A 57,671-nucleotide genomic window follows, 5' to 3' on the forward strand; every position below is an offset into this window, starting at 1 on the left:
CCCGAGAGCCCGCGCTGGCTGATGACCCACGGCCGCGAGGAGGAGGCGGAGCGCACCGTCGACGAGATCGAGCGCCGCGTCGAGTCGGAGGGCGGGACGCTCGAGCCGGTCGACGACTCGCAGGCGATCACCGTGAAGGCGACCGAGAGCATCCCGTTCCGCACCATCGCGCGGGTGCTGATCCGGCAGTACCCGAAGCGGACCCTGGTCGGCGCGACGATGATGATCACCCAGTCGTTCCTCTACAACGCGATCTTCTTCACCTACGCGCTGGTGCTCGAGAACTTCTACGGCGTGGAGCAGAACGCCGTCTCGTACTTCTTCTTCCCGTTCGCGATCGGCAACCTCGTCGGGCCGCTGGTGCTCGGCCACCTCTTCGACGTCTGGGGCCGGCGGAAGATGATCTTCCTCACCTACGGCGTCTCCGGCGCGGTGCTCGCACTCTCGGCGCTGCTGTTCAGCATGGACGTGCTGACCGCGACGACCCAGACGATCCTCTGGTGCGTCTCGTTCTTCTTCGCCTCCGCCGGCGCCTCGAGCGCCTACCTCACGGTCAGCGAGATCTTCCCGCTGGAGCTGCGCAGCCAGGCGATCTCGTACTTCTTCACGCTCGGCCAGATCGCCGGCGCCGTCGCGCCCACCCTCTACGGCGTGCTGATCGGCGACGGCAGCGACCGCGGCCCGCTCACCGTCGGCTACTTCGTCGGCGCGGCCGTCATGATCCTCGGCGGCGTCGTCGCCCTGATCTTCGGGGTCGACGCCGAGCGCCGCAGCCTCGAGAGCATCACCGAGCCCCTCTCCACGGTCCGCGACTGACCGGCGCCTCCCGCGAGATGCCACTTGTGCACGCTTTTCACGGCGTGTCGCGTGCACAAGTGGCATCTCGCGGCGGGGAGGCGGTCAGCCGACGTGGACGCCCGGGCGGCGCTCGCGGCGGGGCTCGGCGCGGCGCAGGACCTCGCGGGTGACGGGGGCGACCTCGCCGGTGCCGGTGATGAGGAAGCGGAACATGTTGGAGAGCGGGCCGCCCTCGGTCCACTCGAAGTAGACGTCCGGGACGACGCCGGTCAGGGTGCGGATCTCGAGCAGCACCGTGGCGATCGTGTTCGGGATGTTGCCGCTCGTCACCGTGAGCACGCGGAAGCCGTGGCAGACGCGCCCCTGGACGATCAGGTCCTCCTCGAAGTCGGACGAGTCGGTGGTGTGCACCTCGAGGAAGAGGACCGGGCCGCGCATCGGCAGGTTGCTGTCGCGCTGCTCCTCGGCGAGCTTGTCGCGGTACTCGCGCTCGGAGCCGTCGTCGGGCTCGTTCGCGAGGACGCGGATCACGCCGTAGTCGTCGGCGTCCGTGGTGAGGAAGTCGAGCGCCTGCGCGTCGAAGGTCACCGAGGTCGCCCGCAGCTGGAACGAGCGCTGCACCCGCGAGATCAGCGACACGACGAGGATCCCGAGGATGAACAGGCTCGCGATCCGCACGCCGTCCGGGCGCTCGACCACGTTCACGACCGTCGTGTAGACGAAGACGAGCGCGATCACCGCGAAGCCGACCGCGCGCTTGCGCTGCTTCTTGCGCTTGGCCGACAGGAACACGGCGACGGAGGCGGAGGTGATCAGCACCAGCACCCCGGTCGCGTAGGCGCCGCCCTGGGCGTCGACGTCGGCCTGGAAGAGGATCGTGATCAGGAACGCGACGGCCGTGAAGACCAGCACCAGCGGGCGCACCGCGGCGGCCCACTGCGGCGCCATCCCGTAGCGCGGGAGGTAGCGCGGCACGATGTTGAGCAGCCCGGCCATCGCCGAGGCGCCCGCGAACCAGAGGATGCAGATCGTGCTGACGTCGTAGGCGGTGCCGAAGGCGTCGCCGAGGTACTCGTGCGCGAGGTAGGCGAGCGCGCGGCCGTTGGCCTGACCGCCCGGCTGGAACTCGGCCTGCGGGATCAGCAGGGTGGTCACGAAGCTCGAGGTGATCAGGAACGCCGACATCGTCACGGCGGCAGTGATCAGCAGCCGCTTCGCCCCGCGGATCCGCCCGAGCGGGGCCGCGTCGGTGTCGCTCGCGTCGCCGCGGATCTGCGGCATCACCGCCACTCCCGTCTCGAAGCCGGACAGCCCGAGCGCCAGCTTCGGGAACACGATCAGCGCGATGCCGACCATGATCAGCGGATTGCCGTGCTGCGTCGTCAGCGCCGACCACCAGTTCCCGATCACGACCGGGTTCTCGGCGACGTGCGCGATCGCGACGACGATGACGACGGCGTTGAGCAAGAGGAACACCGCGACCAGCACGACCGCGATCGAGATCGCCTCCTTGAAGCCGCGGAGGAAGACGATCGCGAGCAGCGCGACCAGGCCCAGCGTCAGCGGCACCTCCGCGCCGTGGAACCAGGCCGGCGCGAACGGGTTCTCGACCGCGTGCGCGGTGGCGTCGGCGGCCGACAGGGTGATCGTGATCATGAAGTCCGTCGCCGCGAAGCCGAGCAGCACCAGGACGAAGAGCTTGCCGCCCCACCAGGGCAGCAGCCGCTCCAGCATCGCGATCGAGCCCTCGCCGCGGAAGCTCTCGCGGGCGACGCGGCGGTAGACGGGCAGCGCGCCGAACAGGGTCAGCAGCACCAGGACGATGGTCGCCAGCGGCGAGACCAGGCCGGCGGCGAGCGCGGCGATCGCGGGCTGGTAGCCGAGCGTGGAGAAGTAGTCGACGCCGGTCAGGCACATCACCCGCCACCAGGAGTGCGTCTTCTCGGTGGTGGAGTGCGGCCCGGGGTGCGTGCCGGAGTCGTCGCGCAGCCCCTCGAGCAGCCACGCCTTCACTCCGCCGCGGCGCGCTGAGGAGAGCGCGGAGGAGGGAGGCGAGGGTTCGAGGGCATCGGCGTCGCCGCGGACGAGGGAGGAGGTCACTGGACGTGTCTACTCGCCCTGAACGGCTCCCGAGCCGGGAACGCCCGGATCCATACGGTTCCCTAACGGGCAGTTCCGGGAGCGGCCGGTCACGAGGCCGGCACGGCCGGTGCCGGTCAGCGCAGCGCGTACGTGAGCACCGCGTTGCCGGCGCTCGTGATCGCGGAGTCGCGCAGCTCCAGGCGCGTGAGCGGATCGGTCGGCTCGAACAGGCGACGGCCGGCTCCCGCGATCACCGGGTGCACCATCAGCGTCAGCTCGTCGAGGACCCCGGCGAACAGCAGCGAGCGCACGAGCGAGATGCTCGACATCACCGAGATGTCACCGCCGTCGCCCTCCTTCAGCCGGGTGAGGAAAGCGGGAACGTCGCCCTCGATGAGGGTCGCGTTCCAGCCGAGGTCGCCGGTCAGCGTGGACGAGGCGACGAACTTCTCCAGCGGGTTGATGAAGGCGCCGAACGGGTCGTCGGCCGGCGCGCTCGGCCAGTACTGCGACCACTCCCGGAACCCGGTGCTCCCGAGCACGGCGGTGTCGACGGCGCCGATCATGCGGCCCATCAGCTCGCCGAGCTCCGCATCGAAGCTGTCGAACTGGAACAGGTTCGGCGACTCGACGACCCCGTCGAGCGACGAGAAGAGTCCTGCGGTGAGTCTGCGCATGCGCGCCTCCGGATGTCCTCGGCCGCGGCGACGTCCACGGCCGTGCACAGCATCCCGCGTGCGCGTGCGGCGGGCAAGAGGCCGGTCGCCGTCGGGACCGGTGCACAGATGAGGCTGGACGGCCGGATCAGCCCGAGAAGGGGCGATCGCGGCCGTCCAGCCTCAGTCGTGCACGGGGCGGAGGACTACTCCTCGACGACGATCGTCGTGATGACCGGGTTGCGGCGGTGACGGCGGGTCAGCCAGCGGCCGAGGGTGCGGGTGATCAGCTTCTCGATCGCGTCGCGGTCGGTCGGCTGGCCGGCGGCCTGGAGCACCGCGTCGTCGATCGCCTTGCTGGCGTTCTCCTTCCAGCTCGGCTCCTCGACGAAGCCGCGCGTGAAGAACTCGACCGGCTCGCCGAGCGTGCCGCGGTCGAGATCGACGATGGCGAGCACCGTGATGGTGCCCTCCTCGGCGAGGACGCGGCGGTCGATCATGGCGTCCTCGGTCGCGACGCCGATCGTGGTGCCGTCGACGAAGACGAGGTCGGCCGGGATGCGGCCGCTCATCCGCGAGCGCCCCTTGACGAGGTCGATCGAGACGCCGTCCTCGACGACGAAGACGTTCTTCTCGTCGATGCCGGTGCGGGTCGCGATCGCGGCGTTCGCCGTGAGGTGGCGCCACTCGCCGTGCACGGGCAGGACCGCGGTGGGCCGGAGGATGTTGTAGCAGTAGGCGAGCTCGCCGGCGCTGGCGTGGCCCGAGACGTGCACCTTGGCGTTGCCCTTGTGCACGACGGTCGCACCCCAGCGGGTGAAGGCGTTGATGATCCGGTAGATCGCGTTCTCGTTGCCGGGGATCAGCGAGCTGGCGAGCAGCACGGTGTCGCCGGGGCCGATGTCGATGATGTGGTCCTTGTTGGCCATCCGCGACAGGGCCGCCATCGGCTCGCCCTGCGAACCGGTGCAGATCATCACGATCTGGGTCGCGGGCAGCTTCTCGAGCACCTTCATGTCGACGACGAGGCCGGCCGGGATCTTGAGGTAGCCGAGCTCGGCGGCGATGCCCATGTTGCGGACCATCGAGCGGCCGACGAAGGCGACCTTGCGGCCGTGCTTCTGCGCGGCGTCGAGCACCTGCTGGATGCGGTGCACGTGGCTGGCGAAGCTCGAGACGACGATGCGGCGCGGGGCGGTGCGGAAGACCTGGTCGATCGCGGGGGCGAGGTCGCCCTCGGAGATCGCGAAGCCGGGGACGTCGGCGTTGGTGGAGTCGACCAGGAAGAGGTCGACGCCCTCGTCGCCGAGGCGCGCGAAGCCGGGGAGGTCGGTGGTGCGGCCGTCGAGCGGGAACTGGTCCATCTTGAAGTCGCCCGTGTGCAGCACGAGGCCGGCCTCGGTGCGGATGGCGACCGCGAGGCCGTCGGGGATGGAGTGGTTGACCGCGAGGAACTCGAGGTCGAAGACGCCGGCGTCGATCCGGTCGCCCTCCTTCACCGGGCGGGTGCGCGGGGTGATGCGGTGCTCGGTGAGCTTCGCGGTGATCAGCGCGAGGGTGAAGGTCGACGCGATGATCGGGATGTCGCCGCGCTCCTTGAGGAGGTACGGCACGCCGCCGATGTGGTCCTCGTGGCCGTGGGTGAGCACGATCGCCTCGATGTCCTTCAGGCGCGAGCGGATCGCGGCGAAGTCGGGGAGGATCACGTCGATGCCGGGCTGGTTCTCCTCGGGGAAGAGCACGCCGCAGTCGACGATGAGCAGCTTGCCCTTGTGCTCGAAGACGGTCATGTTGCGACCGATCTCGCCCAGGCCGCCGAGCGGCGTGATGCGCATGCCGCCCTTCTCCAGGGGCTTCGGGGCGGGGAGCTCGAGGTGGTGGCGGACGGGCTTGGCGGTTCTGGCGTTTCGCATGGGTGCTTTCCGGTGGGGGACGTGGCGTCGTGCTGGTGCGCGCGGCCCCCGCAGCGTGCGGAGCGCCTCGGCGCAGGTGGTCTGTGTGGTCGCAGGCGCCGGGTGGTTCCGGTGCTCTGCACGGCCTCGTCCGCGGTCACCCGGGTCGTGCTCCGCGCCGCATCGTGCGGCACCGGGAGCGGTGCGGGTGGGGGCGCGGGTCGCGGTGAGGAGGTGGATCCGGGAGTGATCGGATCGCTGCAGAGACCGCGGCGGCCGCGTCCAGCATGACAGCATCCGCGGCGAGTTGCCCGCCCTGCGCCGATTCCGCTCCGCGGGCGCACGACGAAGCCCCCTCGCCGTCGCCGGTCGAGGGGGCTCAGCACCTTCCGCGAGATGCCACTTGTGCACGCGACACGCCGTGAAAAGCGTGCACAAGTGGCATCTCGCGGGGGGGTCAGCGGAGGGAGTCGAGCACGGACTCCAGCTCGTCGACGGCGAAGTCGATCTCGTCGGCGGTGACGACGAGGGGCGGGGCGAGGCGGATCGTCGAGCCGTGGGTGTCCTTGGCCAGGACGCCGCGGGCCATCAGGGCCTCGCAGACCGCGCGGCCGGAGGCGAGGGCGGGGTCGATGTCGATGCCGGCCCAGAGTCCGGCGCCCCGGACGGCGACCACGCCGCGCCCGATCAGCGCGGTGAGGCGGGCGTGCAGCTGGGCGCCGCGCTCGCGGGCCAGCGCCTGGTACTCGCCGGTGGCGAGCAGCTCGACGACCGCGAGGCCGACCGCGGCGGCGAGCGGGTTGCCGCCGAAGGTCGAGCCGTGCTGGCCGGGCTGGAGGACGCCGAGCACGTCGGCGTTCGCGACGACCGCCGACACCGGCACGATGCCGCCGCCGAGCGCCTTGCCGAGCAGGTAGACGTCCGGGACGACGTCGACGAGGTCGCAGGCGAAGGTCGCGCCGGTGCGGCCGAGGCCGGACTGGATCTCGTCGGCGATGAAGAGGACGTTGTGACGCGCGGTGATCTCGCGCACGGCGGGGAGGTAGTCGGCCGGCGGCACGACGATGCCGGCCTCGCCCTGGATCGGCTCGATCAGCACGGCGACGGTGTCCTCGTCGATCGCGGCCTCGAGCGCCGCCGCGTCGCCGAACGGCACCGTGCGGAAGCCGGGCGTGAACGGGGCGAAGCCGTCGCGCGCCTCCGCGTCGTCGCTGAACGAGATGATCGTCGTGGTGCGGCCGTGGAAGTTGCCGGCCGCGACGATGATGTTCGCGCGTCCCGGCGCGACGCCCTTCACCCGGTAGCCCCAGGCGCGGGCGACCTTGATGCCGGACTCGACCGCCTCCGCGCCCGTGTTCATCGGCAGGACCATGTCCTTGCCGGCGAGCGCGGCGAGCGCCGTCACGAACGGGCCGAGCTTGTCGTTGTGGAAGGCGCGGCTGGTGAGGGTGACCCGGGAGAGCTGCGCGCGCGCCGCATCCAGCAGCACCGGGTGCGAGTGGCCGAAGTTGACGGCGGAGTACGCGGCGAGGCAGTCGAGGTAGCGGCGTCCCTCGACGTCGGTGATCCAGGCGCCCTCGCCGGTCGCGGCGACCACCGGCAGCGGGTGGTAGTTGTGCGCGGCGTGCGCCTCCTCCGCGGCGATCAGTTCGGCGGAACGGTCGGTCTCGGTGATGCTCATGTCGTGCCTCCTGAGGACGATCGACTCCTCAAGAGTCGTCGTACTCGAGTGCCGAGTACGACGACTTTTGGAGAGTGGGTGAGGGAGAAGGGAGTGCGGCTCAGCGCCGCAGCTCGAGGGTGCAGCACTTCACGCCGCCACCGCCGAGCAGCAGCTCGGACAGGTCGACGCCGATGGGGTTGTAGCCGCGCTCGCGCAGCTGGCGCTCGAAGCCGGCCGCGCGCGAGGCGATGACGACGTTGAGGCCGTCGGAGAAGGAGTTGAGCCCGAGGACGGACGCGTCCTCCTCCGAGACGAGGATCGCGTCGGGGTAGAGCTCGCGGAGGACGCGGTTGCCCTCCTCGCTGAACGCGCTCGGCAGGTAGGCGATGTTCGTGTCGTCGAGCACGGCGATCGCGGTGTCGAGGTGGTAGAACGACGGGTTCACCAGCTCGAGGGTGACGACCTCGCGGCCGAAGATCCGGGCGACCTCGGCGTGCGAGTCGGAGGCGGAGCGGAAGCCGGTGCCGGCGAGGATGCGCTCGCCGACGAGGAGGAAGTCGCCCTCGCCCTCGTTGACCTCCTCGGGCACGCGCACGTCGAAGCCGACGCCGCGGAACCAGTCCATGTAGGCGGGACCCTCGGGCTGGCGCTCGGGGTAGGTGAAGGAGGCGCCGTAGGCGATGCCGTCGATCACGAACCCGCCGTTCGCGGCGTAGACCATGTCGGGCAGGCCGGCCTCGGGGTCGATCAGCTGCACATCGAAGCCGAGCCCGACGTAGGTGTCGTACAGCGTCTGCCACTGGCGCACGGCGAGGGCGGTGTCGGTGGGGACCTGCGGGTCCATCCACGGGTTGATGCGGTAGACGACGGTGAAGTGCTCGGGGCGGCACATCAGGACCGTCTTGACGACGGGGGTACGGGTCGGGGCGGTGGCGAGCACGGCGGTGTCGGTCATTCGAGTCCTCCTGCGAAAGGATGCGGATGAGCGGACCGGGTCCAGTGGCTCCGTCCCCGCGGGGCGGGTGGAGCACGCTCGCAGCCAGTCTCGCACGCGCGGATCCTGCGATTTTCGCCAGGGCACGCACGGAATCGCTCACTTTCTCAGCCTCACGCGCAGGATCGCAGCAGGAGCCCCGGCCCGCTCGCGGAGGGGTGGATCGACGATCCGTGGCGGCCGGAGCGGCGGGACGATAGAACGGGAGTCCCGACGAGAGGCGGCTCCGTGATCGATCGCGACGGCCTGGCGACGTTCCTCCGACTCCGCCGCGAGGCGCTGCAGCCCGAGGACGTCGGGCTCACCCGCGGCCCGCGCCGCCGCACCGCGGGGCTGCGACGCGAGGAGGCCGCCGCGCTCAGCCACATGTCGACCGACTACTACGCCCGCCTCGAGCGCGGCACCGGGCCGCAGCCGTCGGAGCAGATGATCGCGTCGATCGCGCAGGGGCTGCACCTCTCGCTCGGCGAGCGCGACCACGTCTTCCGGCTCGCCGGTCACCGCCCGCCCGCCCGGGGCAGTGCCGGCGAGCACATCGGGCCGGGTCTGCTGCGCATCCTCGACCGGCTGCACGACACGCCCGCCGAGATCATCACCGAGCTGGGCGAGACGCTCCGGCAGACCCCGCTCGGCGCGGCGCTGCTGGGCGATGCGTCGCTCCGCACCGGGCTCGAGCGCAGCCTCGGCTACCGCTGGTTCACCGACCCCGCGGCGCGCGCGGCGTATCCGGAGGAGGACCGCGCCGTGCTCTCGCGGGTCTTCGTCGCGGGGCTGCGCGAGGTCGCGACCCTGCGCGGGCCCGGCTCGCGGGCGGCCGAGCTCGTCGACGTCGTCGCGGAGCGGAGCGAGGAGTTCCGGGCGCTGTGGGCCGAGCACCAGGTCGGGCTCCGGCCGCCGGCGACCAAGCGCTTCCTGCATCCGGCGGTGGGGCTGCTCGAGCTGGAGTGCCAGACGCTGCTCGATCCGGAGCAGTCGCACCGGCTCCTCGTCTACACGGCGGTGCCCGGGAGCGAGAGCGCGGGGAAGCTGGAGCTGCTCGCTGTGGTGGGCGCTCCGGTCTGAGCACCGTCGGGGCGGCACCGGTGGCTGGCGCAGCGGTGGACGGCGCATCGGTGGATCGACGGGCCCTGCCTCCGCTCGCCGCATCGGCCGAGCATGGGACGCACACCGACCAGCGACCGCCCACCGGCACCGAGGAGTCCCCATGACCCGCAGCATCCCGATCCCCGACCTGTCCGGACGGCTCGCCGTCGTCACCGGCGCGAGCGACGGCATCGGCCGCGTGATCGCCACCCGGCTCGCCGCGGCGGGCGCCGAGCTGATCCTGCCCGTGCGCTCGGCGGCGAAGGGCGAGGTGGCGGCGGAGGGGATCCGGCGCGAGGTCCCCGGCGCCGCGGTGAGCACGCGCCCGCTCGACCTCTCCTCCCTCCGCTCGGTCGGCGCGCTCACCGAGGGCCTGCGGGCCGAGGGCCGCCCGATCGACCTGCTCGTGAACAACGCCGGAGTGATGCAGCCGCCGCAGCGTCAAGTGACGGAGGACGGCTTCGAGCTGCAGTTCGGCACGAACCACCTGGGGCACTTCGCGCTGACGCTCGGCCTGCTGCCGCTGCTCGGGAGCGCGCGGGTCGTGCACCAGACGAGCATCGCGGCGCGCAGCGGCTCGATCGGCTGGGACGACCTCGACGGCGCCCGGGACTACGACGCGATGCGGGCCTACGTGCAGTCGAAGATCGCGGTCGGCCTCTTCGCCCGCGAGCTCGAGTCCCGGGGCAGGGCGGCCGGCTGGGGGCTGACGAGCACGCTCGCGCACCCCGGGATCTCGCCGACGAACCTGCTGGCGGCGCAGCCCGGCCTCGGCCGCGCGCAGCAGGTGCGGGGGCGCGGCCTGATCGTGCTGCTCGCGCGCCTGGGCATCGCCGGCACCGTCGAGAGCGCCGCGCAGCCCGCCCTGCTCGCGGCGACCGCCCCGGCCGGCGGCGGCTTCTACGGCCCGACCCGGCTGATCGGCGGACCCGCCGCGCGCCGCGACCCCTGGGCGCCGCTGCGCAGCGCCGACGACGCCCGCCGCCTCTGGGACGTCTCGGAGCAACTGACGGGCGTCCGCGCCCCGGCGTGACGGAGCGCGGATCCACTTGGAAGAGACGTCGCGAACATGCTGGTCGAGTAGCCCCGCAGGGGCGTATCGAGACCCGCCGTCACCAGCAGGGCAGGTCTGCAGACCCGGCTCCTGACGGTGGTGGATCTCGATACGCCCGCTGCGCGGGCTACTCGATCAGCAGGGGTTCCGCCAGCTCCCCGCCGATCCGCGCCGCGCCCCCGGATGGGGGTCTGCGGGGCGCCGCGGTAAGAGTTCTCGAGGCACCTCGGCAGCTAGCATTCAGGCACCGTGTCCGCCCGCGGTCCGCCGCGGATCCTCTCGAAAGATCTGCCGTGACTCCTCGCCGCCGTCGGCCGCTCGCTCCTCTCACCGCACTCGGCGTCTCCGCCGTGCTGCTCACCGGCCTCGCCGCCGGTCCGGCCCAGGCGCAGGAGGAGTCCGCCGTCGAGACGACCGCCCTCGCCTCGACCGCCGCCGACGAGGGCTTCGACCGCGCGCTGGCGAACGCGAAGACCCAGCGCGACGACGTCGCCGCCGACCCGGCCGCCGAGATCGTCCTCTCCGGCACGATCGCGCTCGAGGACACCGACGAGGCGCACCCGGCCCCGACCGGAGCCGCCTACCGCCTCCGCGTCGAGAACGGCGCGGGCACCGAGATCCGCACGATCGCCACCGAGGCCGCCTTCTCGCTCACCCTCCCCGGCGGCGAGGCCTATTACCTCCGCGCCTCGGTCGACGGCGACGACAGCTGGTACCCGACCTGGTTCGGCGACACCCCGATCGACGTCGAGGCGGACGGCGTCGGCGAGTCCCGCACCGACCTCGCGATCAGCCTCCCCCGCGCGACCGCCGCCTCCGGCACCGTCACCGCCGGCGCCGCGTCCGGCGTCTCGACGACCTCGTTCGTCGTGCAGCCCTACTGGTACGAGCGCGAGTCCAAGGCCTACTACCCGTTCGCCGAGGTCCGCACCTCCGGTCTCCCGGGCACGGCCGACGCCTGGACCACCGCGCAGAAGGCGCTGCCCGCCGGCGAGTGGGTCTTCCGCCTCGCCGAGCCGGGCTACCCGTCCTACGACGACCAGTACTTCTCGAACGCTCCCCGCCTGACCAAGGCGACGATCGTCTCCGTCCCCGCCGCCGGCCGCACCGGCGTCGACTTCACCCCGACGGCCTACGCGTCCGAGTTCGGGCGCTTCGACGGCAGCGACCGCATCGCGACCGCCATCGCCGTGACCCGCTCCTACTTCGGCGACGACCTCCCCGTCCTCTACATCGCGAGCGGTGAGAAGTGGGCGGACGCGCTCAGCGCCGGCCCCGCAGCCGCGACGCAGGACGGCGCCCTCCTCCTGACCAACCGCGACGACGTCCCCGCCGTCCTCGCCACCGAGATCACCCGCCTCTCGCCGAAGAGGATCGTCGTCGTCGGAGACGCGCTCTCGGTCTCCGACGCCGTCTACGACCGGCTCGCCACCTTCGCCCCGACCACCCGCGTCGCCGGCTCGGACCGCTACGACACCTCGCGGAAGATCGTCGAGGGCGCCTTCCCCACGGCCGGCTTCGGCACCGTCTTCCTCGCGACCGGTGGCAACTTCCCCGACGCCCTGTCGGTCGCGCCGATCGCCGGCCGCACCGACCAGCCGGTGCTGCTCGTCGACGGAGCGCTGCCCGGCCTCGACGCGCCGACCCGCGCCGCGATCGACCGCCTCGACGCCGGCCGCGGCCAGCTCATCGGCGGCACCGGCACGATCTCCAGCGGCATCGAGGCCGACCTCCGCGCCTCGGGCCTCACCGGCTCCGTGAACCGCATCGCGGGCACGGACCGGCACGACACCAGCCGCCTGCTCAACGCGGCCTACCCGCCCTCGCCGCTCGTCGACACCACCTTCCTCGCGTCGGCGACCGGCTTCGCGGACGCCCTCGCGGCCGGCCCCGCCGCCGCCTCGATCGGCGCCCCGCTCTACCTGAGCGAGCCGGACTGCGTCCCCGCCCTGACCCGCCGGGCGATGCAGGACCAGGACCTCGACCGGATCTTCCTGCTCGGCAGCGTGCGCACGCTCACCGCCGATGTGGCGTCGCTCCGCGGCTGCTGACCCGAGTCGGGCACGCACCTCTCAGAAGTGCCCCGGTCGAGGGACAGATCCTCCGGCCGGGGCCGTTAGCATTCGAACCATCGTGTCCGCCGCGGCCCGCCGCGCTCAACGGAAAGCCACACTGTGACTCCTCGACGCCGCCGTTCCTCAGCGCTCTCGCTCTCCCTCTCCTCGCTCGCGGTCGGCGCCCTCGCCGTCACGGGCCTCGTCGCGGGGCCCGCCTCCGCGGCGATGGCCGCCGACGGGGCGATCAGCGGCAGGGTCACGGTGCCCGCCGTCGCCGGCTCGCACCGCTTCGTGGTGCAGGCCTGGGACGTCGCCGACGACCCGACGGAGGCGGACCTCGTCGCCTCGACCGAGACGACCCTCGGCGCCGGCGCGACGTGGGACTACTCCCTCACCGGCCTCGAGAACGGCTCGTACGTCGTCCGCGTGGTCGAGAAGCCGACCGGCACCGGCGTCCCCACCGTCGGCGACCAGTTCTGGCAGCGCACCGACTGGGTCGGCGACTCGACGAAGGTCGCCGTCACCGGCGGCCCGGTCACGGCCGTCGACTTCTCCCCCGAGCCGTGGTCCTTCTCCTCCGCCCGCATCTCCGGCAGCGACCGCTACGGCACCTCCGTCGCGACCACGCAGTCGGTCGCGTCCGGCGTGCCCGTGCTCTACATCGCCAGCGGCGGCGGCTGGGCCGACGCGCTGAGCGCCGGTCCCGCGGCCGCGGTCCAGGGCGGCGCGCTGCTGCTGACCGACCCGGGCACGCTCTTCCCCGTCACGAGCGCCGAGATCACGCGGCTCGCCCCGAAGAAGGTCGTCGTCGTCGGCAGCGAGCTGACCGTCTCGGCGGCCGTCTTCCAGCAGATCGACGCGGTCGCCGGCACGGTCGTGCGGATCGGCGGCACCGACCGCTACGACACCTCGCGCAGGATCGTCGCCGACGCCTTCCCCGCCGGCTCCGCCGACGAGCTCTTCCTCGCCACCGGCGGCAACTTCCCGGACGCCCTCTCGGTCGCTCCCGTCGCCGGCCGCCTCGGCGAGCCCGTGCTCCTGGTCGACGGCGCGGAGCCCGCCCTCGACGCCGCCACCCGCACCGCGATCTCCCGCCTCGACCCCGCGACCGCCGTCGTGCTCGGCCAGCAGCCGTCGATCTCCGCCGGGATCCAGTCGGAGCTCACGACGACCGGCCTCGTCGACTCGGCGCCCCGCATCGGCGGCGAGAGCCGCTACGCGACCAGCCGCCTGGTCAACGAGGCGTACCCGCCCGCCGAGCTCACCGACACCACCTACCTCGCCTCGGGCGAGGTCTTCGCCGACGCTCTCTCCGGAGCGACGGCCGCCGCCATCAGCGGCTCCCCGGTCTCGCTGAGCCGGCCCACCTGCGTCCCTGCCGAGACGGTCGACTCGCTGAAGCGCCTGCACCTCGACTACGCGGTCGTCCTCGGCAGCGAGCTCACGCTCTCGGCCGCGGTCGGGCGCGTCGCGGCCTGCTGACCCGGTGACCTCCGCAGCGCAGAACCGCAGCCTCCTCCTCGGCATCGAGACGGGCGGCACCAAGGTCGTCGCGGCGATCGCCGACCGCGACGACCCCGAGCGGATCCTCGCCAAGACGACCCTGCCCACCCGCGGGCCGGCGGAGACGCTCGGCGACCTGGCCGCGTTCACCCGCGACCACGGCGTCGAGGGCACGGTCGGCGCGATCGGCGTCGCCTCGTTCGGCCCGCTCGACATCGACCCCGCCTCGCCCGGCTACGGCCGGCTCACCTCCACGCCCAAGCTCGGCTGGGAGGGCGCCGACGTGCTCGCGCCGCTCGCCGCCGCGGCACCCGGCGCGCGGACGGCGCTGGTGACGGACGTCAACGGCGCCGCCCTCGGCGAGGCGCGCTGGGGCGCCGGGCAGGGCGAGCCCGACTTCGTCTACCTGACCGTGGGCACGGGAGTCGGCGGCGGCATCATCGCCGGCGGCCACCTGCTCGCCGGCAGCGGCTGGCCCGAGGTGGCGCACCTGCTGCCCCGCCGGCACCCGGAGGACCGCTTCGAGGGCACCTGCCCGTTCCACGGCGACTGCCTCGAGGGGCTCGTCGCCGGTCCGGCGATCTCGGCGCGCTGGGGCGTGGACGGCTCGAGCCTCGGCCCGGAGGACGCGGCGGCGAACCTCCGCTTCAGCTCGTACTACCTGGCCCAGCTCGTGACGACGCTCGCCTATGTCGCGGGCGTCCGCCTCGCCATCGTCGGCGGCGGCGTCGCGAAGACGCCCGGCCTGCTCACCGCCACCGAGGCCGAGGTGGAGCGCCTGATGGGCGCCCCCGGGGCGAACGGCACCGGCGGGGGCCGCCTCCGCCTGCTCCCCCCGGCCCTCGGCGACGAGGCCGGCGTTCGAGGCGCCCTCTCCCTCGCGGAGTCCCTGCTCTGACGCCCCTCCCCTCCCCTCCGCGAGATGCCACTTATGAGCGCGACACGCCGACGCGGGCGCTCATAAGTGGCATCTCGCGGGAGGGGGAGGGACTACAGGGCGTCGAGCTCGCGGAGCGCGGCCCGGGCGCGGTCGAGCCGCGCCGGCTCGGGCTCGTCCCACCACTTCGGGCCGCGCTCGCCGAGGCCGTGCTTGGCCAGGCCGGTCCGCCGGCGGGCGGCGGCGACCGCGGCGTCGTCGCCGGCCTTCTTCGCCGTGCGGACGCCGGAGCGGCCGCGGCCGAGGTGCGACTTCAGCGCCTCGACGACGTCCTCGGGGAGACTCGGGTCGGTGCGGCGCCAGCGGCGGCCGTTCACGACCAGCCAGCGCCCGTCGGCGGTGGGCCCCTCGCTCGTCGGCCCGTCGCCGGGGGTCTCGTCCTCGCTCACGACGCGGCGTGCGCCAGCGCCGCGTAGGCCCGCTCGGGTCCGGTCATCGCGCTCAGCGCCGCCGACAGCTCGTCCAGCCGCACCCGCGCCGCGCCGTCGAGCGCGAGCATCCGCCGCACGGCGTCCGCCAGCTCGGGCACCGTCGCGCCGTTCGGATCGAGCACCTCGGCCACCCCCGCGTCCTCGAGGGCCGCGGCCCCCGCGAACTGGTCCGTCGAGAACGGCAGCACCACGAGCGGCACCCCGGCCGTCATCGACTCCGTCACGCTGTTGTTGCCGCCGTGCGTGACCGCCAGCGCGGAGCGCCCGAGCAGCGTCACCTGCGGCAGGAAGCCGCGGACCAGCCAGCCGGCCGGCACCTCGCCGAGGGCCGACGCCTCGGTAGCCCCCGACGCGAGCGCGACGCGCACCGGCCGTCCGTCGACCGAGACCCCGGCCAGCGCCGCGACCACCCGGGCGAGCACGTCGTCGCGCACCGAGAGGAAGCTGCCGAAGCTCACGTAGACCACCGGGTCGTCCGAGGCGGCGAGCCACTCCTCCACCTCGGCGTCGCGCGGCTCGCCACGGACGGCCGAGCCGAGGAAGGCGTGCGGCGGCAGCTGCGCCGTCCGCGCCGCGTCGTGCAGCTCGCCGGGGTAGTTCAGCAGCAGCACGTCGCCGCTCTCGGCGAAAGCGTCGAGGCTGGGCGCCGCGGCCGGATCGAGCGCGATCAGCGCCGCGTTCCACTCCGCCGTGAAGGAGTCGCGGACCCGCTCGCAGAGCGCGCGCAGCCGCGCGAGGTCCTCGGCCGACGGCGCGAAGGCGTCGGGCCAGACGGGCGGGAAGCCGTAGACCTCGCCCGGCACGGTCAGCGCGCTCGGGTGCCCGAGCACGACGTCGCCGTAGGGAACGCCGAGCGCACGCAGGGCGACCCGCGCGGTGAAGGCGAGGTGGTCGACGACGATCGCGTCGGGCCGCACCTCGTCGAGGATCTCGCGGAGCCGAGCGGAGACGCCCGCCGGATCCCAGAGCAGGTCGGTCAGCCGCTCGCCGGCCTGGTACTCGAGGGTCGGCACCATCCCTCGGCGGGTCGCGTCGAAGAAGCCGCGGAGCGAGTCGCCCTCGTCCGGCGCCTGCTCCTCCGCGCGGATCGTCCCGGGGTTCGAGCCCCGGCCGAGCCGCAGCGGGACGTGCTCGAAGCCGAAGCCGTCGACGATCGAGCGGGTCGCGTCGCCGGTCGCCACCACGACGCGCTCGCCGGCCGCACGCCAGGCGGTGCCGAGGGTCGCGAGCGGCAGCAGGTGCGACGCGTAGTCGGGGCTGACGATCAGCAGGCTCACGACGCGCCCAGCACCAGGTCGCAGCGCAGCGGCCACTCCTGGTCGGCCGTCGCCCGGACGTAGACGCCCGAGAGCGCGCTCGCCATCGCCTCGATCGTGTAGCGCTCGAGCACCATCGTCCGGCCGCGGTCCGCGGAGAACTCGGCGAGCGGACCCGCGGCGAGATCGAGCGCGAGGCACGCGGCCACGGCCAGCGCCTCGTGGTCGGTGGTGTCCACCAGGAAGCCGGTCACACCCTCCTCCACGTAGGTCGCGGGGCCGCCGGTGGCCGGCGCGACGACGGGCAGGCCCGCGGCGAGCGCCTCGAGCAGCGCGATGCCGAACTCCTCCTTGACGCTCGCGCAGACGTAGGCGCCGCCGGCCGCGGCGAACCCGGGGCGGCCGTGGCGGACGGCGCCGAGCCACCGCGCCACCGTGCCGTTGGGGCGGTGACCGGCGAGCAGCAGGCCGTCCGCGGCGACGGTGCGGATGCGGTCGAGCTGCTCCGTCTCGTCGGGGGTCGGCGCGTCGAGGTCGCCGCCGACGAGGAGGAGGTTCGCCCGGTCGCGCAGCGGTGAGCCGGCCCACGCCTCGGCGAGCGTCGCCATCCCCTTCACCCGGTGCAGGCGGCCGACGCTGAGCAGCAGCGGCAGCCCGCGGCGCTCGGCCGGCAGCTCCGCCAGCAGCGCGTCGAGCGCCGAGAGGTCGTCGCCGGCGTCGAGGGCGACGTCCTCGCCCGCCGCGGCGGCCCGCGCCGCCTGCTCGCCGCGCTCGACGAGGCGGACGTCGATCCCCTCCGGCACGATCGAGTGCCGCTCGGGGTGCGCGGTGATGTCGATCCCGAGCATGTCGCGCATCGTCTCAGCGAGCTCGGCGCGCGGGAAGAGCACGGTGTGCGCGGCGTCGGCGGCGAGCCGCTGCACGAGGCGCACCCGGAACCAGAAGTGCTCGACGGCGTCGCGGTCGCCGAAGTCGGCGCGCGAGAGGGCGCCGCTCGCGTCGAGCCCGGCGATCAGGGCGTGCGGGTCGGGCGCGACGGTGAAGACGACGGGGATCTCGAGCTCGCGGGCGACCGCGGCCGCCGCGAGCGAGCCGACGTCGGCCATCCGCAGGTGCAGGACGTCGACGCGGCCGGCGGCGCGGAGGATGCGGCGGATGCCGCGCTCGGCGGCGGTGCGGCGCGGCCAGGCCTGCGGCATCGGCACGGCGGCGCCGACGAACGGCACCGGGGCGAAGCCGTGGCCCGCGGCGGGCAGATCGGCCAGCGCGCGCTCCGCCTCGGCCCAGGTGCCGCGGGAGAGGGTGAGCACGCGGTCGATGCCCTCCTCCTCGGTCAGCGCGTCGCCGAGGCGGACCAGGAGGGTCGCGATGCCGCCGTTGTCACCGGCGCCGACGCGGGTGAGGGTGCCGTCGATGTCGGCGTGCACGAAGAGCTGCGCGACGGTGGGGCCGGCGTCGGCGACCGGCGCGATGGCGCGGTCGGCGAGGGCGACGCGCGCGACCGGGCCGAGCGGCTCCGGCATCTCGCCGAGGCGGGCGAGCATCAGCGCGGCGTCGTCGGACGGCCGCTCGCCGAGCGCGTCGGCGGCCGCGGCGCGCGCCTCGAACACCTCGCCCTCGTCGGCGGCGACGTGCAGGAGGGTCCGCTCGGCGATCGCGCCGGGGACCAGCCCCATCGTCTCGACGTAGCGGGCGCGGACGTCGCGGTCGCGCTCGCCGATCAGCGCGCCCTCGAGCGCGAGGGCGACGAGGTCGGGGGTGGAGGAGGCCCAGAGCAGGAGGGTGCGCTGGGCGAGCATGCCCGCGAAGCCGCCGTCGCGGAGCATCCGCAGAAGCGGTCCGACGGCGGCCGGTCGCGGCAGGCGTCCGCCGAACGCCCAGGCGGCGTGCTCGCGGAGGAAGGCGCGCTCGTCGGCGAGCAGCCGCAGCAGCGCGAGGTCGGCCTCCTCGTCGAAGACCTGGGCGAGCGAGTGCACGGCCGCGATGGCGGTGAGCTGATCGCTCGGATCGAGGGCCGCGCGGGTGAGCAGGCGCACCGCGCGTCCGCCCCCGTCGCTCACGGCGGCGATGGTCAGGGCGTCGGCCGCCCGGATCGCCTCCAGGAGGGTGGGCGCTGCGCGCACGGCGTCGAGAACGGTCTGCGTGGCCACGGGATCACCTGGTCTGGTCGGAGCGGAGGAGGGCGCGTCACAGGACGGCCCCCACGAGCATGCCGCGCACCACGCTGGGAAATCACTACTTGCGCCCGAACTCCCCCCGCGCTAGCTCCGCCTGTCAAGGGGGTACCACCCGCGACTTCGCTTTCCGCGAGATGCCACTTGTGTACGCGACACGCCGTGAAAAGCGTGCACAAGTGGCATCTCGCGGAGGGGGATCAGGGCGCGAGCCACTCCAGCAGTTGCGGGAGCGGCCAGGTCGTCACGATGCGGGCGGGCGGGACGCCGAGGCGCTCGGCGCGCTCGGCGCCGTAGTCGAGCAGGCCGAGCTGGCCGGGGGCGTGCGCGTCGCTGTCGATCGAGAAGAGGCAGCCGGCCTCGAGGGCCAGGGCGATCAGCTCGTCCGGCGGGTCCTCCCGCTCGGGGCGGGAGTTGATCTCGACGGCGGTCCCGTGCTCGGCGCAGGCCCGGAAGACGGCGCCGGCGTCGAAGGTCGACGGCGGCCGGGTGCCGCGCTCCCCCGTGACGAGCCGCCCGGTGACGTGCCCGAGGACGTTCGTCCGCGGATGCGAGGCCGCCGCGACCAGCCGCGCCGTCATCTCCCGGCTCGGCATCCGCAGCTTCGAGTGCGCGCTCGCGACGACCACGTCGAGCCGCGCGAGCATCTCCTCCGACTGGTCGAGCGCGCCGTCCTCCAGCACGTCGACCTCGATCCCGCTCAGGAGCCGCAGCGACCCGGTGTCGAGACCGGCCAGGTGCTCCAGCTGCTCGGCGAGCCGCTCGGCGCTCAGCCCGTGCGCGACCCGCAGCCGCGGCGAATGATCCGTCAGCGCGAGGTACTCGTGGCCGAGCGCCCGGGCCGCATCCGCCATCGCGGCGATCGGCGTCGCTCCGTCCGACCACTCGCTGTGGCTGTGCAGGTCGCCGCGGAGCAGGCTCCGCAGCGCACTCTCGGGCAGGGACGCGGTCCCGCGCAGCTCGGCGAGGTAGTCCGGCACCCGCCCCTCGAGCGCCTGGCGGATCACGGTGAAGGTGGTGTCGCCGATCCCCGGCGCCGCGCGGACCAGCGCGAGGTCGGTCCGCGCCCCCTCGTCCATGCCCTCGAGCACGGCGAGCGCCTTCCGGAACGCCTTGGCGCGGTACTTCGACGCCCGCTCCTGCTCGAGCAGGGCGGCGATCTCCTGCAGTGCCGCGAGCGGATCCATGCCCCCGGTCTAGCAGACGCGGAGCGTCGCCTGAGTGATCGCCGAGCCCTCTTGCCCGCGGCTCGATACGCGATATATCGTGACTTTCATCGACTCGCGTTATATCGCGAGTCGTCCCCGCATCACCAGCAGCAGGATCGCCCCACGAGGGCGCAGGAGGAGGAGCACCATGTCGCTCGAGAAATGGCTCGTGCAGGCGGGCGAATCGAAGGTCATCGACCTCGACGTCGTCCGCTCGATCAAGATCGCCCTGGTCGGCGGTCAGATCGATGTCATCGGGCACGACGAGCCCACCGCCCGCGTCGAGGTGCACAGCGTCTCCGGCCGTCCGCTCAAGGTCTCGATGGACGGCGACCGCCTCGAGGTCGACCACATCCAGCTCCGCTGGGACACCGTCGTCGACGTCGCCAAGGGCCTCGGCCGCAAGGGCGACCGCGCCGACGTCAGCCTGCTCGTCCCCCGCGGCGTCGCGCTGAAGTTCGACACCGTCTCGGCGGACGGACTCGTCTCCGGCCTGCACTCGGACGCCCGCGTCTCCACGGTCGGCGGCGACATCGTCATCGACGGCCTGCGCGGCGACATCGAGGCGAACACCGTCCACGGCGAGCTCTCGGTGCGCAACCACACCGGCCGCGTCACCGCGCACACCGTCTCCGGCGACGTCACCACCGCCGGCGCGCTCACCCGCTTCTCCGTCGACGGCGTCTCGGGCAGCGTCTTCGTCGACGCCGAGGACGCGCCGGACGAGATCCAGTGCAACACCGTCAGCGGCGACCTCACGATCCGCATCGACGAGGGCCTCGGCGCCCGGTACCGGATCAACACCGCCACCGGCACGCTGCAGCTCGACGGCGAGGTGGTCAAGGGCACCTTCGGCCGCGGCTACACCGCCACCACCGGCTCGCTCGACTCCAAGTGGGTCGACGTCACCGCCAATTCGGTGACCGGCGCCGTCACCGTCGTCCGCCGCTCCCCCGCCGCGCCCACCGCGCAGCGCCTCACCGACGCGAGCGCGCTGTGAGCCCCGTCTTCGCGCACGGACGCCTGCGCCTCTACCTGCTCAACCTCCTCGCGGAGTCGCCCAAGCACGGCTACGAGCTGATCCAGGCGCTCAGCGAGCGCTTCGGCGGCACCTACGCCCCGAGCGCCGGCACGGTCTACCCGCGCCTGGCGAAGCTCGAGGAGGAGGGCCTGGTCACCAAGGAGGCCGACGGCCGGAAGACCGTCTACTCGATCACCGACGCCGGCCGCGCCGAACTGGCGAACCGCGCGACCGACCTCGGCGACATCGAGGAGGAGCTGACCGACTCCGTCCGCCGCCTGGCCGACGAGGTGCGGCTCGGCGTCGCGGAGGCGATGAAGAGCCTGCGCGCGGATCTCGCGAGCGCGGCCCGCGACTCGCGTCCGTCCCGCGGCGGGCCGGAGCACTCGGCGGAGACGCCCGCCCCGGAGTCGACGCCGTCGTCGGGCGCGACCACCGGCGAGCGCCCGCAGGACGCCCCGCCCACCGAGGCCACGGCGGCCGACGCCGCGGTCGACGCGCGCACCGCCTCCCGGCTCGCCCTGCGCGACGCCGAGGTGCTGCTCACCGAGTTCCGCGACGAGCTGCGCGCCGAGCTGCGCACGGCCGCCGCGCACGGCTCCGTGAGCGCTGCGAGCACGGACGCCCTGCGCAGCGCGCTCGACCAGGCGCGCGCGGCAGTCCGCTCCACGCTGGGCTGACGCCCGCCGCACCACCGCACCACCGCTGACGGCGGGGATCCCCTCGGGGGTCCCCGCCGTTCGGCTGTCCGCCCGCACACCTCCGCACAACGAAGGCTCCTCGCCGGATTCCGCCGATGACCGCGCCGATCACCCTCCCCGGACTTGGTGAGCCGGGCCGGAGCTGACCACTCGCCCCTTGCGCTCCGCCGCTCCAGGACTATATTTCCTATAGGATCTTTTGTGCGACCAACGCCGGTCGCATCGAGCGCAATGGAGCACTGATGAGCGAGAGCACACCCGCGCGGACCGTCCAGGGGGCGCCGAACCTCCAGGGGGCGCAGTCCTGGGACGGCGTCGACTGGAACCCCGACAGCTGGACCGCCGAGACCTGGCCGATCGCCACCTGCCTGCACGGCATCCCGCCCGTCGGCCGGGACGGCGTCGCCCTGCACGACGCGGCCCCCGAGGTCTGGGACGACATGTTCGCCCAGGTCGAGCAGGTCGGCTTCACCCTCGCCGAACTGGCCGACAGCCACGTCCGCCCCGCCGACCTCGAGCCGTCGCGCCGCGACGAGTTCCTCAGCATCGCGAAGTCGCACGGCATCGGCATCCCCTCGGTGCACCTGCAGCGCCAGAGCGTCATCATGCCCGGGCACGAGGAGAAGAACCTCGCCTACGCGCACCGCACCATCGACGCGGCCGCCGAGTGGGGCATGCAGGTCTTCTCGACCGGTCTGCACCAGCCGTTCAGCGCCGCGCAGAAGCGCGCGCTCTGGTTCTGGACCGCCGAGGGCCCCAAGGACCCCGACGACGCCGACGTCTGGAACGCGGCCGTCAGCCGCATCCGTGAGCTCGGGAAGCACGCCGCCGACGTGGGCCTCCCGCTCGCGCTCGAGCTCTACGAGGACACCTACCTCGGCACCGCCGACAGCGCCGTCCGCTTCGTCGAAGAGGTGGGCCTGGACAACGTCGGCCTCAACCCCGACGTCGCGAACCTCATCCGCCTGCACCGCCCGGTCGAGGACTGGCGCGAGCTGTTCGCGAAGACGCTCCCCTACGCCAACTACATGCACGTGAAGAACTACACCCGCGACGAGTCGGCCGACGGCTCCTGGGCCACCTCGGTCCCCTCGACCATGGAGGCCGGTCTCATCAACTACCGCCAGGTCCTGCGCGACGCGATCGAGGGCGGCTTCCGCGGCATCCTCCTCGCCGAGCACTACGGCGGCGACAGCCTCGGCATGTGCTCGACCAACCAGACCTACATCCGCTCGCTGCTGCCCCGCGCGGCCCGGGCCTCGCAGTAAGGAACAGCAGACATGACAACACGCACCATCGCCGTCGTCGGCTCCGGCTACATGGGCGGAGGGATGGCCCAGGTCCTCGCGCTCTCCGGCGCCACCGTCGTCATCGCCGACATCTCCGAGGAGATCGCCCGCAGCAACTACGAGCGCCTGCTCACCGAGACCGCGCAGTTCGTCGCCGACGGCCTCTTCCCCGAGGACGCGGTCGAGCGCATCCGGCAGAACCTCTCCCCCGCCGCCTCGATCGAGGACGCCGTCGCGACCGCCGACTTCATCGAGGAGGCCGTGCCCGAGAAGATCGAGATCAAGCACGCGACCCTGCGCCGGATCAGCGCCGCCGCGCGCCCCGACGCCGTGATCGGCTCGAACACCTCGACCATCCTGATCGGCTCGCTGGCCGAGGCCGTGACGAACCCCGAGCGCTTCCTCGGCGTGCACTTCTCCAACCCGGCGCCGTTCATCCCCGGCGTCGAGCTGATCCCGCACGAGGGCACCGCCGAGAGCGCGATCGCGCTGGCCGAGGAGATCGTCGCCGCGACCGGCAAGGAGACCGCGCGGGTCAAGGACTCCACCGGCTTCGTGCTGAACCGCCTGCAGTACGCGCTCTTCCACGAGGCGACGCAGATCGTGGAGGAGGGCATCGCCACCCCCGAGGACATCGACACGATCGTCCGCACCACCTTCGGCTTCCGCCTCCCCGTCTTCGGCCCGTTCGCGATCGCCGACATGGCCGGACTCGACGTCTACGCTTTCTGCTACGCCTCGCTGCAGACCCGGTGGCCCGAGCGCTTCGCCACCCCGGAGTCGCTGGCCGCACTGGTCGACGCCGGCAAGTTCGGCACCAAGTCCGGCGCCGGCTACCTCGACGTGCCCGCCGAGCGCACCGCCGAGCTGATCGCGTACCGCAACCGCGCCTACGTCGCCATCAAGAAGCTGATGGACGAGCTCGGCCCCGCGCCGATCGCCTGACGCGCCGACCGAGAAGGAGCACCCTCATGACCGCATTCCCCGAGTCCCGGACCGTCGTCCTCACCGGCGCCGCGTCCCCGCGCGGCATCGGCCGCTACTCCGCCCACCACCTCGCCGAGCTCGGCTGGAACGTCGGGATCATCGACCTCCACGCCGAGGCCGCGCAGGAGGTGGCCGCCGAGATCGCCGAGCAGCACGGCGTCCAGGCCGCCGGAGCCGGCGCGAACGTCGCCGACGACGCGCAGGTCCGCGCCGCCTTCGACGCGCTCGAGGCCGCCCTGCCGCCCGTCGTGGCGCTGGTCAACCTGGCCGGGATCGCCTCCCCCGTCTCCTACCTCGAGGTCACCCCCGAGGAGTGGCAGCGGGTGATCGACGTAACCTCAACGGCGTGCACTTCAGCACCCGCCGCGCGGTGGAGTCGATGGTCACCCGCGGCGTCGGCCGCGTCGTCAGCCTCTCCTCCGTCTCCGCTCAGCGCGGCGGCGGCACCTTCAGCAAGACCGCCTACTCCGCGGCGAAGGCCGGCGTCATCGGCTTCACCCGCAGCGTCGCCCGCGAGCTCGGCGGCCAGGGGATCACCGTCAACGCGATCTCCCCCGGCCCGATCGACACCGACATCATGGGCGGCACCCTCACCGAGGAGCGCAAGACGGCCATGGCCGCCGACGGCGTGCTCCCGCGCATCGGCACGCCCCGCGACATCGCCGCGGCGATCGCGTACCTCATCAGCGAGGACGCCGGCTTCGTGACGGGTCAGACCCTGAACGTCGACGGCGGCCTCTACATGCACTGATCCCTTCCCGCCCCGACTCGAACGGACACCCCCATGAACAAGCTCACCGGAACCTGGTCGCTCGGCCGCTGGATCTTCCTCGGCGTCGGCGTGATCCTCGTCGCCGTCGGCATGGCGCAGATCCTGCCCGCGCTCGGCTCCTGACCCCTCCCACCCCTCACCGCATTCGGCCGACTCAAAGGAGAGCGCCTTGACCACCTCGTCCCCAGCCCTCGGATCCACCCGTGATCCCGCGCTGAAATCCGCCATCTCGAAGGCGTCCCGGCATCTGATGCCGATGCTCGTCATCCTCTACTTCGTCGCGTTCCTCGACCGCACCAACGTCGGCTTCGCCGAGGAGGCACTCTCGGTCGACCGCGGCATCTCGGACGGCGCGTTCGCACTCGGCGCCGGCATCTTCTTCATCGGCTACGCGATCTTCGAGATCCCGAGCAACCTGCTGCTCAAGCGCTTCGGCGCCCGGTTCTGGCTGGCCCGCATCGCGGTCACCTGGGGCATCGTCGCCGCGGCGTTCGCCTTCACCACCGGCGACACGATGTTCATCATCCTGCGCTTCCTGCTCGGCGTGACCGAGGCCGGCCTCTTCCCCGGCGTGATCATGTTCCTGTCGGAGTGGTTCCCCAACAAGGTGCGCGTGCAGATGTTCGCGATCTTCTATCTGGCGCAGCCGTTCTCGCAGATGCTCGGCGCCCCGCTCAGCGGCGGCCTGATCAGCGTCGGCAACCAGATCACGCCGTGGGAGGGCTGGCAGGTGATGTTCTTCACCGAGGGCGTGCTCGCGGTGCTCGCCGGCATAGCCGCGCTGAAGTTCCTGACGAACCATCCGCAGAAGGCGAAGTGGCTGACGCAGGGCGAGAAGGACTCCTTGACGGCGGCGATGGAGCGCGAGGACACCGTGCGCCAGGCCGACGGCCCGACCGGCATCTGGAAGGCGATGGCCAGCTGGAAGGTCTGGTACTTCACGATCATCTACTTCTGCCTGCAGATCGCGGTCTACGGCACCACCTTCTACCTCCCGCAGCAGGTCGCGAACCTGATCGGGCAGGACGTCGGCTTCCAGGTCGGCCTCGTCTCGGCCATCCCGTGGCTGGTGGGCCTGTTCGCCTGCTACTACGTGGGCCAGCACGCGAACACGATCCGCCGCCGCCGCTCCTGGGGCGCGATGTTCTACATCTTCACCGGCCTGTCGATCTTCGGCTCGGCCTGGGCCGGATCGGCCGGACAGCCGATCCTCGGCCTGCTGTTCATCACCCTCGCGGTGGCGAGCTTCCTCTCGGTCGGACCGATCACCTGGGCCTACCCGACCGCGTTCCTCACCGGAGCGGCGGCCGCGGCCGGCATCGGCCTGATCAACTCGCTCGGCAACCTGGGCGGCTTCGTCGCCCCGCTGATGCGCAACGGCTTCAACGAGGCCGTCCCCACCGAGAGTGGCGTGTGGGGAGTCGTCTCCCTCGGCGTCTTCGCCTTCCTCGCCGCCGCCATGATGTTCTGCACCAAGTTCTTCCGCGGCTCCAAGGCGGACGAGCTGCTCGAGACCACGAGCGTCCAGGCGGGCCACTGACCCGCCGCCACCCCGTCGAACAGCCCGCGCCGTGCGCGGTCCCCCTGCTGATCGAGTAGCCCGCGCAGCGGGCGTATCGAGATCCACCGTTCTGCAGGACCTCGGGTCTCGATCCGCCGCTCTGCGGCTACTCGACCGGCATGAATGGGCTCACCGCCTGCAGATCGGACAGCCCGGCCGACGGCCGGTCCCCCTGCCGATCGAACAGCCCGCGCAATGCGCGGCCCCTGCTGATCGAGTAGCCCGCGCAGCGGGCGTATCGAGATCCACCGTTCTGCAGGACCTCGGGTCTCGATCCGCCGCTCTGCGGCTACTCGACCAGCATGAATAGGCTCACCGCCTGCAGATCGGACAGCCCGGCCGACGGCCGGTCCCCCTGCCGATCGAGCAGCCCGCGCCGCCGGAGTCTCAGCGGACGGAGTCGCGGCGCGAGCGCTCGCGCACCCGCTCGATGTGCACGCGCATCGCCGCCGCCGCCGCCTCCGGCCCGGCCGCGAACGCGTCGACGATCGCGCGGTGCTCCAGCACGGCGTCGTCCGCGTCGCTGACGCCGGTCTGCACGGTCTGCCGCATCCGGTGCACGCGCGTGGAGATCGCTTCGGACATGTCGATGAGGAACGGGTTGTGCGTGCCCTCGAAGATCAGGTGGTGGAAGTTCCAGTCCACCGCGAAGTACTCGCGCAGCAGCGCCACCGGCAACTCGCCCTCGGTCGAGGCCGCGCGCACGACAGCCGTCATCGCCTCGTGCGCGGCGAGCGCCTCCTGCAGCCGCGGCACCAGCGCCGCCTCGTGCGCCGACGCGAGCGCCGCCGCGCCGCTCTCGAGCACCAGCCGCGCGTCGAAGAGCGCGTCGAGCTGGTCGTCGGCGAGCGGCGGCGCCACCCGGTAGCCCTTGTTGGCCACCCGGGTGACGAGGCCGGTCCGCTCCAGCTGCACGAGCGCCTCGCGCACCGGGGTCGGCGAGACGCCGAGCTCGCGCGCCACCGCGTCGATCGACAGGCGCATGCCCGGCTCGATGTCCGGGCCGAGCAGCACGTCGAGCACGCGGTCGTAGACGTGGTCGCGCAGGCCCCGCCGCTCGATCGACTCCGCCCCAGTGAGGCGGAACACGGCGTCGGTCATCACAGCCTCGCGGATCGGTGCGGAAGGGGCGCGCCGCGGAGCGCCCACTGGAGGGCGCTCGGCACAGCGGTCGGCTCAGCTTACGCAGTCGCTCCCGAGCGCTCGTACGAAACGATCTCCTCCACCTTCGCGGCGGAGGCGCTCGACTCGTCGAAGACGTAGCCGAGCCACTCGCGCACGTTCCGCCGGGCGACCTCGATGCCGACGACGCGCTGCCCCACGCAGAGCACCTGCGCGTCGTTCGAGAGCACGCCGCGCTCCACCGAGAAGGAGTCGTGCGCCGTGACGGCGCGGATCCCCTCGACCTTGTTCGCCGCGATCGCGACACCCAGGCCGGTGCCGCAGATCAGCAGCGCCCGATCGGCCTCGCCGCGCGCGACCAGCTCGGCCGCCGCGATCGCGACGCTCGGGTAGGGCGTGTGCGACTCCGCATCGACCCCCACATCGACGACCGAGACCACCCGGTCGTCCGCCTCGAGATCCCGCTTCAGGATCTCCTTGTAGTCGTAGCCGGCGTCGTCCGATCCGACGACGATCCTCCAGGTGGTGCTCATGCGGTCTCTCCCTCGGTTGTGGACGGTGCAGTCGTGGACGGTGCGTTCGTGGACGGTGCGGTCGTGGTCGGTGCGGTGCCGGCCGCGGCACCGAGCTGCGGTGCGATCGCCTCGACGATCAGCGCGAACGAGATCGCGCCGGGGTCGGGCGTGCCGAGCGACTTCTCGCCGTGCGAGCGCGCGCGGCCGAGTCCGGGCATCAGATCGGAGGTGGCGTCGGCGGCTGAGCGAGCGGCCCCCGCGGCGGCACCCCACGCGTCCGCGAGCGCGTCCCCCGCGCCGGCCCGCTCGGCCAGCGTCTCGGCGAACGGCACGAGCGCGTCCACCATCGTCTTGTCGCCGACACTCGCCTTGCCGTAGCGCCGGACGGCGTCGGAGGCGGCGGTCACTCCCGCGCTCACCTCGCGCGCGCTCACGGCGCGGTCGTCGCCGAGCGCCTCGCCGACACTGCGGAGGATGACGCCCCACAGCGCGCCGGAGGTCCCGCCCGCACGGTCCGACCAGGCGTCGCCGGCCCGGGTGAGCAGCGTCTGCGCGCCCGCCCCCCGCTCGAGAACATCGGCCGCCTCCTGCGCGCCCGCCCGCGCCCCGCGCTGCATGCCGATGCCGTGGTCGCCGTCGCCCGCGATCGAGTCCAGCCGGCCGAGCTCGTCGGCGTTCGCGTCGATCACGTCGCGGATCGCCGCGATCGCATCGGACAGCCGTGCCGCCGCGGCGCGCGACTCCTCCGAGGCCTCGCCGACCTCGGCGGCGACCTCCTCGGCCTGCGTCGCGGTGACGGCCACGAGCGCGCCGCCGTCGACCGCCCCGGTGCGGAAGGCCGGCGTGTCGCTCGGCGCCGTCCACAGCGACTCGAGCTCCTCGTCGACCCAGAACAACGTCAGCGAGACGCCGGCCATGTCGAAGCTGGTGCAGAACTCGCCCACCTGCGGGTCGACGAGGGTGATCCCGCGCGCCTCGAGCAGATCGGCGATCGTGCTGAAGACGACGAACAGCTCCTCGCTCTTCACCGAGCCGAGCCCGTTCAGCACCGGGACGACCCGGGCGCCGTCGACGCTCACGCCCTCGGGGATCTCGGCGTCGGCGAGCAGGTGCGTCACGAACAGCTCGGCGAGCTCCGCAGCGCTCGGGATGTCGACCTCGTCGATCCCCGGCTCGCCGTGGATGCCCAGGCCGACCGCCATCCTGCCCTCGGGCACCGAGAACAGCGGCTCGTCGGCTCCGGGCAGCGTGCAGCCGGTGAAGGCGACGCCGAGCGAGCGGGTGCGCGCGTTGCCGAGCACGGCCACCCGCTCCACGTCGTCGATCGCATAGCCCGCGGCGGCGGCGGCCCCGGCCACCTTGAAGACGGTGAGGTCGCCGGCGATCCCGCGGCGCTTGTGCGCCTCCTCGGGCTTCGCGCTGAAGATGTCGTCGGTCACGGTGACGGTGCGGCAGTCGATGCCGTCGGCCCGCACCGCGTCCTGCGCGGCGGTGAAGTGCAGCACGTCGCCGGCGTAGTTGCCGTAGCTGAGCAGCACGCCGCGGCCCTGCTCGCTCGCGCGGATCACCGACTCGACCTGGTGCGCCGAGGGCGAGGCGAAGAGGTTGCCCATCGCGGCACCGTGGGCGAGGCCGGGCCCGACCAGCCCGGCGAAGGCCGGGTAGTGCCCGGAGCCGCCGCCGATCACCACCGCGACCTCGGGCTCCTCGGAGCGCGTCGAGCGCGAGACGCCGCCGACCACCTTGCGGACCCATCGGCCGTTGGCGCGGACGAAGCCGTCGACCATGTCGTCGGCGAAGGCGGCGGGTTCGTTCCAGAGACGGGTCATGCTCGTCGGCTCCTCATCATCGAGTGCGCCGGCCCTCCGGCCGGACCCGTCGATCCTATAGGATTTTCACCGCTCACTCCAGGCGGCCGGGGCAGGTCGGCTACTGCCGCCCCACCGCCAGCGCCTCCTCCTCGACGTCGAGGAACGCCAGCGCACTGCGCACCGCCGGCTCCTGGTAGCGCCCCTCGGCGCGCGCCTTCAGCACCGCCTCGCGCTCCGCCGCGATCATCACGCGCCGCAGCCGGTTGTAGGAGTGGGTCAGCGGCTCCGCGCCCTCCGCCTCCGGCGGGTTCTCCAGCGCGTCCGCGAGGAACACCGCGTTCCGCCGCAGCCGGTCGAGCACCCGCTCCTCGACGCCGTCCTGCGGCTCCTGGTCGAGCCGCGCCAAACCGGCCGACTGCGCCTCGGCCAGCAGCATCTGCTTCTCCACGTGCTCCTGCTGCTCGTTCGGCGCCGGCAGCTTGAGCAGCCGGAGCACCCGCGGCAGCGCGAGCCCCTGCACCAGCGTGCTCGCCACCACCACGAACGCCAGGAACTGCAGGAACGCCCGCTGCGGGGTCTCCTCCGGCAGCAGGAACGCGGCGGCGAGCGTGACGACGCCGCGGATCCCGGCCACGGACACCCCGAGCGCGGTCGGCCAGGTCCAGCCGCGCTGCTGCAGCCGCCGCGGTCCGTGCCGGAAGAGCACGGTGGTCAGGCACATCCAGAGCACCCGGCTGCCGATCAGTGCCCCGAGCAGCGCCGCGCTGATGCCGATCCCCTGCCAGACGCCGATGTCGGAGTCGGCGGTCGCCCCGACGACAGAGGCCAGGCTCAGCCCGATGAAGAGGAAGACCGCGTTCTCGAGCAGGAACTGGATGGTGCGCCAGTTCAGCGACTCCGCGATCCGCGCCTGGGCCGACTGGATCACCGGCGCCCGGAAGCCGAGGAACAGCCCGGCGACCACGACCGCGAGCACGCCCGAGCCGTGCAGCAGCTGCGCCGGGATGAACGCGACGTACGGCGTCACCAGCGAGAGGCTCGTGTCGAGCACCGAGGAGGACACCTGCTTCCGCACGAACCCGAGGACGACCGCGATCAGGATCCCGACCCCCGCACCGACCACGACGGCCAGCACGAAGTCGAGCGCGATCCCGCCGGGCGTCACGGTGCTGACGATCGCGAGCAGCGAGGCGTTCAGCGCGACGAGCGCGGTCGCGTCGTTGAGCAGGCTCTCGCCCTCGAGCACCGTCATCATCCGCCGCGGGAGCCGCAGCCGCCCCGCGATCGCGGACACCGCCACGGCGTCGGTCGGCGCCACGATCGCCCCGAAGGCGAGGGCCGCGGCGATCGAGATCGCGGGCACCACCGCCCAGGCGACCGCGCCGACCACCAGCACCGTGAAGACCACGAGCCCGACCGAGAGCAGCAGGATGCTGTCGCCGCGGGCGCGGACGTCCAGCACGGACGTGCGGATCGCCGCGGCGTAGAGCAGCGGCGGCAGGATCCCGTAGAGGACGACGTCCGGCTCGACCACGACCTCGGGGATCCCGGGGATGAAGGAGACGAGCGCGCCGACGGCGACCAGCGCCACGGGGGCCGACCAGCCGGCCTTGCCCGAGAGCCCCGTCACCAGCACGGTGACGACCACGAACGAGACGATCCAGATGATGGCGACGACGGGTTCCTCCACGCGGCTCCCTTCCGAGAGGGAGCCTAGGCCCGAGGGCCGACGCTAGGCACCGGCCTCGTGGATGTCGCGCGCCTTGGTCACGCGCCCCGCGTCGACCGGGTTCATCCCGAGCACGATCTTGCCGCGGGAGTGCCGCTTCTCGAGGTCGTCGAACGCGTCCTGCACGAAGCCGTAGGGGTAGAAGCCCGAGACCAGCACCCGCAGCTTCTGGTCGCGGACCAGGCCGACCAGCTCGCCGAGGATCTCGGTGTCGCGCCGAGCGGTCTCGGCGTCGGGCCAGACGGCGCGCAGCTCGATCTCCTTGCGGTCGTCGCTGGAGTGGAAGCGGGCCGGCTCGATGCCGAGCTCGGCGGCCAGCGCCGCGTTGTCGCCGCCGAAGTTGTCGAGGAAGACGGTCACGCCGTTCGGCGCCGCGGCGCGGATGCGGTCGGCGATGCCGTCGCCGTAGACGATCGGCTTCACGCCGATCTGGCGGAGGTAGTCGAAGTTCCGCTCGCCGCAGGTGCCGAGCACGGTCGCGCCGCGCAGCTTGGCCAGCTGGATCTCCATGCTGCCCACGCCGCCCGCGGCCGCCGAGACGACCACGGTGTCGTCGGGTCCGATGTGGGTGGCCTCGATCGCGCGCCAGGCGGTGACGCCCGCGAGGAACAGCGCGCCGCCGACCTCCCAGCTCACCGAGGCGGGCTTGGCGACCAGGTTCTCCCGCGGGACGACGATGTGGGTGGCGTGCGAGCCGACCAGCGCGTGGCCGACGACGTCGCTGCGGAGCTTGAGGTCGCTCACGCCCTCGCCGAGGCCGACGACGATGCCGGAGAAGTCGGTGCCCTGGCGCATCGGGAAGGCGGCGGAGTGGTCGGAGTCGAACATCCCCTGCCGGATGAACGCCTCCATGTGGTTCACACCGGCGGCGAGCACCTCGACGAGGACCTCCCCCGGCCCGGGCTGAGGACGCGCGATGTCGGCGACCTCGAGCACGTCCACCCCGCCGAAGCGGGTGAACTGGACGGCACGGGCGGAGTCGGAGCGGAGACGGGACATGCGCTCATCATCCGCCTCCGGCGGCGCGAGGCCGTGGCCCCCGAAAGGGGACGTGCGAGTCCGGAGGGGCCGATCGGGCGGTCAGGCGGCGGTGTCGGGGTCCGTCGCGGGATCCGTGCCGGGGCAGTAGAGCTGGGTGCGCGGACCGCTGCGGTCGATCACGTGCTCCGACATCAGTCGGCCGCAGAGAGGGCAGGCGCGGCCGGCGGGCGCCTCGGGCTCGGGCTGGTCGTAGGGACCGAGCGGCGGCGGACCGAGCCAGGGGAAGAGCCGCGCGTTGAAGCGCTGGTAGAGGGATCGGCTGGGCTTCGGCATATGCTTAGTGTACTAATCATCAGTGCGCGATGGGAAAGAAGGGCTGATTCCGTGGAGACCGAGCCCGTGGACACCGATCCACTCGCCCTGCAGAACCAGGTCTGCTTCTCGCTCGCCGTGGCCGCCCGCACCGTCATCGGCCTCTACCGGCCCGTGCTCGAGCCGCTCGGCCTCACGCACCCGCAGTACCTGGTGATGCTCGCGCTCTGGGAGCGCGCCCCGCGCTCGCTCGCCGACCTCGGCGCGGCCCTGCACCTCGAGCCGGCCACCCTCAGCCCGCTGGTGAAGCGCCTCGAGGCGACCGGCTACGTCACGCGCGCCCGCAGCACCGAGGACGAGCGCCGCCTCGACGTCGCGCTGACCCCGTCCGGAGCCGCCCTCCGCGAGCGGGCGCTCCAGGTCCCCCCGCAGATCGTCGAGCGCCTCGACCTCCCCCTCGACGAGCTCGCCGCCGTCCGCGACGCCCTCACCCGCCTGATCGGCGCCGCCACCCACCCCTGACCCCCAGCGGCGGGCGCACCCACTCATGCTGGTCGAGTAGCCCCGGAGGGGCGTATCGAGACCCACCACCGTCAGCGGGGCGGGTCTGCAGACTCGCGTCCTGACGGAGGTGGATCTCGATACGCCCGCTCCGCGGGCTACTCGATCAGCATGGACGCGGCAATGCCGCGCGCCTCACACCCGCGGGAAGCCGTTCATGGCCCCGGTTTTCGCGCGTCGCCCCTTTCATGTTGGTCGAGTAGCCGCGCAGCGGCGTATCGAGACCCACCCACCGAACGGACGCCGGATCTCAGTACGCGCGCTCTGCGGGCTACTCGATCGGCATGGACGCCGCCCTTCGGCGACCGCACGAGCACGGGCACGCCTGCCGATCCATGCTGGTCGAGTAGCCGCGCAGCGGCGTATCGAGACCCACCCACCGCAGACACGGCGGATCTCGATACGCCCGCTCGGCGGGCTACTCGATCAGCACGCACGCTTCGGGAACGACGAAGGGGCCCCGCCGTCAGGCGGGACCCCTCCGTTCGGTTCTCAGGAACTCAGTTCGCGACGCGCAGCGTGATCGCCGAGCTGGTCGTCACGTTGCCGGCCTTGTCCTGGGCCTTGGCCGTCACCTGGTAGCTGGCGTTCGGGTAGGACTTGGAGTTGGCGGACAGCGTCCACGTCCCGTTCGACTGCAGCACGCCGTTGCCGAGCTTCGTGCCGCCGGCGTAGAACGCGACGGCCGTCACTCCGACGTTGTCGCTGGCCGAAGCCACGAGGCGGATCGAGCCGACGACCGTGGTGTTGGTCGAGGGCGAGGTGATGCTCACCGTCGGCTTCTGCGTGTCGGTCGCCGGAGGGGTGGTCGGCGTCGCGGTCGCCGTCGGGGTGGCCGTCGGCTTCGGCGTCGTGGTCGGCGTCGCCGTCGGAGTCGCGGTCGGCGTCGCCGTGGGCGTCGCGGTCGGCGTGGCGGTGGGCGTCGGGTCCGGCGTCGGAACGGTGCCGACGGGGATCGTGCTCACGGCGTAGCCGAAGTAGCGGCCGGAGACGGCGCGGGTCGGGTCGCCCTGGAAGGTGCGGCCGCGCTCGGTCGCCGCCTTCGCCTGGGCGATGACCTGGGCGCGGACCTGCGCCGGGCTCTTGCCCGCGCAGGATCCACCGGAGCTCATGCAGTCGAGGACGACACCGCTGGTGCCGGCGGCCGCCATGCTCGAGCCCGACTGGATGTAGGCGAAGCCGCCACCCTTCTTGGTGGTGTACGGGCACATGCCGGGGGCGGCGATGGTGTGCTTCTGGTCGGCGGCCGAGACGGCGAAGTTGCTGTTGGTCGAGACCGCGTCGTCCTTGGTCTGGACGCCGCAGGGCGCCGAGGCGAGCCCGCCGGGCTTGCCGTCGTAGTTGGCCATGTTGGTCACGGCGAGCACCTCGTCGTAGCCGGCGGGGATCCAGCCGGCGATGTCCTCGGAGGTGTTGCCCGCGGAGCCGACGGAGACGATGCCCTTGGCCTCGAGGTCGCAGATCGCCTGGTGGATCACGTCGCCGTTCGAGCGGCCGCAGTTGCCGTCGTCGGTGCCGTAGGTGGCGAGCGACATGTTGACGACCTTGATGTTGTACTTCGCCGCGTTCGCGGACACCCAGTCGAGGGCGCACATCAGGGTGCCGGTGTTGCCGCGGTTGTTCGCGTCGAGCGCGCGGACCGAGTAGATCGGAGCGCCGGGCGCGACGCCGACCGAGCCGGAGTCGTTGTCGTAGGCGGCCATGTAGCCCGAGACGCCGGTGCCGTGACCGTTGGCGTCGGCGGCGGTGCCCGAGCCGAAGCAGTTGATCTGCTCCTTCAGGTTGTAGTCGGGGTGCGCGCTGACGCCGGAGTCGATGACCGCGACGGCCGGACCGGTGTAGTTCGTCACTCCGTCGCCGGCGCGCACCGGGGCCTTGTCGGCCTCCGCGGTGAGCACGTGCGAGGGGGTGGTCTGCGCCTGACCGTCGACGACCTGGTCGGCGGGGGTGATGCCGAGGACCCGCGAGTCGGCCTCGAGGACCGCCTTCTGGCGCTCGGTGAGCGGGGCGGTGAAGCCCGCGACGCCGCCCTCGAACTGCACGTCGTCGGCGACGCCGAGCGCGCGGACGACCTGCTCCGAGATGGAGCTCGAGTCGACCGACACGAGGTAGTGGCCGGTGGTGGCGGCCTGGGCGGGAGCGGAGCCGGCGAGGGCGATGCCGGCGGTCACGGCGAGCGCGGTGGCCAGGCCGGCTGCGCGCCAGAGGCGCGAGCGGGCCGGCGGCGCGGCGGTGCGGGAAGAGGACACGGGTTCCGTCGATTCTGTCGGCGTCTCGGCCGACCTGTCGTGGTGCGGGCGGGTCGACGCAGGCACTCCGAGCGAGCGCCCGCGCCGCTGCAGCGGGGCTCGGGTCAGGGGCCGGGAGGCGGCGGAACGGTGCAGGCCCCTCCGAGCGTCGACAGGCGGAACCCGTCGGCTCCCCCCTTCGGAGTGACCTGTCTTCGACTTCAACAGACTTCCGGCGATTTCACAGCGTCGAGAGTGGCCCCAGTTCGAGGGTGATTTGACCCCCTGTCCCACAGATGGGGACCTGGTTGGAACCGCTTGCCCGACAACTGCGGAAATGCCCGGTCACAGCCCGGGTTCAGCGCTCTCGCGGCCGACGTCCGAGCGGCTTGACTGCCCCCGGCCACGGAGTAGTGTCATCGCTCGTGACACACGAGGGCCCCCCTTCGGGCGCGAAGGCGTCCTCCACCGGTGCGGACGACGCCGACGCGAACGAGCTCCGCACCGCGAAGCACTTCTTCATCGGCGAGCCCCTCTCGAGCGACAAGCTCGAGGGCCAGCTGCTGCAGAAGCGGCTCGCCCTCCCGATCTTCGCCAGCGACCCGCTCTCCTCCGTGGCCTACGCGCCGCAGGAGCTGCTGATGATCCTGCTGCTCGGCGGCCTCTCCTTCCTCACCTTCGCGCCCTGGGTCGCCGGCTGCGTCGTGGTGCTGCTGGTCGTCGTCGTCCTCAGCTACCGCCAGCTGATCAAGGCGTACCCGTCCGGCGGCGGCGACTACGAGGTCGCCCGCACCAACCTCGGCGAGACCGCGGGGCTGACGGTCGCCGCGGCCCTCCTGGTCGACTATGTGCTGACCGTCGCGGTCTCGGTCGCCTCCGGCGTCGACAACATCATCTCCGCGATCCCCGCGCTCGCCCCGCTCCGGGTCGAGCTCGCGATCCTCTTCGTGATCCTCCTGGCGGCCGTGAACCTCCGCGGCGTCTCGGAGTCGAGCAAGGCCTTCGCCGTCCCCACCTACCTCTTCGTCGCGAGCGTCTTCGTGATGGTCGTCGTCGGCCTCGGCCGCGCGGCGTTCGGCGACGCTCCCGTGGCGGAGTCGGCCGGCTTCACCGTGCAGGGCGAGCAGCTCACCCAGGCCGCGATCGTCCTCCTGCTGCTGCGCTCGTTCGCGAGCGGCTGCGCCGCGCTCACCGGGGTCGAGGCGATCTCGAACGGCGTGCCCGCCTTCCGCGTCCCGAAGGTCAAGAACGCGCAGCGCACGCTCGTCGCGATGGGCACGATCGCGATCGTCCTGTTCGTCGGCCTGACCGCCCTCGCGCTGCTCTCGAACGTGCACTACGCCGAGAACGCCTGCCATCTCGTGGGCTTCGCCGACTGCGCGACCACGCCGCAGCGCTCCGTGATCGCGCAGGTCGCGGCCGCCACCTTCGGCAACAACACGGTCCTCTTCTTCGTGATCCAGGCCGCCACCGCCGCCGTGCTGCTGCTCGCTGCCAACACCGCGTTCAACGGCTTCCCGCTGCTGGGCTCCGTCCTCGCCCGCGACGGCTACGCGCCGAAGTCGCTGAACACCCGCGGCGATCGCCTCATCTACTCCAACGGTGTCATCATCCTGGCGCTCGTCGCGGCGATCATCCTGCTCGTCTACCAGGCCTCGCTGACCAGCCTGGTGCAGCTCTACATCATCGGCGTCTTCGTCTCCTTCACCCTCGGGCAGTCCGGCATGGTGAAGCACTGGATCCGGATGATCAAGAACGGCGAGGGCTCGCGCACCGTCAAGACCAGCCTCGCGATCAACCTCTTCGGCGCCACGCTCACCTTCGCCGTGCTCGTCGTCGTCACGATCACGAAGTTCACCCACGGCGCCTGGCTCGTCTACCTGGTGATGCCGATCCTCGGCGTGCTGATGGCCGGCGTCTACCGCTACTACCGCGACGTGGAGAAGGAGATCGAGGTCGACCCGACCACGACCTTCGGCGCCAACGGCGACCACGCGGTCGTCCTCGTCGGCCGGATGAACAAGCCGACCCTCAAGGCGCTCGACTACGCGATCGCCGCGCGGCACGAGTCGCTGGAGGCGGTGCACTCGTCGATCGACGACGCGCAGACCGCGCAGCTCAAGGCCGACTGGGCGCGGATGGACATCGAGGTCCCGCTGCGCTGCATCGCCTCGCCGTACCGCGACATCTCGTACCCGCTGATCAAGTACATCAAGGCGCACCGCCTCGAGCACGGCTCCGAGATCATCACCGTCTACATGCCGCAGTACATCGTCGGGCACTGGTGGGAGGGCTTCCTCCACAACCACAAGTCGCGCCGGATCCGCCAGAAGCTGCTGCTCGTGCACGGCGTCACCGTCGCGCTGGTGCCGTGGCTGCTCGACTCCTCCGAGCTGATCTACGGCCGCCGCTCGCGCCCGATCCCCGGCCAGTCCCGCCGCGGCGAGCCCGTGCGCCCGGTCACCCGCCGGCCCATCCCGCCCGCCTCGGTGCTGCCGAAGGGCGCGGCCGGCGAGGGCGCCCCGCGCAGCGGCTCGCGCACCGCGGCGGCCACCCGCCCGAAGAGGCCTGCCGGCAAGGGCGGCGGCAAGCGCCGCTGACTCGGCCGACGGCGGGGCGGACGCGAGCCGTCGCTCGCGGCTGGTCCGTCGGCTGCCGCCCCATGCTGATCGAGTAGCCCGCGCAGCGGGCGTATCGAGATCCACGGGCGTCAGAAGTCGAGCCTGCAGACCCGCCTTTCTGGCGACGGCGGGTCTCGATACGCCGCTGCGCGGCTACTCGACCAGCATGGAAGTGCGAGGCGGCGAGTGGACGCGGAACGGGGTCCAGCAGGGCCGCAGAGCCCGACGCGCGTCCGTTCGCGCGACTCGGCGCTCTCGAGTGGACACGAGTCGAGCCCCGCTCGCGTCCGAAGGCCCGATTCGAGTCCGTTCGCAGAGTCCGGCTGATCGTGCGGCAGCGGAGCACCCCTGCTCATGCTGGTCGAGTAGCCCCGCAGGGGCGTATCGAGACCCACCCCCGCCAGCACGCCGAGCCTGCAGACCAGCGTCATGACGACGGCGGATCTCGATACGCCCGCAAGCGGGCTACTCGATCAACAAGGACTCACCCGCACCGACGATGGCAAGGGCACTCCTGCTCATGCTGGTCGAGTAGCCCCGCAGGGGCGTATCGAGACCCGCCCCCGCCAGCACGCCGAGCCTGCAGACCAGCGTCCGGACGACGGCGGCTACTCCGTCAGCGAGGACGCGAAGTGGTGGCCCTCACTCCGGAGACGGGTAGAGGGCCCGCAGCGACTCGCCGCGGGCCCTCGATTTCCCCTTGTGCCTTCCCCCGAAGGCGGCCCGCCCCAACGGGCCGTCATCGACGCTATCGGCGGGCTATGGAGTCGCGCATCCTCCTCACGACGGATCCGCATCCACCCCCTGGCGTGGTGAGACGCCGACCGCGAGGCGCCAGAGCAGGGCCACCGCGACCACGGTGGCGGTCGTCCAGGTGACCGCGTGGATCGCCGCGTCGACGACGTACGAGCGGTACTCCTCCGCGAGCGGATCGAGTCCCGTCCCCGCGAGCACGACGCCGGCCGGGACGACCGCGGCGGCGAGGACGGCCGTCCATGCGGCGACGCGGGCGGGCCCGCGGTGGTCCTCGGCGACGTGATGCGGCCGGCGCGCGACGTACCAGACGACGGCGCCGATCCCGAGCCCGACGAGGCCGAGCACCCCGCTGCCGTACTGCGCCCACTTGTAGCCCGGGAACGGGCCGAACTCGTCGCGGAGGAAGGGCAGCGCCGCCACGAACGGGCCGCCGTCGTGCGTGAAGGCATCCCAGAGCACGTGCGACGCCGCGCCGATCACGAGCCCGACCACCGCCAGGACGATCGCCGTGGTCCGGGCGCGCGCCGAGCGCGGCGGCACCGCAGGCGATCGCAGGCGCACCCGCACGATCCACGGGGCGAGGTCGCGCCAGGCGGGCTGGAGCAGCACCAGCCAGAGCAGGAGGCCGACGGCGCCGACGGCGAGGTCGACCGTCACGACGCCCGGCAGCGAGTGCGTCGCGTCCCGCGCCCAGCGCAGCGGGAGGTAGAGCCCGATGTCCGGGGCCATCGCGCCGATCGCGACGGCGGCGGCGGGGATGCGGCTGTTCGTGAACGCCAGAGCGACGACGGCGTGGCTCGGCGTGAACGGCATAGTGCACGGTATCCCGTGCATCCCTCGCTCCGGCGGCCCGGGACGCCCCTTGCACGGCCCCCGCCCGGGGAGCTCCGAGCACCGCGACCGTAGAATCGTCCGGACGTCCGGCCCTCCGGGCAGTCGCGGCGACGGATCGGAGCGGGTGTGCGGAAGGCGTTCGCGATCCTCCGTCTCGCGCTCGCGGGGCTGGGGGCCGTCGGGCTCGTCGGCGACTTCCTCTACACCCTCGGCTTCCGGCTGTTCCAGATCGACAACTTCTTCGCGTACTTCACCACGCAGTCGAACATGGCCGGCGTCGTCGTCCTGGGCCTGTCCGGGATCGTCGCCCTGACCCGCGAGCGCGAGCCGCGCTGGCTCAGCACGCTGCGCGCGCTCGTCCTGACCTACATGGTGGTCTCCGGCATCGTCTTCGGGCTGATCGCCGTCGAGGCCAACAACCGCGGCGTCCGCGTCGACGTGCCGTGGTCGAGCGCGCTGCTGCACTTCGTCATCCCGACGCTCGCGCTGCTCGACTGGCTCCTCGCCCCCGGCCGCCGCCCCGTCGCCTGGCGCGGCACCCTCACCGTGCTCGGCTTCCCGATCGTCTGGGGCGTGATCACACTGGTGCGCGGCGCGCTGATCGGCTGGTACCCCTACTTCTTCCTCGACCCCGCGCAGGTCGACGGCCCGGTGATGTTCGTCGTCTACGACGTGATCGTGCTCGGCCTGATCTCGGGCATCGCGGCCTTCATGCTCGCGCTCAGCCGGGTCCGGCCGCTCGGTGCGGCGCGCGCGACGGAGTGGCGCGGCCCGCTCGCCCGGCTGCGCGAGCGGCTCAGCCGGCAGCGACGGCGAACGGCGTGAGCGCCGACTGCGCGACCACGAGCAGCTCGTCGTCGGTGAGCGACTGCAGCGACAGGGCCTGATCGGCGCCGACGAGCCCGACGAGCACCGCCTCGCCGGTGGTCGGCTCGAGGTTCAGCCACTCCGTGATCCCGGCCGCCGAGCCCACCAGCGACCAGCGCGCGGGCAGGGCCGGATCGGTGTCCCAGAACGGCTCGTCGAAGCGGAGCCAGAGCGTCTCGACGACCCCGGAGCCGATCGCCGCGATCGCGGTGCGGTGCGCGAACGGCAGCGGCGGATCGAACGCGATCGCGTCGCTCTGCAGCACCCCGATCGGCACCGTGACGAGGACGCGGTCGGCGGTGAACGACTCCCCCGTCGCGAGCCGGATGCTCGCGCCGGTGTCGCTGTAGCCGATGCCGCTGACGGCCGCGCGCAGCGAGATCTCGACGTCGGTGAGCAGCGTCTCGACGAGGGGCGCCAGGCCGTCTGTGAGGACCGCGGCGGCCTCGTCGGAGGAGTCGGCGACGTCCTCCGCGGTGCTGGCGGCCGAGGCGTCGCCCAGCCCGTACCAGGCGGAGAGCTCGGCGGGAGCGGCGCCCGTGCGCAGCACCGGGCCGCCCGCGAGGAACGCGGCGACGCGGGCGGCGTCGCCGTCCCCGCTGCCGGGCTCGACGGCCGCCGGGTCGGGAGCGCCGGAGCCGGCGAAGGCATCGGCGAGCGGCAGGTCGGTGGGCTGCTCCGCCGCCCACTCGAGCGCGCGGGTGAGCGCCTTCGCGGCGGTGTCGCCGACGTCGGGGCGGTCGCCGTCCTCGGTGCTGGAGAGGACGGTCGCGAGGTCGACGGCGGAGGTGGTGATCCCGGCGTCGAGGACGCTCTCGCGCAGCGCGGGGCCGGCGCCGACGAGCGCCCAGGCGCCGCTGTCGACGGCGATCGGCCAGCCGTCGGGGGTGCTGGTGGCGATGCGGCCGCCGACGCGGTCGCGCGCCTCGACGAGCGCGACGTCGTAGCCGGCGTCGAGCAGGCGGCGGGCGGCGACGGCGCCCGCGAGACCGGCGCCGATGATCGCGATCCGCTCGCCCTCCTCGGCGATCGCGGCGATCTCGCCGGCCGCGCGGACCCCGGAGTTCCAGGCGCCCTGCAGGGTGCCCGGCTCCTGGGAGTCGGTGGCCTCGCCGGCGAAGAACAGGCGGTCGAGCACGTTCCCGGCCAGGTCGTCGCGGTGCTCGGGGGTGGCTCCGACCGCGAGGTAGGAGACGGCGCCGAGTGCGTACGGGTCCTCGGCCCAGCCGGAGCGGACGAACGCGGCCGGCGTCGGCACGGCGGTGGTGCTGGGCGTGGGCACCGGGGCCTCGGTGACGGAGCGCGTGGGGGTCGGCCGCGGCGGAGTGCAGCCCGCGAGGACCAGGAGACCGGCGCCCGAGGCGGCTCCCGACAGGAAGAGGCGGCGTCCGATCGTCATCCCCGTCATCCTACGTTCTCGCCGCCCGGCGGGAGCCGCGGACACGGGCCGCCCGGCGGACGCTCGATCCCGAGTGGTAGACCTGTCCCATGAGCAACGACATCCGCGAACTCTCCGAGGGCGAGAGCTACCTCGCCTTCTTCCAGGGCGGGCCGTTCGACGGCCAGACCGAGACCCGTGTCAGCACCGAGGGCGGCTACGAGAAGTCGGTCGACGTCTACGCCGCCGTCGACGGCCAGGAGACGCACCTCGTCTACACGTCCGTCTCGGCGAAGGAGGTCGGCGAGTCGGTCCACGTGACCTACGCGCTCGACACCCCCGACTCCGACCCCGTCGAGGACCCGGAGGACCGCGGCGGCGGATTCCAGTAGTCCGCAGCAGCGCCTCTCCGCTCCCGCGCGGGAGCACGGACGCCGTCCCGGTCGCGATCTCGCGATCCGGGGCGGCGTCTTCGTCTGCGCCGGGAGGCTCTTCATGACGAACCGTGACGTCGCCCAGGTCCGCTCCGAGTCCGCGTCCCTACGATCGCGCCGGAGCGTCCGATCCACGGCCGCCCGGACGGAGACGACGATGCCCACCGAGCAGACCACCGCGACGATCGGCGCGCAGACCGCCGACTTCACCACCGGCTTCAACGAGACGATCGGCGACGAGCTCGCCACGGTCTTCGCGAGCGAGCAGGCTGACCTCGTCGAGAACGGCGTCCCCGCCGACGCCGTCGCGGCCGGGGAGCGGCTGCCGAGCGCGACCGTGGTCACCGAGGGCGGCGAGAGCGTCGCGCTCTCCTCCCTCCTCGGCGACGGCCCGGCCGTGCTCGTCTTCTACCGCGGCGCGTGGTGCCCGTACTGCAACATCACGCTGCGCCACTACGACGCGACCCTCGCCCCCGAGCTGGCGAGCCGCGGCATCGCCTTCGTCGCGGTCAGCCCGGAGACGCCCGACGCCTCCGCCACGCTGGGCGGCGAGCTCGGCTTCACCGTCGTCACCGATCCGGGCAACGCGCTCGCCACCGAGCTCGGCATCGTCACCGCCCCCAGCGACGCGGCGATCGAGGCGCACACGGCGCTCGGCTTCGCGGTGAAGGACTCGAACGCCGACGACACCCCGGCGATCCCGTTCCCGACCGTCCTGGTGCTCGACGCCGAGGGCGTCGTCCGCTTCGCCGACGTGCACGTCGACTACACGACGCGCACCGAGACGGACGAGATCCTCGCCGCCGTCGACGCACTCTCCTGAGCCCCGGCGCGAACCGGCTTCGCTAGGACCGGAGGGGAGGGGCTGTCAAGGGCCCCTCCCCTCAGGGCGTCCTCCCCATCCGTGTGAGCAGACTCCTTCGAACAGACAGATGACGCCGATCCTCGGCGCCGGAAGGAGCACGACTCATGGCAGAGATCACCGCCCACCACGGCCTCTTCAAGGACACGGACCTCCACGTCGACGACACCGGCGGCTCGGGACGCCCCGTCGTCCTGATCCACGGCTGGCCCCTCTCGGGCGAGTCCTGGAGCGAGCAGGTCCCCGCGTTCGCGGCGGCCGGCTTCCGCGTCATCACCTACGACCGCCGCGGCTTCGGCCGCAGCGACAAGCCGCTCACCGGCTACACCTACGACACCCTCACCGAGGACCTGCACACGCTGCTCACCGAGCTCGACCTGCAGGACGTCACGCTCGTCGGCTTCTCGATGGGCGGCGGCGAGGTCGCCCGCTACTTCTCGAAGTACGGCACCGAGCGCCTGCACAGCGTCGTCTTCGCGTCGGCCGTGCCGCCGTACCTGATGAAGACCGACGACAACCCGGACGGACCGCTGGAGAAGTCGGCCGCCGCCGAGATGACCGCCGGCCTGACCAAGGACGAGGACTCGTTCTACGAGCAGTTCACGACCGAGTTCTTCTCGGTGAACGGCGAGCTCAAGGTCACCGAGGCGCAGCGCCAGGACGCGCTCGCGCTCGCCAAGCAGTCGTCGAAGCACGCCGCGCTGGCCTGCATGGCCGCGTTCGCCGGCACCGACTTCCGCGAGGACCTGCCGAAGGTCACCGTCCCGACGCTCGTCATCCACGGCGACGGTGACGGCACCGTCCCCTTCGAGGGCTCCGGCGCGCGCACGCACGCCGCGATCCCCGGCTCCGAGCTGTACGTCGTCGCCGGCGCCCCGCACGGCGTCAACGTCAGCCACGCCGAGGAGTGGAACCGCGTCGTCCTCGAGTTCCTGAAGAAGTAGCACGGAGGAAGGGGCGCCCCGCTGCGGCGGGGCGCCCCTTCCGTGTCCCCGGATCTCGATACGCGCGCTGAGCGCGCTACTCGATCAGCATGGAGGCCGCGCTGCGCGCGCTGCTCCATCAGCACGGACGCGCCCTCGGGCGCGGCCCCTTCCATGCTGGTCGAGTAGCCCCGCAGGGGCGTATCGAGACCCAGGGAGCACAGCGCGCATCGCGCGCCCTTCCCTGCTGGTCGAGTAGCCGCGGAGCGGCGTATCGAGACCCGCTTCCACCAGCAGTCCCGGTCATGGTGGATCTCGATACGCGCGCTGCGCGCGCTACTCGATCAGCATGGAGGGCGCGCTGCGCGCGCTGTCAGATCAGCAGGAGTTGCATGCTGGTCGAGTAGCCGCGGCACGCGGCGTATCGAGACCCGAGAGCACAGCGCGCCACGCGCGCCCTCACATGCTGGTCGAGTAGCCGCGCAGCGGCGTATCGAGACCCGCCCCCGCTCAGCCCTTCTCCGCGCCCTCCGTCGTGTTCATGATCCGCCGCTGGAAGACGAAGAACAGCACGGCGACCGGGATGGACATCAGCACCGCCGCCGCCAGCTGCAGCGGGTACTGGTTGCCGGTGCCCAGCTGCCCCGAGACCAGCGAGGCGACTCCGGTCGTCAGCGTGTTCAGCTCCGGCGACTGCCGCGAGACGACGAAGTGCGAGAACTCGTTCCACGAGCCCTGGAACGACAGGATGAACAGCGTCACGATCGCCGGCCGCGCCATCGGCACCACGATCGAGCGGAAGGTCCGGAACACGCCCGCCCCGTCGATCCGCGCGGCCTCCTCGATCGACAGGGGGATCGAGTCGAAGAACTGCTTCATGATGAAGATGCCCGCCGCGTCGACGATCAGCGGCACGATCATCCCCGCGTAGCTGTCGTAGAGCCCGAGCTGCTTGAGAATCAGGAACCGCGGGATCAGCAGCACCACCGCGGGCACGCTCATCACGCCGATGAACAGCGCGAACAGCAGCCCACGGCCGCGGAAGCGCAGCCGCGAGAGCGCGTAGCCCGCGAGCGAGTCGAAGAACACCCGCCCGACCGTGACGAAGACGGTCACGATCACCGAGTTCAGCGTCCACAGCGGCAGCGGCACATCGGTGAACAGCCGCTCGTAGGAGGCGAACGACCAGGTCGCCGGCAGCAGCGACAGCGGGTTGGAGGTCGCGTCGGCGTCGGTCTTGAACGACGACGCCACCGAGATCAAGAACGGGTAGATGTAGACCAGCGCGAGGCCGATCAGCAGCAGGTAGCCGCCGATCAGCGAGGCGCGGCCCCGGGCACCGAGCTGCACACGGCGGTGCGGCAGCGGCGCCTGCGGCGGCGGCTCCGCGTCGGTCCGCGGCTCGGAGTCGACCAGGGTGCTCATCGCACGCCTCCCGTGGTGAGGGTCGTCGCGGCGTCCGCGCGAGCGGCCCGGCGGGTCCGGCGGGCGCTCGGCTCGCCCTTCTCGCGGAGGATCGCGCGCTGCAGCAGCGTCAGGACGACGATGATGAAGAACAGGATGAAGGCGATCGCCGCGCCCTGGCCCCAGCGCAGATCCGTGAACGACGACTCGTAGGCGAGGTACGCCGGGGTGAGCAGCGTCTTGCCGGGCGCCCCGCCACCGGTCAGGTAGATCTGGTCGAACACCTGCCAGGTGCCGATCAGCCCCAGGGTCAGCACGGTGAAGAGCGTCGGCTTCAGCATCGGCAGGGTCACCGAGAAGAACTTCCGCAGCGGCCCCGCGCCGTCCATCAGCGCCGCCTCGTCGATCTCGGCGCCGATGTTCTGCAGCGCCGCGAGGAACAGCAGCATGAAGGTGCCCGAGGTGGTGAAGATCGCCATGGTGATCAGCACGCACATCGCGACCGACGGGCCGGACAGCCAGTCCCACCAGGTCAGCCCCAGCGGGGCGCCGCCCGCGAACCACGCGCCGTCGACGCCGACGAGCCCGAGCAGCGAGTGCAGCACCCCGGTCGGGTCCGCCATCCAGGTCGGGCCGTCCGCGCCGAACCAGCCGAGCACCGCGTTGACGACGCCGGAGGCCGAGAAGAGGAACAGGAAGATCACGGTGATCGCGATCGACGAGGTCACGGACGGGAAGTAGAACGCGGTGCGGAAGAAGCCGCGCCCGCGCAGCACCCGGCGGTTGACCTGCACCGCCAGGAACAGCGCGAGCGCGGTCTGCAGCGGGACGACGAGCAGCACGTAGTAAACGTTGTTGCGGATCGCCGTGCCGAAGTCCTTCTGCGCCAGCACGGAGTCCAGCAGCACCGCCCGGTAGTTGTCGGCGCCGACGAACTGCGCGGTCGGGCCCAGCGGCGAGCCGAGGCCGTTCCAGTTGCTGACGCTCACCCAGAGCGCGAGGACGATCGGGACGACCAGGAAGACGCCGACGACCAGGATCGCGGGGAGGGTGAACAGCCAGCCGTAGCGGGCCTCGTTCCCGCGGATGCCGGAGCGGCGGCTCCGGGCGGCGGTGGCGGTGCTCATCGGTGTCGTCCCGCGCTACTTCGCGTTCGCGGTGTCGAGCGCGTCCTGCAGGTTGGTCTGCAGGTCCGCGAGGATCGCCTCCGGGTCACCCGACGCCAGGCCCTCGAGGGCCGAGTTGAAGTCGGTGATCACGGTGGCGGCGCCGGCGAAGGCGACCGGGCTGACGGCGTAGTCGTTGCCCGTGACGAAGGCGGCGTTCTCGGGGTACTTGCTCGCGTACTCCGCCGCGCCCGACTCGGTCGAGGGGATCACGCCGAACGCGTCCGAGAACGCGAGCTGCTGCTCGTCCGAGGTGAGCGCCGCGACGAGCGACTCCGTCTGATCGGCGGTGGTGCTGCCGGCCGGGATGCCCCAGCAGTTGCTGAAGGTGAAGGTCGACTTCCCGCCGGGGCCCGCGGGCAGCTCGGCGACCGTGTAGTTCACGTCCGGGTAGTCGGCTTCGAGCGCCCCGTTGATCCACGGGCCCTCGATCACCATCGCGGCCGCGCCCTTGCCGAACGCCTCGCCGGACCAGCCGGAGTCGAGGTCGGCCGGGAACTTCAGCACGCCGTCACTCAGGAGCGTCTTCACCTCAGTGAGGCCCGCGACGTTCTCGGGGGTGTCCGCGGTGACGGTGGTGCCGTCCTCGGAGAGCAGCGAGCCGCCGGCCTGGTTCATGAAGGTGCCGATGCGGGCGTACTCGGGGCCGAAGGAGAGCCCGGTCACGCCGTTCGCGGTCAGCTTCTGCGCCGCGGACTGGAGCGACGCCCAGTCGGTCGGGATGTCCGCGTCGGTGAGGCCCGCCGCCGCCCAGAGGTCGGTGTTGATGACGAGGCCGAGCGTCGAGAAGTCCTTGGGCTCGCAGTAGAACTGGTCGTCGTAGGTGAAGGCGTCGCGCAGCGCCGGGTAGAAGGCGTCGGCGTCGTCCGCGTCCTGCGCGTAGGGCTCGAGGTAGCGGTTGCTGGCGTAGGTCTCGAACTGGTCCCAGCTCATGTAGAAGAGGTCGGGCGGGTTGCCGCCCGAGAAGCCCTGGCCGAGCTGCTGGGTGAGGTCGCTGGCCGCGACGACGTCGACGGCGGTGTCGTTCGCCTCGCCCCAGGCGTTCACGGCGTCGGTGACGGCGGTGGTCTCGGCGTCGCCGGAGGAGCCGATCATCACGGTGAGACCGGCGGAGTCGTCCGACCCGCCGCCGCCGCTCGAGCAGGCGCCGAGGGAGAGGGCGAGGCCGCCGGCGAGGATCGCGGCACCCCAGCGTGCCGCTCTGCTGCTGGATGTCATGTTCTGACCTTTCGTGGGTTTCGGGAGGGAGTCGTGGGGAGTCGTGGGGAGCCCGTCGGGCGTGTCAGCTCTCGGGGTGATGGAGCGGGGTGCGCACGACGAGGTGCGGGGTGATGAGGCGGTGCGCCTCGCCGGGTGCGAGGGGGCGGTGGACGACGTCGTCGCCCTGCTCGCCGAGGAGGAGCTCGAGGGCGCCGGCCGCGACCGCGCCGAGGTCCTGCTCGACGCTGGAGAGGCCGACGGCGCCGGCGACCGGGGTGTTGTCGAAGCCGACGATCGGAAGGCTCGGCCGGCCGGCCGCGACGGCCGCCATCGAGGCGCCGAGGGCGAGGGAGTCGGAGACGCAGACGAGCCCGTCGACGCCGGGGTTCGCTTCGAGGAAGGCGATCGCCGCGGAGCGCGCGCGCTGCACGTCGTCCTCGGCCTCCGCGACGAGGAGGGGCGCACCGGCGAAGCGCTCCGCCATCACCCGCTCCCAGCCGCTGCGGCGGTCGTCACCGGTCGCTGAGCCGTCCGGCCAGCCGAAGAAGGCGATCCGGGAGCAGCCCTCGTCGGCGAGATGCGCGGTGGCCTGCGCGACGCCCGCGGCGCCGTCGACGTCGACCCAGAGGTGCTGCGGGTCGCCCTGGTCGTCGAGCCCCCAGGGGCGGCCGAAGGTGACGAACGGGACGCCCTGCTCGATCAGCCAGGCCGTGCGCCGGTCGCCGTAGAAGGTCGAGGTGAGCACGAAGGCGTCGACGTCGGCTCCGTCGCGGAGCTTGCCGATCCGCTCGATCTCCTCCTCGGGGCTCGCCGCCGTGTAGAGCAGGATCCGCATGCCGCGGGCGTCGGCCTGCTCGGTGACGGCGTGCAGGAAGCGGTCGAGCAGGCTGCCCGAGATCCCGTCGAGCACGCGGTCCATCCGGACGCCGATCGTCCCCGACTTGCGGGTGCGCAGGCGGCGGGCGGAGGCGTGCGGCCGGTAGTTGAGCTCGCCGATCGCCTTCTCGACCCGCTCCCGCGTGCTCTCGCGCACGATCTGCGGGCTGTTCAGCACGTTCGAGACGGTCTGGCGTGAGACACCGGCAGCGCGGGCGACGTCCTCGACGGTCGGCAGTGCCATGCGTCCTCCTCGACGGGTGTGGTGCTCGGGCTTGATCGTTCAAATCCCCGTGGACCGAATTATTTGATCGATCAAATTCCTGGGTAATGTTACCTGCGGCGACGGCGCTGTCAACCGGCCGTACGCTCCAGTACCGACGATCCAGTGAGGAGTCGACCGTGACGACCGACCGCGACGACCGCCCCCGCCCGCCCCGGCAGCCCCTGCTGAACGACGCCGTCGTCCTGCTCCGGGCGCCCACCCAGCTCTGGAGCGACGACGCCGGCGAGCTCGGCGCCCTGCCCGCGCACGGGCTCTACCACGGCGACGTGCGAGTGCTGGCGGGCCTGCGCCTGCTCGTCGGCGGAGAGCCGCTGGAATCGATCGCGGTCGGCCGCGACGGCGCCTCCTCCGCGCGCTTCACCGCCCTCGCGCGCCACCTCGACGACGACGCCGCCGACCCGCGCCTACGCGTCGTGCGCCTCCGCACGGTCACCGCCGGTGGGCTCGAGGAGCGGATCCGCCTCGAGTCGGCGCTGCCCGACTCCGTCGCCACCACGGTCGAGCTCGAGCTCGACCCCGACTTCTCGCTTGTGCACGTGGTGAAGGCAGGGCTGCGCGACGAGACCGCTGTGGCGACCGCCGTCGACGGCTCCTCCCTGGTCTGGACGCACGCGGGCGCCCGAGCCGAGGTGCGTGCCGAGGGCGCCGCGGTCTCGTCCGGTGGCACGCTCTCCTGGAACGTTGTCGTCCCGGCCCGCGGCGCGGTCGAGGTGTCCTGGAGCATCGCGATGACCGACTCCGCGGCCGTCGTCGGCGCCGCCCCCGGCCCCGCGGAGTGGTCGGGCGCCGTGGTCGAGGCCGGCGACTCGCGGCTCGCCTCCTGGTGCCGCGCCGCCCTCGATGACCTCGACGCCCTGCGGATGGTGACCCTCGAGCGGCCGGATGAGCCGTTCCTCGCCGCCGGCGCGCCGTGGTTCTTCACGCTGTTCGGCCGCGACTCGCTCTGGGCCGCGCGGATGCTCCTCCCGCTCGGCACCGAGCTGGCCGGCTCGACGCTGCGGGTCCTGGCGGGGCTGCAGGGCACCGAGCACGTCGCCGAGACGGCCGAGCAGCCGGGCAAGATCATGCACGAGCTGCGCTCGACGACGCTCGAGATCCCGGGCGAGGGCGTCTCGCTGCCGCCGCTCTACTTCGGCACCGTCGACGCGACCGCGCTCTGGGTCTGCCTGCTGCACGACGCCTGGCGCTGGGGGCTCGCTGACGCCGAGGTCGAGGCGCTGCTCCCGGCGCTCGAGGCGGCGCTGCGCTGGCTCCGCGACGAGGGCGATTCCGACGGCGACGGGTTCCTCGAGTACGTCGACACCACCGGCCACGGCCTCGCGAACCAGGGCTGGAAGGACTCGGGCGACTCGATCCAGTGGCGCGACGGCAGCCTGGCCGAGGGTCCGATCGCGCTCTGCGAGGTGCAGGCCTACGCCCACGAGGCGGCGGTCGGCGGCGCGGCGCTGCTCGAGCACTTCGGCCGGGACGGAGCGCAGTGGCGGGCGTACGCCGCCGCACTCAAGGACCGCTTCACCGGCGCCTTCTGGATCGACGACGCGGACGGCGGGCATCCGGCGATCGCCCTGGACGCGGCCAAGCGCCCGGTCGACACCGTCACCAGCAACATCGGGCACCTGCTCGGCACCGGGATCCTGCAGCCGGAGCAGGCGGCCCGCGTGGCGCAGCTGCTCGGCTCCCCCGAGCTCGACTCGGGCTACGGGCTGCGCACTCTGTCGACCGACTCCGGCGGCTACTGGCCGCTCTCCTACCACGGCGGCTCGGTCTGGGCCCACGACACCGCGATCGCCGTGACGGGGCTCGCCCGCGAGGGCTTCGGAGCGGAGGCGACCGCGCTGTCCCGCGGACTGCTCGCCGCCGCCGAGGGCTTCGGCTACCGGATGCCCGAGCTGCACTCCGGCGACGCCGCGGCCGAGGTGGCGGAGCCCGTGCCGTACCCCGCCGCCTGCCGCCCGCAGGCGTGGTCGGCGGCCGCCTCGATCGCCGTGCTCTCGGCCGCGCTCGGCCTCGCCCCCGGCGGCGGGACGCTCGTCGTCGCCCCGATCACGCCCGCCCTCGCCGGCTCGATCCGCGTCGACGGGATCCGCTACCGCGGCTCCGTCGTCCCCATCGACTGGCGCGACGCCCACTGAGCGGCGAAGGCTCCGCTCTTCCTGCCGACCCAGCGGCCCTCGCCGAACGAGCGGCCCGCGCAGCGGACCGCGCCGTCCCCTTTGCTGATCGAGTAGCCCGCGCAGCGGGCGTATCGAGATCCACCACCACCAGGACATGGGCCCTGCAGACCACCGTCCCGACAACGGCGGGTCTCGATACGCCCCTGCAGGGCTACTCGACCAGCATGCAAGCGCACCGCTGCGCCGGGCGCCGCGCCCTTGCCGATCGGACAGCCCGCGAAGCGGTCCACGCCGTCATTGCGGAGTGAGCAGCCCGCGAAGCGGTCCATGCTGATCGAGTAGGCCGCGCGGCGGCCGTATCGAGATCCGCCTGCGCCGGACGCCCCGCCGTCAGGACAGCCGCGCCACGACCGCGCGGGCGATGCGCCGGCCCGAGCGGTTGGCGCCGATCGTCGACGCCGTCGGCCCGTAGCCCGCGAAGAACACGCGGGGGTCGGTGAGCGAGGCGCCGTCCACGACCGCGACTCCGCCCTCCCGCTCGCGCAGCCCGAGCGGAGCGAGGTGACGCAGCTCCGGGCGGAATCCGGTCGCCCAGATGATCGCGTCGGCGCGGGTGTAGGAGCCGTCGGGCCAGCGCACGCCGTGCGGCTCCATCGACGAGAACATGCCGCGCTCGTGCAGCACGCCGCGCTCGATCCCCGCCACCACGCGCCGCGTGCGCTGCACCCCGGTGCCGCCGACGATGCTCGGCAGCGCGCGCCCGGCCCGCGCCGCGCGGTCCTGCTCGGCCACCGCCTCCACCGCGGACTCCAGCGCGAGCTGCTCGCCGTCCTGGTACACGACCGGACGCCGCGTGGCCCAGGTGAGCGAGCGGGCGACCCGCTCGAGCTCGAGCAGGAAGCCGATCGCGGAGGTCCCACCGCCCACCACGATCACCTGCTGCCCGGCGAAGTCGGCGGCGCTCAGGTACTCGGTCGTGTCGATCTGCACGCCCTCGAATCGCTCGCGACCCGGGTAGTACGGCAGGAACGGCGAGCCCCAGGTCCCGGTGGCGTTGACCAGGATCCGCGCCTGCTCGCCGCCGGCGTCGGTCTCCACGACGAGCGGCGCGGTCCTGTCGCCCGTCGTCGCACTGCTGACGCTGCGCACCGCCTCAGGCCGCCGCACCGCGAGCTCGTAGGCGCTCTCGTAGGCCTCGTAGTACTCGGTGACGACGTCGCGCGCGGGCCGTCGTCGGTCGGCGGTCGCGAACGACAGGCCGAGCCGGTCCATCCCGGGCAGGTCGTGCACCCGGTGCGCGGAGCCGAGCCGGAGCGCCTCCCAGCGGAACTGCCAGGCACCGCCGGCGCGCGGCCCGCGGTCGAGGAGGGCGAAGTCGACGCCCGGGCGCAGGCCCAAACGGCGGAGGTAGAACGCGACCGAGAGCCCCGCCTGACCGGCGCCGATCACGACGACGGGCCGCGGATCGAGCGCACTGTCCACGGTGCTCCCCACGCGGTAAGGAGGCGCCGCCCGCTCCGCTGCTCGCGCACAGGGGGGCCGGTGCCTCGTCTGCTAAACTACCGGCTAGATTTCATACTTCCTGTCTGCTTCTTTTTCTCCAGCCGGCTCACCGCCCGTCTGGCCTGTCATCGTGAGGGGGTCACCCATGGGGCGCGGCCGTCAGAAGGCAAAGAACACCAAGATCGCTCGGGAGCTGAAGTCGTTCAGCCCAACGGTCGATTACAGTGCGCTCGAGCGCGAGCTCAGCCACCCGGACGAGCCGGACTACTCGAAGTGGATCGACGACGAGGACGAGGGCGACGACACCGACCTCGTCGAGGAGCAGCACCAGAAGCGTGCCTGATCCCTCCTCCGCCGCGGGGGCGCTCGAGTCGAGCGACCCCGCGGCTTCTGCGTTCCCGGAGCAGTCTGTGCTCGCGGGGCGATCCGCCGGCTCGGAGCAGTCCGCATCGGCGGAGCAGTCCGAGCAGCACGGCCGCGTCGAGCAGCTGTCCACCCGGGTCGCCTACGAGACCCCGTGGATCCGCGTCCGCGAGGACGAGGTGCGCTGGCCCGGCGGCGTCGAGGGCGTCTACTCGGTCGTCGAGCGCGCCGACTACGCCCTGATCGTCCCGCGGGAGCGCGACGGCTTCTGGCTGGTCGAGCAGTACCGCTACCCGATCGGCCGCCGCACCTGGGAGTTCCCGTCCGGCGGCTGGCCGCACAGCTCGCCGGGCGGCGACGCGGAGGCTCTCGCCCGCGCCGAGCTGCGCGAGGAGACCGGTCTGCGCGCGGGGCGGCTCCGCCCGCTCGGCCGCCTCAGCGAGGCCGACGGCTTCGTCGCGCAGTCGTTCGACGTCTTCCTCGCCGAGGATCTCGAGCACGGCGAGCCCGAGCGCGAGGAGACTGAGCAGGACATGCGCCAGCAGTGGTTCTCCGACGCCGAGGTGGCCGCGATGGTCCGCTCCGGGGCGATCATCGGCACCTCCGACGTGGCCGCGCTGGGGCTGTTCTGGCTCGACCGGGGGCTCGGCTCCTGAGCGCGCCGACCGCGTCGGCGACCGCGATGTCGAGTGCGATGTCGGTGGTCGCTGCGAGGATGCCGCGATGAACCCCGTCGCCGCGCCGTCGCCCGTGTGGCACTCCGAGACGCGCGGCCGCGACCTCGACGAGGCGCGCGCGTTCTACTCCCGCGGCTACAACGGGTCGGGCTTCCGCGCCGAGCGGACCCGCGTCCCGTTCGCCTACCGCTACGCGTCGACCGGTCCCGGCCCGGTGAGCCTGCACGCCGCCTCCTTCCTCGGCTCGGTCCGCGGCACGGTCGAGCCCACCGGCGTCTACGTGGTGCTCTGGCTCAACGACGGCCGCGCCAGCCTCGACCTCGGTCGCGATGAGAACCGCCTGGTCGCCGGCCGCCCCGCGATGTTCCCCTCCGGGCGCCCGTTCGGCTTCGAGACGAGCGAGTACCGCGACGCGCTCGTCCACTTCGACGCCGCCTACCTCGAGCGCGCCGCCGCCGAGCTGCACGGCACCGATCCCGGCCCGATCCGCTTCGCTCCCCTCGCCCACGCGCCGGCGCCGTGGTGGGCCGCGGTGCGCGTCCTCCGCGACACCCTCACGGTGCCGACGGCGCCCTCGTCCCTCCAGCGCGAGGCCGCGTCGCAGGTCGCCGCCACGGCCGTGTTGCAGGCCTTCGCGCACCGCGTCGTCCCGCTGCCCTCCGCGCCGCCCTCGGTGAGCGCCCGGCGGCTGCGGCGGGCGGTCGAGTTCGTGCACGCGAACGCCGACCTCCCCCTCGGCGTCGCCGACATCGCCGACGCGGCCGGGCTCACCGTGCGCGGCGTGCAGCTCGCCTTCCAGCGCGCCTACGCGCTGACCCCGCGGCAGTACCTGCGCGGCGTCCGCCTCGACCTCGCCCGCGACGAGCTGCTCGCCGGGCAGCCGCAGACCCTCGTCGTCGGCGAGGTGGCCGCGCACTGGGGCTTCATCAGCGGCGGCCGATTCGCCCAGCACTACACGCAGCGCTTCGGCGAGCTGCCGAGCGAGACCCTGCGGCGCTGAGCCCGCGACTCCCGGGCTGCCGCGCCGGCCGCGGCACCCGGCTCCGTGGCGCAGAACCGGCAGTGCCGGCCGCGGGGTGACGACTGCATCCCGCCGACCAGCGGTGCCGACCCAGCGGTGCCGACCCAGCGGTGCCGCCTCGCTGCGTCATCCCCGCGCACGCCGCTGCGACGCTGGCCGCACGACGAGGACTCCGCCGCAGCGACCCCGCGCGGGCGCTCCGAGGCGTAGTGTCCGAAGTCCACCCGCGGAACGACCCGCGGGTCCGCGTCGATGGAGCCGCGATGTTCGAACCCGAAGGATCCGCGCGCCCGGTCGCCCGGATCGTCTCTGTGACCGCAGCGCTGCTGATCGGTGCCGTCCTGGTCGGCGGCGCGGTCGGGGCCGCGGTCGCCCTGGCCCTCTATCTCCCGAGCGCGCTCGCCGCCGGAGCGCTCGACCCGTCCGCGCTGGTCGGCTTCGGGATGCTGATGGGCGTCGCCTCCGGTGCCGGCCTCGGCGCGGTGGGCGGCCTCGGCGCGATCGCCGGCATGGTCACCGTCCGCGCGATGAGCCGTCGGAGCGGCGCCTTCATCGCCGGGACAAGCGTCGGCGCCGCGTTCGGCGTGCTGATCCTCGCCGCGAACCTGCTGGTCAGCCGCGACGCCGCGACCTGGATCACCGCACTGCTCGCCACCGCGGCCGCCTTCCTCCTCTGCGCCTGGGGCTCCTGGCTGCTGACCCGCCACGAGCACTCCTGGGAGCGCGCCCACGCCCCCGAGCGCCTGCGTCCGCCCGAGCGGCCCGCCGCCCCGGGCGCCTCACCGTCCCGGAGCCGCCACCGCCCGGCCTGACGCGGGCCCGCCCTCCGCCCCACCTCCGGCACGCGAGACCACCCCCGGCACGCCGGAACAGCCGATTCCCACGAGCCGAGGCGCGTTCCACGAGCCGAAAGTCGAGCCGGACCGCCGCGCGTCAGCCCGCGTACGAGCCGACCAGGCGCACCGCGCCGCCGTCGACGCCCTTGGCGCCCTGCTCGAAGCCGTCGAGCGAGCGCTCGCTCAGCGACACGCGCCCCGCGACCCAGGACGGCACGCCCGACGCCTCGAGCGCCGCGATCACCGCGGGCGCCGAGTCGGCGTCGACCACGGCGAACATGCCGATGCCGAGGTTCCAGGTGCCCTCGGTGCTCTCGAGCGTCGCCCCCGACATCGCGGCGAGCGCCCGGAACACCTCGGCCGGGCTCCAGCTGGACCGCTCGACCTCGACCCAGGAGCCGCGCGGCAGCACGCGCGCCAGGTTCGCCGCGATCCCGCCGCCGGTCACGTGGCTGATGGAGTGCACGCCCGCGCCGAGCGCCTCGTCCTCGAGCACGCGGAGCAGCGGCGCCGTGTAGAGGCGCGTCGGCTCGAGCAGCACCTCGCCCACGACTCCCCCGAGCTCGGCGGAGGTGTCGGTGAAGAGGATCCCCTTCTCGGCGAGGATGTGCCGCACGAGCGAGTAGCCGTTGGAGTGCAGTCCGGAGGAGGCCATCGCGATCACCAGGTCGCCGTCGCGCACCCGGTCGGCGCCGCGCACCGCGTCCGCCTCGACCGCGCCGACGGCGGCACCCGCCACGTCGTAGTCGTCCGGCCCGAGGAGCCCCGGGTGCTCCGCGGTCTCGCCGCCGACCAGCGCCGTGCCGGTGGCCGAGCAGGCGCGGGCGATCCCTGCGACGATGTCGGCGATACGCGCGGGGACGACCTTGCCGCAGGCGATGTAGTCGGTCATGAAGAGCGGGCGGGCACCGACCACGACGATGTCGTCGACGACCATGCCGACGAGGTCCTGCCCGATGGTGTCGTGCTTGTCGATCGCCTGCGCGATGGCGACCTTCGTGCCGACACCGTCGGTCGAGGTCGCGAGCAGCGGCGCCCGGAAGTCCTTGAGGAACGAGACGTCGTAGAGGCCGGCGAACCCGCCGACTCCCCCGAGCACGTTGCGGTCGTGGGTGGCCGACACCGCCGCCTTCATCAGCTCGACGGCGAGGTCGCCGGCCGCCGTGTCGACTCCCGCGCGGGCGTAGCTGCTCGTCTCGTTGCTCACGCGACGACCCTACCGAAGGCCCGCGCCACGCAGACGCTGAGATCCGCCGGGGACGACTCGCGATCCTCGTCTGCGCCAGGATCGTCTCCGTGCCGCTCGCTCCCGCCCTGCCCGCCGACCTCGGCGCACTCCGCGCCTTCCTCTCGGAAGCGGATCTCACCCTCGCGGGCCTCGAGGACCACTCGGTCCGGCTCTGGATCGACCGCCGCGAGGACGGGACGATCTGCGGCAGCACCGGCTTCGAGCTCAGTGCAGACGGTGCTCACGCACTGATCCGCAGTGTCGCGGTCTCGGCCGATCGCCGGAGGACGGGTGCCGGGACGTCCCTCGCGCGATACGCGCTGAGAGCGGCCGCGGAGAGCGGGGCCACCGAGGCCTGGCTGTTCTCCCGCCGCTCGGGCGCCTTCTGGCGGACGCTCGGCTTCACGCCCGCCGATCGCGCCGCGCTGACGGAGGCCCTCCCCGGCGCGCACCAGGTCGTCCTCTTCGCGAGGTCGGGACAGCTCGAGAACGAGGTCGCCTGGCGGCGGTCGCTGCGCGATCGACCCCTCGCCGAGCCGGAGGAGTCGCCCCCGCACGGCGGGGCCGGCCGCAGCTGAGACGCGCTCCCGAGGAGCAGCCGCAGCGCACCCCCTTCAGGGGTTGATCTGGGAATCGCAGCAGACGCGGTGATGGTTGCGTTGCCATGATCGGCGCAGTCCCCCTCCCTCCGGGACGGCATCGTGCTCCACGCCGTCCTCCGCGCCCCCTGAGGAATCCTGATGCCCGACTCCGCCTCCCCGTCCGGCTCGCCGCTCCGCCGGCGCTCGATCGTGGCGGCCGCCGCCTGGACGATCCCCACGGTCGCCGCGGTCGTCTCTTCGCCCCTCGCCTCCGCCTCGTCCCCGCCCGAGCCCGTCGGACCGCCCGACCTGCTCGACGTGACCGGCTTCGAGAGCGTCCGCTGCGACGTCGTGCCGGCCGGC

48 protein-coding genes and 1 pseudogene (2 of these 49 only partly in view) are annotated in these 57,671 nt (G+C 72.8%); 25 read left to right on the top strand and 24 right to left on the bottom strand.

What is annotated here, in order from left to right; translation table 11 throughout:
• On the top strand, window positions 1-816 hold the 3' portion of the coding sequence (locus HQQ86_RS12855) for an MFS transporter (RefSeq protein WP_173288575.1). The gene continues 624 nt to the left of window position 1, outside the view; only the last 816 of its 1,440 coding nucleotides appear in the window; its start codon lies beyond the left edge, outside the window; its stop codon occupies window positions 814-816.
• A gap of 84 nt (window positions 817-900) precedes the next feature.
• Here the strand turns inward: HQQ86_RS12855 and HQQ86_RS12860 are convergent, their stop codons facing one another.
• The 5 genes from HQQ86_RS12860 to ddaH all read right to left on the bottom strand — a co-directional run bounded on the left by HQQ86_RS12860 (window position 901) and on the right by ddaH (window position 8,046).
• Window positions 901-2,811, bottom strand: coding sequence for an amino acid permease (locus HQQ86_RS12860; protein WP_173288815.1), 1,911 nt, complete (start codon window positions 2,809-2,811; stop codon window positions 901-903).
• A 203-nt stretch (window positions 2,812-3,014) separates the two neighbouring features.
• On the bottom strand, window positions 3,015-3,557 hold the full coding sequence (locus HQQ86_RS12865) for a dihydrofolate reductase family protein (protein ID WP_173288577.1): 543 nt from the start codon (window positions 3,555-3,557) through the stop codon (window positions 3,015-3,017).
• A gap of 185 nt (window positions 3,558-3,742) precedes the next feature.
• A complete protein-coding gene (locus tag HQQ86_RS12870; protein WP_207901707.1) occupies window positions 3,743-5,371 on the bottom strand; it encodes a ribonuclease J in 1,629 nt (542 codons plus the stop codon).
• Window positions 5,372-5,885: 514 nt separating this feature from the next.
• Window positions 5,886-7,109, bottom strand: a complete 1,224-nt coding sequence (gene rocD, locus HQQ86_RS12875) for an ornithine--oxo-acid transaminase (protein ID WP_173288581.1) — start codon at window positions 7,107-7,109, stop codon at window positions 5,886-5,888.
• A gap of 100 nt (window positions 7,110-7,209) precedes the next feature.
• On the bottom strand, window positions 7,210-8,046 hold the full coding sequence (gene ddaH, locus HQQ86_RS12880; protein WP_173288583.1) for a dimethylargininase: 837 nt from the start codon (window positions 8,044-8,046) through the stop codon (window positions 7,210-7,212).
• 267 nt (window positions 8,047-8,313) lie between these two features.
• On the opposite strand from ddaH, the gene HQQ86_RS12885 reads away from it, so the two are divergent.
• The 5 genes from HQQ86_RS12885 to HQQ86_RS12905 all read left to right on the top strand — a co-directional run bounded on the left by HQQ86_RS12885 (window position 8,314) and on the right by HQQ86_RS12905 (window position 14,680).
• Complete coding sequence (locus HQQ86_RS12885) at window positions 8,314-9,147, top strand: helix-turn-helix domain-containing protein (protein WP_173288585.1); 834 nt, start codon at window positions 8,314-8,316, stop codon at window positions 9,145-9,147.
• Window positions 9,148-9,289: 142 nt separating this feature from the next.
• Window positions 9,290-10,201, top strand: a complete 912-nt coding sequence (locus HQQ86_RS12890) for an SDR family oxidoreductase (protein ID WP_173288587.1) — start codon at window positions 9,290-9,292, stop codon at window positions 10,199-10,201.
• Between the two features lie 314 nt (window positions 10,202-10,515).
• Window positions 10,516-12,273 carry a cell wall-binding repeat-containing protein gene (locus HQQ86_RS22075; protein WP_173288589.1) on the top strand — a complete coding sequence of 586 codons (1,758 nt, stop codon included), beginning with the start codon at window positions 10,516-10,518 and terminating at the stop codon, window positions 12,271-12,273.
• A gap of 123 nt (window positions 12,274-12,396) precedes the next feature.
• Complete coding sequence (locus tag HQQ86_RS12900; RefSeq protein WP_173288591.1) at window positions 12,397-13,761, top strand: cell wall-binding repeat-containing protein; 1,365 nt, start codon at window positions 12,397-12,399, stop codon at window positions 13,759-13,761.
• A gap of 4 nt (window positions 13,762-13,765) precedes the next feature.
• Entirely contained in the window at window positions 13,766-14,680 is a 915-nt protein-coding gene (locus HQQ86_RS12905; RefSeq protein ID WP_173288593.1) for an ROK family protein, read from the top strand.
• Window positions 14,681-14,772: 92 nt separating this feature from the next.
• Here the strand turns inward: HQQ86_RS12905 and HQQ86_RS12910 are convergent, their stop codons facing one another.
• From HQQ86_RS12910 to HQQ86_RS12925, 4 genes are all read right to left on the bottom strand, one after another.
• Window positions 14,773-15,108: a biopolymer transporter Tol gene (locus HQQ86_RS12910; RefSeq protein WP_367948638.1), complete on the bottom strand. Its 336-nt coding sequence runs from the start codon at window positions 15,106-15,108 to the stop codon at window positions 14,773-14,775.
• A complete protein-coding gene (locus HQQ86_RS12915) occupies window positions 15,105-16,427 on the bottom strand; it encodes a glycosyltransferase (RefSeq protein ID WP_173288595.1) in 1,323 nt (440 codons plus the stop codon). Before HQQ86_RS12915 ends, HQQ86_RS12910 begins: the two co-directional genes overlap by 4 nt.
• Entirely contained in the window at window positions 16,424-18,556 is a 2,133-nt protein-coding gene (locus HQQ86_RS12920; RefSeq protein ID WP_173288597.1) for a glycosyltransferase, read from the bottom strand. The genes HQQ86_RS12915 and HQQ86_RS12920 overlap by 4 nt, the downstream gene beginning before the upstream one ends.
• A 224-nt stretch (window positions 18,557-18,780) precedes the next feature.
• Complete coding sequence (locus HQQ86_RS12925; protein ID WP_173288599.1) at window positions 18,781-19,767, bottom strand: PHP domain-containing protein; 987 nt, start codon at window positions 19,765-19,767, stop codon at window positions 18,781-18,783.
• A 169-nt stretch (window positions 19,768-19,936) separates the two neighbouring features.
• Here HQQ86_RS12925 and HQQ86_RS12930 point away from each other — a divergent pair, with 169 nt between their 5' ends.
• The 6 genes and pseudogenes from HQQ86_RS12930 to HQQ86_RS12955 all read left to right on the top strand — a co-directional run bounded on the left by HQQ86_RS12930 (window position 19,937) and on the right by HQQ86_RS12955 (window position 26,098).
• Window positions 19,937-20,788: a hypothetical protein gene (locus HQQ86_RS12930; protein ID WP_173288601.1), complete on the top strand. Its 852-nt coding sequence runs from the start codon at window positions 19,937-19,939 to the stop codon at window positions 20,786-20,788.
• Complete coding sequence (locus HQQ86_RS12935; protein WP_173288603.1) at window positions 20,785-21,489, top strand: PadR family transcriptional regulator; 705 nt, start codon at window positions 20,785-20,787, stop codon at window positions 21,487-21,489. The genes HQQ86_RS12930 and HQQ86_RS12935 overlap by 4 nt, the downstream gene beginning before the upstream one ends.
• A gap of 263 nt (window positions 21,490-21,752) precedes the next feature.
• Window positions 21,753-22,778, top strand: a complete 1,026-nt coding sequence (locus tag HQQ86_RS12940) for a sugar phosphate isomerase/epimerase (protein WP_173288605.1) — start codon at window positions 21,753-21,755, stop codon at window positions 22,776-22,778.
• A gap of 12 nt (window positions 22,779-22,790) precedes the next feature.
• Window positions 22,791-23,744, top strand: a complete 954-nt coding sequence (locus HQQ86_RS12945) for a 3-hydroxyacyl-CoA dehydrogenase family protein (protein ID WP_173288607.1) — start codon at window positions 22,791-22,793, stop codon at window positions 23,742-23,744.
• A gap of 26 nt (window positions 23,745-23,770) precedes the next feature.
• A pseudogene (locus tag HQQ86_RS12950) lies at window positions 23,771-24,537 on the top strand (SDR family NAD(P)-dependent oxidoreductase).
• Between the two features lie 190 nt (window positions 24,538-24,727).
• The gene (locus HQQ86_RS12955) at window positions 24,728-26,098 is read left to right on the top strand and encodes an MFS transporter (protein ID WP_243600689.1); all 1,371 of its coding nucleotides are present in this window, start codon (window positions 24,728-24,730) and stop codon (window positions 26,096-26,098) included.
• 408 nt (window positions 26,099-26,506) lie between these two features.
• On the opposite strand, the gene HQQ86_RS12960 is transcribed toward HQQ86_RS12955, so the two are convergent.
• From HQQ86_RS12960 to HQQ86_RS12985, 6 genes are all read right to left on the bottom strand, one after another.
• Window positions 26,507-27,220, bottom strand: a complete 714-nt coding sequence (locus HQQ86_RS12960; protein WP_173288608.1) for a GntR family transcriptional regulator — start codon at window positions 27,218-27,220, stop codon at window positions 26,507-26,509.
• An 80-nt stretch (window positions 27,221-27,300) separates the two neighbouring features.
• Window positions 27,301-27,774, bottom strand: coding sequence for a ribose-5-phosphate isomerase (locus tag HQQ86_RS12965; RefSeq protein WP_173288609.1), 474 nt, complete (start codon window positions 27,772-27,774; stop codon window positions 27,301-27,303).
• The gene (locus HQQ86_RS12970) at window positions 27,771-29,585 is read right to left on the bottom strand and encodes a dihydroxyacetone kinase family protein (protein ID WP_173288610.1); all 1,815 of its coding nucleotides are present in this window, start codon (window positions 29,583-29,585) and stop codon (window positions 27,771-27,773) included. The genes HQQ86_RS12965 and HQQ86_RS12970 overlap by 4 nt, the downstream gene beginning before the upstream one ends.
• A gap of 100 nt (window positions 29,586-29,685) precedes the next feature.
• On the bottom strand, window positions 29,686-31,257 hold the full coding sequence (locus HQQ86_RS12975; protein WP_173288611.1) for a cation:proton antiporter: 1,572 nt from the start codon (window positions 31,255-31,257) through the stop codon (window positions 29,686-29,688).
• Window positions 31,258-31,299: 42 nt separating this feature from the next.
• On the bottom strand, window positions 31,300-32,295 hold the full coding sequence (locus tag HQQ86_RS12980) for an NADP-dependent oxidoreductase (protein ID WP_173288612.1): 996 nt from the start codon (window positions 32,293-32,295) through the stop codon (window positions 31,300-31,302).
• An 81-nt stretch (window positions 32,296-32,376) separates the two neighbouring features.
• Window positions 32,377-32,610 carry a hypothetical protein gene (locus HQQ86_RS12985; protein ID WP_173288613.1) on the bottom strand — a complete coding sequence of 78 codons (234 nt, stop codon included), beginning with the start codon at window positions 32,608-32,610 and terminating at the stop codon, window positions 32,377-32,379.
• Between the two features lie 66 nt (window positions 32,611-32,676).
• Between HQQ86_RS12985 and HQQ86_RS12990 the strand changes: the two genes are divergently transcribed.
• Complete coding sequence (locus HQQ86_RS12990; protein ID WP_367948639.1) at window positions 32,677-33,111, top strand: MarR family winged helix-turn-helix transcriptional regulator; 435 nt, start codon at window positions 32,677-32,679, stop codon at window positions 33,109-33,111.
• Between the two features lie 539 nt (window positions 33,112-33,650).
• On the opposite strand, the gene HQQ86_RS22080 is transcribed toward HQQ86_RS12990, so the two are convergent.
• Entirely contained in the window at window positions 33,651-35,399 is a 1,749-nt protein-coding gene (locus HQQ86_RS22080; RefSeq protein WP_173288615.1) for an Ig-like domain-containing protein, read from the bottom strand.
• Window positions 35,400-35,899: 500 nt separating this feature from the next.
• Between HQQ86_RS22080 and HQQ86_RS13000 the strand changes: the two genes are divergently transcribed.
• Window positions 35,900-37,978 (top strand): APC family permease, encoded by a 2,079-nt coding sequence (locus HQQ86_RS13000; protein ID WP_367948658.1) that lies wholly within the window; start codon window positions 35,900-35,902, stop codon window positions 37,976-37,978.
• A gap of 801 nt (window positions 37,979-38,779) precedes the next feature.
• On the opposite strand, the gene HQQ86_RS13005 is transcribed toward HQQ86_RS13000, so the two are convergent.
• Complete coding sequence (locus tag HQQ86_RS13005; protein WP_173288617.1) at window positions 38,780-39,568, bottom strand: DUF4184 family protein; 789 nt, start codon at window positions 39,566-39,568, stop codon at window positions 38,780-38,782.
• A gap of 147 nt (window positions 39,569-39,715) precedes the next feature.
• On the opposite strand from HQQ86_RS13005, the gene HQQ86_RS13010 reads away from it, so the two are divergent.
• The gene (locus HQQ86_RS13010; protein ID WP_173288618.1) at window positions 39,716-40,414 is read left to right on the top strand and encodes a Pr6Pr family membrane protein; all 699 of its coding nucleotides are present in this window, start codon (window positions 39,716-39,718) and stop codon (window positions 40,412-40,414) included.
• On the opposite strand, the gene HQQ86_RS13015 is transcribed toward HQQ86_RS13010, so the two are convergent.
• Window positions 40,386-41,855, bottom strand: a complete 1,470-nt coding sequence (locus HQQ86_RS13015; RefSeq protein ID WP_173288619.1) for an NAD(P)/FAD-dependent oxidoreductase — start codon at window positions 41,853-41,855, stop codon at window positions 40,386-40,388. The genes HQQ86_RS13010 and HQQ86_RS13015 overlap by 29 nt on opposite strands.
• Before the next feature lie 89 nt (window positions 41,856-41,944).
• Here HQQ86_RS13015 and HQQ86_RS13020 point away from each other — a divergent pair, with 89 nt between their 5' ends.
• The 3 genes from HQQ86_RS13020 to HQQ86_RS13030 all read left to right on the top strand — a co-directional run bounded on the left by HQQ86_RS13020 (window position 41,945) and on the right by HQQ86_RS13030 (window position 44,074).
• Window positions 41,945-42,226 (top strand): oligoribonuclease, encoded by a 282-nt coding sequence (locus HQQ86_RS13020; RefSeq protein ID WP_173288620.1) that lies wholly within the window; start codon window positions 41,945-41,947, stop codon window positions 42,224-42,226.
• A gap of 199 nt (window positions 42,227-42,425) precedes the next feature.
• Complete coding sequence (locus HQQ86_RS13025; RefSeq protein ID WP_173288622.1) at window positions 42,426-43,091, top strand: peroxiredoxin-like family protein; 666 nt, start codon at window positions 42,426-42,428, stop codon at window positions 43,089-43,091.
• A gap of 146 nt (window positions 43,092-43,237) precedes the next feature.
• Window positions 43,238-44,074 (top strand): alpha/beta fold hydrolase, encoded by an 837-nt coding sequence (locus tag HQQ86_RS13030; protein ID WP_173251087.1) that lies wholly within the window; start codon window positions 43,238-43,240, stop codon window positions 44,072-44,074.
• Between the two features lie 489 nt (window positions 44,075-44,563).
• On the opposite strand, the gene HQQ86_RS13035 is transcribed toward HQQ86_RS13030, so the two are convergent.
• From HQQ86_RS13035 to HQQ86_RS13050, 4 genes are all read right to left on the bottom strand, one after another.
• Complete coding sequence (locus HQQ86_RS13035) at window positions 44,564-45,478, bottom strand: carbohydrate ABC transporter permease (RefSeq protein WP_173288623.1); 915 nt, start codon at window positions 45,476-45,478, stop codon at window positions 44,564-44,566.
• Window positions 45,475-46,584 (bottom strand): carbohydrate ABC transporter permease, encoded by a 1,110-nt coding sequence (locus HQQ86_RS13040; RefSeq protein WP_173288624.1) that lies wholly within the window; start codon window positions 46,582-46,584, stop codon window positions 45,475-45,477. Before HQQ86_RS13040 ends, HQQ86_RS13035 begins: the two co-directional genes overlap by 4 nt.
• Before the next feature lie 15 nt (window positions 46,585-46,599).
• Window positions 46,600-47,841, bottom strand: a complete 1,242-nt coding sequence (locus HQQ86_RS13045; protein ID WP_173288625.1) for an extracellular solute-binding protein — start codon at window positions 47,839-47,841, stop codon at window positions 46,600-46,602.
• Window positions 47,842-47,905: 64 nt separating this feature from the next.
• Window positions 47,906-48,943, bottom strand: a complete 1,038-nt coding sequence (locus tag HQQ86_RS13050; protein WP_173288626.1) for a LacI family DNA-binding transcriptional regulator — start codon at window positions 48,941-48,943, stop codon at window positions 47,906-47,908.
• 158 nt (window positions 48,944-49,101) lie between these two features.
• Here HQQ86_RS13050 and HQQ86_RS13055 point away from each other — a divergent pair, with 158 nt between their 5' ends.
• Window positions 49,102-51,117, top strand: coding sequence for a glycogen debranching N-terminal domain-containing protein (locus HQQ86_RS13055; protein WP_367948640.1), 2,016 nt, complete (start codon window positions 49,102-49,104; stop codon window positions 51,115-51,117).
• Window positions 51,118-51,489: 372 nt separating this feature from the next.
• Here HQQ86_RS13055 and HQQ86_RS13060 read toward each other — a convergent pair whose 3' ends face one another.
• Window positions 51,490-52,593 carry an NAD(P)/FAD-dependent oxidoreductase gene (locus HQQ86_RS13060; RefSeq protein ID WP_173288628.1) on the bottom strand — a complete coding sequence of 368 codons (1,104 nt, stop codon included), beginning with the start codon at window positions 52,591-52,593 and terminating at the stop codon, window positions 51,490-51,492.
• Between the two features lie 154 nt (window positions 52,594-52,747).
• On the opposite strand from HQQ86_RS13060, the gene HQQ86_RS13065 reads away from it, so the two are divergent.
• From HQQ86_RS13065 to HQQ86_RS13080, 4 genes are all read left to right on the top strand, one after another.
• Window positions 52,748-52,945, top strand: a complete 198-nt coding sequence (locus tag HQQ86_RS13065) for a DUF3073 domain-containing protein (RefSeq protein WP_123448069.1) — start codon at window positions 52,748-52,750, stop codon at window positions 52,943-52,945.
• A complete protein-coding gene (locus HQQ86_RS13070; protein WP_367948641.1) occupies window positions 52,938-53,621 on the top strand; it encodes an NUDIX domain-containing protein in 684 nt (227 codons plus the stop codon). The genes HQQ86_RS13065 and HQQ86_RS13070 overlap by 8 nt, the downstream gene beginning before the upstream one ends.
• A gap of 67 nt (window positions 53,622-53,688) precedes the next feature.
• Complete coding sequence (locus HQQ86_RS13075) at window positions 53,689-54,642, top strand: AraC family transcriptional regulator (protein WP_173288629.1); 954 nt, start codon at window positions 53,689-53,691, stop codon at window positions 54,640-54,642.
• 284 nt (window positions 54,643-54,926) lie between these two features.
• Window positions 54,927-55,475 (top strand): hypothetical protein, encoded by a 549-nt coding sequence (locus HQQ86_RS13080; protein ID WP_173288630.1) that lies wholly within the window; start codon window positions 54,927-54,929, stop codon window positions 55,473-55,475.
• 121 nt (window positions 55,476-55,596) lie between these two features.
• Here HQQ86_RS13080 and purM read toward each other — a convergent pair whose 3' ends face one another.
• Window positions 55,597-56,706, bottom strand: a complete 1,110-nt coding sequence (purM, locus tag HQQ86_RS13085) for a phosphoribosylformylglycinamidine cyclo-ligase (RefSeq protein WP_173288631.1) — start codon at window positions 56,704-56,706, stop codon at window positions 55,597-55,599.
• Between the two features lie 89 nt (window positions 56,707-56,795).
• Between purM and HQQ86_RS13090 the strand changes: the two genes are divergently transcribed.
• Together HQQ86_RS13090 and HQQ86_RS13095 are read left to right on the top strand one after the other, a co-directional pair.
• Entirely contained in the window at window positions 56,796-57,305 is a 510-nt protein-coding gene (locus HQQ86_RS13090; RefSeq protein WP_173288632.1) for a GNAT family N-acetyltransferase, read from the top strand.
• Window positions 57,306-57,467: 162 nt separating this feature from the next.
• Window positions 57,468-57,671, top strand: the start of a protein-coding gene (locus HQQ86_RS13095; protein WP_173288633.1) for a hypothetical protein. The gene runs 1,398 nt beyond the window's last position; the window shows 204 of its 1,602 coding nt (coding positions 1-204); the start codon lies at window positions 57,468-57,470; the stop codon falls past the right edge of the window.

It is taken from the genome of Rathayibacter sp. VKM Ac-2857 (assembly GCF_013205025.1).
GTDB lineage: Bacteria > Actinomycetota > Actinomycetes > Actinomycetales > Microbacteriaceae > Rathayibacter.

What these genes read in the sequence shown, in the direction of transcription:
- HQQ86_RS12865 (WP_173288577.1), bottom strand. Translation starts at nt 3,557, where the DNA reads ATGCGCAGACTCACCGCAGGACTCTTCTCGTCGCTCGACGGGGTCGTC.
- HQQ86_RS12870 (WP_207901707.1), bottom strand. Translation starts at nt 5,371, where the DNA reads ATGCGCATCACGCCGCTCGGCGGCCTGGGCGAGATCGGTCGCAACATG.
- rocD (WP_173288581.1), bottom strand. Translation starts at nt 7,109, where the DNA reads ATGAGCATCACCGAGACCGACCGTTCCGCCGAACTGATCGCCGCGGAG.
- ddaH (WP_173288583.1), bottom strand. Translation starts at nt 8,046, where the DNA reads ATGACCGACACCGCCGTGCTCGCCACCGCCCCGACCCGTACCCCCGTC.
- HQQ86_RS12890 (WP_173288587.1), top strand. Translation starts at nt 9,290, where the DNA reads ATGACCCGCAGCATCCCGATCCCCGACCTGTCCGGACGGCTCGCCGTC.
- HQQ86_RS12925 (WP_173288599.1), bottom strand. Translation starts at nt 19,767, where the DNA reads ATGGATCCGCTCGCGGCACTGCAGGAGATCGCCGCCCTGCTCGAGCAG.
- HQQ86_RS12930 (WP_173288601.1), top strand. Translation starts at nt 19,937, where the DNA reads ATGTCGCTCGAGAAATGGCTCGTGCAGGCGGGCGAATCGAAGGTCATC.
- HQQ86_RS12940 (WP_173288605.1), top strand. Translation starts at nt 21,753, where the DNA reads ATGAGCGAGAGCACACCCGCGCGGACCGTCCAGGGGGCGCCGAACCTC.
- HQQ86_RS12945 (WP_173288607.1), top strand. Translation starts at nt 22,791, where the DNA reads ATGACAACACGCACCATCGCCGTCGTCGGCTCCGGCTACATGGGCGGA.
- HQQ86_RS12960 (WP_173288608.1), bottom strand. Translation starts at nt 27,220, where the DNA reads ATGACCGACGCCGTGTTCCGCCTCACTGGGGCGGAGTCGATCGAGCGG.
- HQQ86_RS12965 (WP_173288609.1), bottom strand. Translation starts at nt 27,774, where the DNA reads ATGAGCACCACCTGGAGGATCGTCGTCGGATCGGACGACGCCGGCTAC.
- HQQ86_RS12970 (WP_173288610.1), bottom strand. Translation starts at nt 29,585, where the DNA reads ATGACCCGTCTCTGGAACGAACCCGCCGCCTTCGCCGACGACATGGTC.
- HQQ86_RS12980 (WP_173288612.1), bottom strand. Translation starts at nt 32,295, where the DNA reads ATGTCCCGTCTCCGCTCCGACTCCGCCCGTGCCGTCCAGTTCACCCGC.
- HQQ86_RS12985 (WP_173288613.1), bottom strand. Translation starts at nt 32,610, where the DNA reads ATGCCGAAGCCCAGCCGATCCCTCTACCAGCGCTTCAACGCGCGGCTC.
- HQQ86_RS13005 (WP_173288617.1), bottom strand. Translation starts at nt 39,568, where the DNA reads ATGCCGTTCACGCCGAGCCACGCCGTCGTCGCTCTGGCGTTCACGAAC.
- HQQ86_RS13015 (WP_173288619.1), bottom strand. Translation starts at nt 41,855, where the DNA reads ATGACGATCGGACGCCGCCTCTTCCTGTCGGGAGCCGCCTCGGGCGCC.
- HQQ86_RS13020 (WP_173288620.1), top strand. Translation starts at nt 41,945, where the DNA reads ATGAGCAACGACATCCGCGAACTCTCCGAGGGCGAGAGCTACCTCGCC.
- HQQ86_RS13025 (WP_173288622.1), top strand. Translation starts at nt 42,426, where the DNA reads ATGCCCACCGAGCAGACCACCGCGACGATCGGCGCGCAGACCGCCGAC.
- HQQ86_RS13030 (WP_173251087.1), top strand. Translation starts at nt 43,238, where the DNA reads ATGGCAGAGATCACCGCCCACCACGGCCTCTTCAAGGACACGGACCTC.
- HQQ86_RS13035 (WP_173288623.1), bottom strand. Translation starts at nt 45,478, where the DNA reads ATGAGCACCCTGGTCGACTCCGAGCCGCGGACCGACGCGGAGCCGCCG.
- HQQ86_RS13040 (WP_173288624.1), bottom strand. Translation starts at nt 46,584, where the DNA reads ATGAGCACCGCCACCGCCGCCCGGAGCCGCCGCTCCGGCATCCGCGGG.
- HQQ86_RS13045 (WP_173288625.1), bottom strand. Translation starts at nt 47,841, where the DNA reads ATGACATCCAGCAGCAGAGCGGCACGCTGGGGTGCCGCGATCCTCGCC.
- HQQ86_RS13050 (WP_173288626.1), bottom strand. Translation starts at nt 48,943, where the DNA reads ATGGCACTGCCGACCGTCGAGGACGTCGCCCGCGCTGCCGGTGTCTCA.
- HQQ86_RS13065 (WP_123448069.1), top strand. Translation starts at nt 52,748, where the DNA reads ATGGGGCGCGGCCGTCAGAAGGCAAAGAACACCAAGATCGCTCGGGAG.
- HQQ86_RS13075 (WP_173288629.1), top strand. Translation starts at nt 53,689, where the DNA reads ATGAACCCCGTCGCCGCGCCGTCGCCCGTGTGGCACTCCGAGACGCGC.
- HQQ86_RS13080 (WP_173288630.1), top strand. Translation starts at nt 54,927, where the DNA reads ATGTTCGAACCCGAAGGATCCGCGCGCCCGGTCGCCCGGATCGTCTCT.